The following is a 57014-nucleotide window of genomic DNA, read 5'->3' on the forward strand; positions in this document are numbered from 1 at the left end:
CCCTGTCCAGTGACTACCGTCGACCGGGTGCCCGACAACACCGTCCAAGCCGCCTACACCGCCATCCACAACCTCTACATCGAATCCTTCGGCTCGCCCACCGACCTCGACCCCGAGGACACCGCCTTCGCCGGCACCCACCTTTCCCCAGGCCCGGTCCTCGACCTGGGCTGTGGACCCGGTCACTTCACCAAATTCCTCACCGACGCGGGCATCCCCACCACCGGTGTGGACCTCGTCCCAGAATTCATCGCCCACGCCAGATCGGCCTATCCGAACATCACGTTCGAACTCGGCTCGCTGCGAGCGCTCGACGCCCCCACCGAGTCCGTCCCCGGCATCCTCGCGTGGTTCTCCCTCATCCACATGGACCCCACCGAACTTCCCGCCGTGCTCGCGGAATTCCACCGGGTGCTCACGCCGGGCGGCCGACTGGTGGTCGGCTTCTTCGAATCCACCGACCTGGTCGAACCCTTCCCGCACAAGGTGACCACGGCCTACCGCTGGCCGACCGACCACCTGTCCGCGACCCTGCGCGCAGCCGGATTCGCCGAACTCGACCGCCTCCACCACCCCGCATCCGGAAACGTCCGGCCGCACGCGGCCCTGGCGGTCAGCAAGGTCCGCACAACTACCGTCTGACCTGATCCCACAGCCGCAGGTACACCTCGGCGCCGTGGAAGACGTCGGTCATGATCTCGGGGCCGCCGAGGATACGGACTGCTTCGAGCCAGTCGGCGTAGGTCCCGTAGGTCGCGGTGCCGTCGGTATTGATGTCGAACGTTCGCTCGCCCCACTGCTCCCGGTCGAAGGTCACCTGACCGTCGTGCGAGACGAACGGATACCGCACGACATCGGCTCCCAGCGCCGCGCCCTGGCCGGCGATGCCGTTCATATCCGAGCCGAAGCCGAAGCCGAAATCGCTGTTCGGCCGAGGCGCGGCCTTGGCTTCGCGCCAGGCATTCACGAAACCGGCTGGGCCACCAGCGTAGGGAGTCACGAAACCGCCTGCGGCATAGACGCGTTCGGTGGTGCGGGTCGAGTCCCAGCCGTGCGAGGACAGCACGCCCGCGTAGTCACGCTTTTCGATGATGGACATGACTTCGTCCGCGGTGGCTTCGCTCAGATGATCGACTTCGATGAGGAAGCCGTGGTCGATCATCCGGTTGATCAGGTACGCGCCCAACTCGGTCAGACCGCGGGCATTGCAATGCGACCCCGCCGGGTACAGCGGCAACGGTGCGCCACCGAGTAGCGGCCCGGTGAGATTCGCGAGGAATTGATTGATATGGCCGGCGATGGGCACCGAGATCTGAGTGCTGTCCTGTTCGGCGCCGGAGCACGGCTGCACGTTCCAGAACGTGCCGGTTTGCATGAAGTTGCCCGCGTTCACCAGCAGGCCGGTGACGTCGTGGTCCATCTTCGTGCCGCCGAAGGCGTTGTCGAATTTGTGGACGGGGAAGAAGCTGCTGACTCCGATGCTCCTGAGCTCGGTCAGCCAGCGGTCGACATCGGCGCGGCCGCACTCGGGTTGTCCGAGAAAGACTCCGCATCCCATCGGGTCGGACAGCTCCATCCCGAGAACGACGGCGAGTTTGCCCGACGCGGCGACCCGGCGCGCTTCGCCCGGTTCGGTGACGATCCGAAAGAAGCCTTGTCCGGGCCCACCGGCCTGAGCATCGATGTAGTCCTGCAGTCCGCGCAGGCTGTTCGCCTGCAGACGTACGGAAGCCATATCGTCGCAAGGGTTTCGGCGGTCGGTCAGCATGGTGCACAGCGACTCGTTGTCGACCAGGTCGACCGTCATCACTCGCAGCCCCGCCTTCCACGAGCGCTCGATGCTGGTCCAGTAGGTGCCTTCCGCGGTGAGCACGGAGGGCTTGGGCCAGTCCCGGAAGGTGGGCCAGCCACGGGTATCGGCGCCGTGGAACGGTTCACCGTAGTCGAGGAAGTCGGCGACCAGACCGTTGGTGCCGGTGCGATATTGCGCGCAATCGGGCAGGGCGGAAGTCACCCCATAGGGATGCCATGGGCGTCCGCAGTGGAAGTTTCCGCCCATGAACTCATAGGCGGTCACATGCGCGTGCGCGTCTATGGCGCCCACGATCGCGCCGTCCGCGCCGACGCTGGGGCCCGGCGTTCCCACCGCACCGGTTCGGGCCTCGGGGAAGTCCGCGCAACCGGTATCGGCGACGAAGTCGGCGGGCGTGCTGGTCGTCGACGCGGCATTGGTGAGAGTGAAACCGCCTGCGCCGGAACCATCTACCTTCCACACCGCGGCGGGTGACGGATTCTTCGCGGGGGCGATCGACCCCGCCGATGCTTCCAGCACCTCACGATTGCGCCCGTAGAGGAGATATTCGCCGAGTGCTGTCGCGCGCATCCGATAGGGCCCCGACGCCGGAACCAGCGGTCCGGCGGGAGTGGTGATCCGGAAGCAGCCGTCGACCAGCGAATAGCGAGTCTGATCCGGGGCCGCGGTCGCCCACCCCGAGCAGCCGGGCACGGCGAGCCCCGCGACCGCCAGGATGGCCGCTGCTGACAAGCGAAAGATGTTCGGATACAAGGGTTCCCATTTCTGACCTAGAACTGTTTCACATTTGACGCGCACTGTTGACGCACGCCCTTTCGGTCAAAATACTATGGAACATAGTTTTTCGTGCGGTTCTCAGACCACGAGCAGCACCATCGCCGCGCTCAGCCCGACCACGACGACCGACGCGACGGGCGCGAGCAACATCGTCACGAACAGCATCGCCGTCGCCGTCCGGCGTGCCGCCGAACGGGACTCCGGCGCGGCCCCCAAGCACTTCAGCCGCATCGCCAGTGATTCGTCGACCAAACGCAGCGGTGACGTCGGCGTGGTCGCGCCGTGCGCGGCAACCGTGTGCAGCGCGGCCGAGAGAGCGCGGGGGTCGGTCGAGGTCGCGGCCGCGCGGTCGGCGGCGAACTCGACAAGGGTGGTCATCGCGGCCGGGGCGGCAGCGAACAGCGGAATCCACGAAAAAGCTTGGGCGAGAACCTGACAGGCGCCGACGATGTGGTGGTGGAACCCGCGTAGATGCGCGTGTTCGTGCGCGAGCACGGCACGCCACTGCGTGTCGGTGAGACAGCGCTCCAGACCGTCGGTGACCACGACGAAGCCGCCGCGCCCCGCGACGCTGTAGGCCAGCGGAACCGAGTGCTCGAGCCGCACCAGCTTCCCGCCGACGGCATCGACGCGGCCCACGATCTCCACCAACTCCCGGTGCCTGCGACGCAGCGCCGCCGTGCGCCCCCGGTGCCCGACAACGGTTCGCGCCAGCTGCCCGGTCGGCACGATCATGCCGATCACCGCGACCGGCATGATCAGCCCCGCCGTCATGGTGACGACCGCGGGCTCGACCGCGGCCAAGCTCGCCACCCACCTGCCCGCGGACAGATTGCCCGGCGGATCACCCGGCCAGGCCAACGCCACCAATGCCAGCACGCCGCACCCGATGGTGGCGGCGACCGCACCCAACCACGCCGTCATCCCGACGGCCGGGGCAGCGGTGAAATCGATGCGCGCGAGCGCTGCGGGAACGAGCACCGCCAACGCGATACCCGCGGCCAGGAGCGCCGTGATGAGGATCATGGTCCGTCGGCGAGGCCGCGGCGCAGCGCCTCGACCTCGCGCTCGCTGGCGGTGCTCACCAGGTGCAACAGCACCGCGGAGGAATCGGGACTGGCGTCGAGGATTTCGCGCAGCAGATCCGTGGTCGCCTCGGCTCTGGTTCGGGTGGGCCGGTAACGATAGGACCGGCCGATCTTCTCCCGCTGAACCCAGCGCTTCTCCCACAGATGCGTCACCACCGTCAACACCGTGGTGTAGGCGGGAGTCCGATCGTCGCTGTCCAGCCGCTCGACCAGATCATGCACCGACAGCGCGTCGGAACTGTCCCACAGCACCGCCATCACCTGGCTCTCGAGCGCACCCAGGCCCTTCATCACGCCCCCTCGCCCGAGCATTCACGTCCGGCTGCCCAATTTACTGTTCCGCATAGCTTTCGGGCCGAAACCGCGTCAGTTGTCGACGGCGTCAGCGATCCGCTGGGCGGCCTCGGCGGGCGTGATGTCGGAGGTATCGACAACCTCTGCCTCGCTGTGCAGCCAGGTACGCGCGGCCTCCGCGTAGGGCTCGAGGTACTGAAGTCGGAAAGACGAGGGGCCGAGAACGGTGTCACCCTCGATCCGCCCACGGAGGGTGTCCTGGTCGGCGTGCAGGACGAAGTGCCGGACGGGTATCGCGTGCCGCGCCAGCCCGGTGCTGATCTCCCGCCAATACTGCTCGACCAGCACGGTCATCGGCATCACCAGTGTGCCGCCGGTGTAGTCGAGAATGTGGCGGGCGGTCTCGACCACCAGCGGTCGCCACGGTGGCCAGTGCTGAAAGTTGTTCGTCGCGGGCAGCCCCGGCGTGACGTCCATGAGCGTCTCACCGACCTTCTCGGCGTCGAACACCCGCGAATCCGGGATCAGCTTCTGCACGAGCGCACCGGTCGTCGTCTTCCCTGCGCCGTGGGTGCCGTTGAGCCAGACGATCACAGCCCCGGACCCTAGCAGCTACCTCCTGATATCATTGATATCAGGAGGTAGCGACCATGACAGACATTCTCATCCGTGACGTCCCCGAATCCGCGATCGAAGAAGTCGACCAGCGCGCCCGCGAGTTGGGGATATCCCGGGGGGAGTTCTTGCGGCGTTGGCTGGTGCGGGACTTTCAGCGAGTCGTGCCCGTCACTGTCGGTGACCTCAATCGTGTCGCCGAGCTCGCACAGGACCTGGACAACCCTGAGGTCATGAGACGCGCATGGTCGTGAGCCCGCGCCCTTGGCTGATCGACAAGTCTGCCCTCGTTCGCATCGGCGCAGCACCGGACGCGCATGTATGGGCCGACCGCATCGAACGCGGATTGGTTCGGATCGCTACGGTCACCCTGCTGGAAACCGGTTACTCCACGCGCACCGCGGCGGACCTCGCCGAGTTGCTCGACCTCCCCCCGCTCGCGAATATGCCGGTCGAATACCAGACGCCCACTTCGGAAGACCGCGCGTTGCGAGTCCTCCGAGAACTGGCCGCGCGAGGACAGCACCGTGCACCGTCTATTCCCGATCTACTGATCGCCGCGATCGCCGAGCGCTCGAAACTCACCGTCCTACATGCCGACAAGGACTTCGAACTCATCGCCGATTTCACCGGCCAACCCGTGCAGCGACTCCAGTTCGACGAGAGCTGACACCTTCGACGGCAAGTTGCTGCGTGCTCAGGCGGCAAGGTTCTCACCGAAGCAGGCTTCACCGAACTGGCCCGCCTCCACGCAGATAAGGTCGCTCGATGGGCAACAGATTCGGAGCACGGACGCTCGGCGTGGAAGTCAATATGAACAACGGCAGCACTGACGTCTTCTGCGATGTGATCGCTCTGGCAGGTTCCCCCATCGCGCGAACCGCATGGCAGCAGAACCTGGTCATACATTTCTGCGATACCTCCCGAGCCTCCCGTGGTTTCGCGGGCTTCGACCTCGAGGAAATGCCGTGGACCCCCGACCATCGAGCCGAACAGAATTTCTTCCTCGACATTCTCGATCGCGCCACCGCCCGAACTGCCTGGCAGAACCTGAACTACACCCCGTCCATCGACTACAACCTCGCCGCCTTCACACGCATGGTCGCCGACTTCGACCCCGCACTGGCATCCACGTCCCCCATGGGCGACTGGACATCCCCGTTGCCCCTGAGCTTCCTCGAGCTGTGCACCCGTCACTCCGTTTTCCACGGCAGTTACCGATGCCGCCTGTGCGAGCGCGACGACACCATCTAATCGAGCACCACCGCCGTCGATCGATGACGGCCTCGGCAGGCGCACACCATCGGATCATCGGGCCCCTGCGATCCCTGATCTATTGACCGCCGACTTCACCGGGTAATCCATGCAGCGTCTCCAGTTCGACGCGAGCTGAGACGGCACCTGTGGCCGACGGCCGGGGTGGGTCAGGCCGCGAGTGCCAGCTGGACGCGTGCGGGCTGGTCGGCGTGGGCTGCTCGGCCGACCAGGCGGGCGATGGCCTCGGCGACCTGCGCGGGCTGTTCGAGGATCACCGAGTGGCCCGCGCCGTCGATCTGCACGAAGTCGGCGTAGTCGACGGCGGCGGCCATGGCGATCGAATGGGACGGGGGCGTCATCAGGTCTGCGGAGCCGCACAGGATCATGGTGGGGACGGTCGAGAGGGTGGCCAGGGCGGCGGTGCGGTCGAAGGTCTTGAAGGCGCTCAGGAAGGTTGCCATGGTGACGATCGACGTCGCGTTGTGCATCGCTTCAGCCAGCGCCAGCACGCGCTGACTGACCTTGCGATCGCCGAACTCGGCGGTGCGCACGACCGGGGCGAACACTTTGCAGGCCAGCACCTTCGCGTGTTGCATCAGGCGCGGTGCGCGCCGAACCGCGGCCTGGAAAACAGGGACGATCGGGTTGTGCAGCAGTCGACCGAAGCCGGCGTCGGCGAGCCCGCTCGCGGCGGTGGCGACGAGCCCGACGCCGACGATGCGGGTCCCGACCTCGTGCCGGTACTGGTCGACGTAGGTCAGAACGGTCATGCCACCCATCGAATGCCCGACCAGCACGACCGGCCCGGTCGGGGCGACGACGTCGAGCACGTCGTGCAGATCATGACCGAGCTGTTCGATGTTGTAGGTCTTCCTCGACGCCGCAGCGGAGTCACCGTGCCCGCGATGGTCGTAGCACACGACCTTGGCGCCGGTGTGCTCGCGCAGCAGCGCGTCCCGCACATCCGTCCACGACTCGGTCCGCAGGCAATGTCCGTGGATGAGGACAACCGTCATATGCGCATCCCGCGCCCCGTACTCACGAACCGCGAGGTCAACGCCGTCACCGGTCGACACCGAAACACGACGCTCGGCTGAGCGGACAAGTGTGCTGATGTTCGACATCGGAGCCTCCGGTTCGCGTGTGGTGACAACATCCACTCTGCGCCGAATCGGGGCCCCTCATCAGGGCCCCGAGTACTGAGCCCGCTCCCCCGAGGGTGCACAGAACACCACCTTGGTGTCGCGGCGCGTCAGCTCCGTTCGACAGGGAGCCACAACTCGCACGTCGCGGTGCTGAAGTCGTCGGCCCGGTCGAGCACCGAGACGATGGACGGGCCCGGACGCAATCGCCAGGGGTTCGAGGGGAACCACTCCGTCGCTGTTGCCGCCCACGCGTCCTGAAGCTGTTTCGGATGTTCACCCGTCGTGCCGAAGACCGCCCACATTCCGGCGGGAACCTCGATCGCGTCGAGGTCCTCTTCGACAGCGGTTCCGGCGGCGACAGCGACGCCGTGCAGGTAGGTCAGCTCACTGTCCTGCGCGTAATCCGGGTCGACCTCCGCACTCACCTGCAGCAGGCCGCCGGGCTCGGTATTGCTGAGCTGTGCGAGGCGTGCGTGCTCGGCCACGGGTAGCGACGCGATATGCGCTTGGATATGTGGGTTCACACCCTCGTGGATCAACGGCACGCGAGCGGCGTGGCCGATGAGTCGGAACGAGGGCTGTTCGATGATTCGGGCATCCATGGCGGTGCTCCCTTCGACGGTCAGGCGGAACCTGAGTTGCGATTGACTTCGAAGGGGGCCGCCGTCGCGTCGCACATCAGCGGGCCGTACGCCGTGAACAGCACGGAACGCTCGCCCGAATGCCTCGGTCGACCCGTACCCGTACCGGACGGCGATCGTCAGCAGATCCTCGCCCCCGATCACATCGGCCGCGGCGACCGTCATCCGTCGCCGACGGATGTAATCGGACAGCGGCATCGCCGCCAACGACGAGAACATGCGTCGCAGGTGGTATTCGGTAGTTCCCGATCGCGAGGCGAACGCATCGACGTCGACCTCCGCGCCGAGGTGCTCTTCCACCACAGTGACGAGGCGATTCAGTAACTCGATCACGGCTACCCCCTTCCCGAACGATTCTCGTCAGCCGAAGACCTGCGCGCCCGATACTTTCTGCCCGATCCGATCGGGTGCCGCACACTGGTGCGCTCGCATACGAAAATCGCCTTCCGCCCAAAGCCAAACGAGCACTATTGATCGGTCGGCTCTACATCCGTGATACCGAAATCATACTTACGATTCAACATTGCATGGTCGCTGAGACTATCTATCTGCGTCGAGTATTCATTCACCAGGGCAACCCAGGTGTCGACTAGATATCCTCGCAAATCGTCCCCCTGATCCCCATCTCGAAGTTGCTTAAGGACGGGAACTTGGAGACTATTAGTTGCGCGATTGCATTCTGTCGCTGTTAACAGAATTTCGTCCAGCCCAGACTCGGAGAGCATAGCGTCCGCCCATCGAGACAGCACGAATCTCCAGTCAACTTGCCGTCGCTGAAGCTCGTCATTCACCAGGCGTAGCCAGTCGGGGTCGTCGAACAGCACATTTAACCGTTCCGGGATTTCACCGAGCCGGTTGCAATATATCGACGAGAAATGGCTGTCCAAGATCTCTTTGAGCTCTGCCGACGACTTTTGAGACAACGGCCGAGCAGCACGATCATCGAAGGAGATGCAGCCCGCCAACTGAACGAGGAGCCTGCGACTGATGTTGTATTGGCCCACCAGGTCGTCGCGAGCTATTCTTAGGACACCATTCTTGATACGAGTAGACCTCCGCGAAAGAAGCCGTTCGATCACGGCTGCGGCCACCAATATCATCAAGAAATCGGATACCAATCCAGATATTATCTGATGAGACGACCAAAAAGACGCGAGAAAGCCTAGCGGCCAATCACTAGAGGCTACGACAGCAACCAGAAGAACTACCAGGAAAATTGAGAACCGTTGCCGCATCGAATTCCACCCCACATAGCCTCAATAACCTATCTTTGCGAGATGGTATCAAAAATAAAAGACGCGCGCAGATCTCTATTTAGCATCGCCACATAGTGAACGACGTCCGCATCAGAAAGCGCAGCGCAACCGAGGTTTGCGTCCTTGCCTGATGCGGGCGCCGAGCCCACCATCACAACGAGCACCAATCTGTCTTGGAGGCTATGCCCACTGCGAGCTTGGAACCGACTGGTCAGCGTGCCTACATGGGTGTGGTGAGCGGGTCAGCTGATGGACGAGTGACTGCGGACGCGCGGACCGGTGTGCGCGGGAAGGTGCTGATAGCCGTGCAGGGTGAAGAGGGGCCGCCGGGTGGGCGGATGGGTCAATCGCAGATGCGGGAAGGTCTCGAACAGCGCGCGCAGGGCATGCGCCGCTTCCATCCGGGCCAGACCGGCGCCGAGGCACACATGGCTACCGCTGCTGAAGGACAGATGATTCTTGGCGTTGTCCCTGGTGATGTCGAACCGGGACGGGTCGGTGAACACGGCGGGGTCGCGGTTCGCGCCGGCCAGTGACAGCACCACGGTCGACCCCTCACGCAACTTGAGACCTCCGATCTCCAGCGCCGTCCTGGTGGTGCGAGCGGTGGACTGCACCGGCGGATCGATTCGGAGGATCTCCTCCACCGCGTTGGGCCAGAGGTCCGGCTCGGCCTGCAACCGGGCCAGCTGTTCGGGGTGCTGGAGCAGCCAGACGACACCCTTGCCGATCAGATTGACCGTTGTCTCGAAGCCCGCGGCCATCAGCAGGGTCGCCGACGCGCACAGTTCGTAGGTGGACAGATCACCCGAGGTGACCAGGCTGCTGAGGATGTCGTCGCCGGGTTCGGCGCGGAGCCGCTCGAGGTGGTCGACGAGATACCGGTGCAGTCGCTCCGAGGATTCCATCGCCCGCTGGTGCGTCTGCCAGGAGATCCCGAGGTCGAGCAACGGACTGATCTCGTCGCCCCAGTGCAGGAACATCTCGCGGTCGGCGTCCGGGAAGCCCAGCATCTCGGAGATGATGGCGATGGGCACCTGCGCCGCGAACCGCGTCACCAGGTCGGTGTGCCCGTCGTCGGGCAGCTCCGAGAGCAGTTCCCCGGTGACCGTCTCGATCCTGTCGCGCAGCCGGGCGATGGCCCGCGGGGTGAACGCCGTGGAGACCGGTTTGCGCATCCGGGTGTGCTCGGGCTCGTCGATCACCAGCATCGACGGCGGATCCATCAGATTCGGCGGAAGAGGCTGACGCTCCAGCGCGCGCAACACCGGCCCCGGTATCCCGAACACAGTGGGTATACCGACACCGAAACGGCTGTCGCGCAAGATATCCCGGACCATGTCGTGATCGAAGGTGATCCACACTGGAAGAGCGCGGATCAACCCACCCTCCCCGCGCATCTCCTCGATCAGCGCGTACGGATTCTCGATCCCCTCCGCACCACCGATCAATCGAGCGAACGGATTGCCACGACGAAGCAGGATCTTCTTGAACAGCAGGACCAACCCGTGGTTGTTGACCCACCGATACATGTAATGCGGTTTCATCGAGCCCCTCCGATCGTCGAACCGGCGAATCCCCTGGGTGCTACGAATATCACACGATTGTAACGACAATCACAGGCCACGCGGAACCCGCTGGAACGGGATCTCGAGACCTACCGACTTCCATCCACTGAGTGGAGTTGGCGGCAGTCTGGCGCGGTCGACCCGAAGCATCGGGCCGGCAAACCCGATCGAGCCTGGTGAAGTGCCCTCGGATCGGTTGTGCACACGCACAAATGTTGGCATTCACTGCTGGGATCGTGCCGAAGACTCCGCACTGTGTCATGCGATGTTCTTGTTCGAGGTGCCGGGAGGCTTTCGACACTTCATGGCAATGACGCTGGAGGTTCAATGGGTAAGACGTGGTTGCGACACTGGACTGTCGCGACGCTATCCGCGGCAACTGTGCTGGTCAATGCCGGTACCGCGGTAGGTGATCCCACCGATATCGCATTCCCTCCAGACCAGAACCAACTCCCGCAACTGCCGTCCGAACCGCAGATCTACGATCTGCTCCCGATTCCGATGCCCTCGGAAGACCCCTGGTACAACGATCCGGACGACCTTGCCTCCTACGCGCCCGGTCAGATCGTTCGCACGCGGGAGGTCCAGACCCGCTTGGTCGGCATCCCGTTCCCGGTTTACACCAAGCAACTGCTGTTTCGGTCCAACGATGTCCACGACAATCCCATCGTGACAGCCACGACCGTCATCGTCCCGGGCATTCCGTGGCAGGGCAGTACACGGCCGGTGCTGTCGTTCCAGGAGGCCATCGACTCCACCAACTCCTCCTGCAATCCGTCGTACACGTTGCAGGTCGGCACGATGAAGGAGTCCGCGCTAGCGATCTACTGGCTGATGCAAGGCTTCGCCCTCAACGTCCCCGACTTCGACGGCAAGTTCAATACGTTCAACACCTACGCCGAGGGCAAGATGGTGCTGGACAGCCTGCGCGCGGTGAAGAACGATGCGGGACTGGGTCTGTCTGATGCCGGCATCGCGCTGTACGGGTACTCCGGTGGCGGCTCGGGATCGATTCGCGCAGCCGAACTGCGCGCCACCTACGCGCCTGATGTGCGGCTGCTGGGCACGGCCGTGGGCGCCACCCCCGGCAGCCTCACGGGAATCGCCCGATACGCGGTGCAGCCGCAGACCGGACTCGCAGGGATCGGCAACTTCACCATGTGGCTCGGGCTCGTAGCCTTCGCGCGGGAATACCCGGATGTGTTCCGGCCCGAGGAGTTGCTGACCGAGGAAGGCCAGCAGCTACTCCGCGATTTTCAGTCTCGCTGTGTCATCACCCTCGCGCCGTCGGGGATATACCGCCCACTGAGTGCGTATTTCAAACCGGGCAAATCACTGGAAACCGAGCCCGCTATCCAGCGAGTGCTGGAAGACAACAGCCTCGGCAAACACATACCGGACACCCCGATCCTCTGGTGGCACGGTATCTGGGATGAGGTCGTGCCACCGTCGACAGTGCTGCCGACAGTGAACAAGTACTGGGACAGCGGTGCGGACCTGCGGTTCATCACCGTTCCCCTTCCTGAGCACGGGGTGAACGCTGTCACCGGCTGGATTCCGTCGGTAGCCTGGACCAGCGCAGTCTTGCGCGGCTTGCCTCCGGGCCCGACGTTCAACCTCGGGTTCCCCGCACCGCTGCCCGAAGGCTTCCCTGGCTCTTGAGCCGATCGGTCGACGCGGGTACCGGCGTCTTAGGAGGGCACATGACCCAGATGTATTCCCCCGAGCCCGGGCTCGCGCACGATAAGCGGTGGCAGCAGGTAGTCGAGCGGACGCACGCCAAAGCGGCAGGCTTGGCCACCACCCTCGAGACTGATGATCTGCTGCCCCACTCCATGCTGGACGCAGACTTCAAACCGAGCGTCCAACTCAATATCGCACTGTTCTTCCGGTCGCTCACCGTGGACTCCGAACTGTCCAGAGAAGACACCCGCCCGATCGTCGAGCGGGCGATGCGGTTGGTTCGTGACGGTATGTCCATCGAGGAGATCCTGACCAATTACCGGGTCGGCACCGCATTCCTGTGGAGTCGGTCCATCTCGGTCCTCGAACCGGACGAGTACCCGCTGCTGCCGGAACTCGGGCTGCGCCTGACCAACTACCTCAGCCTGGTGGTCACACACATCGCCACCGCCCTGATCGAGGACAGTCGCCAGCCACGCTGGGACATCCTGGAACGCCAAGGCGAGATCGCTGCCGACCTGCTGGCCGGACGCGAGATCAGCGGGTGGACAGGCGCACCCGAAATCCCCATCGCGGAATCGTTCCTCGTTGCCGCGGTACGGCTCGGCGAACCCGCGCCCGGCACGCTCACCGCCCTACGCAACCGGCTCGGGCAGCTCCCGGGCACCTTCCTCTACCGCGACAACGGCGGCTGGATCGCGCTCGTCCCCCTGCGCCCGGTCGACGAAGACGATCCGGCGGCAGCGCTGGCCAGCCGTATCGGGTTGTCCGGCAAGGATGCTCAGCCCGGATGCTGGATCGGCGTCGCGACCGCCCGCACCCGGGCGGACATCCCCGGGGCCTATACCGAAGCGCACACCGTCGCCGAGACGGCCCGCGCTCTTGCCCGGCCCGAAACAATCTGCACCCGAAGGCACATGATGTTCGAATACTCCGTGGCTGCGGGCGGAGCCACGCTCACCGCCCTGGCCGCGCTGCTCGATCCGCTCGCCGATCATCCTGCGCTGCTGGAGACCCTCGACGCGTTCATAGACAGCGAGTTCAACCACAACGCCGCCGCCCAGGCACTGTTCATCCACCGCAACACCGTCACCTACCGACTCTGCCGCATCACCGAACTGAGCGGCTACGACCCCCTACTGCCCAGCGGCGTTTCCACTCTCATGGCCGCACGGGTCGCCCAGCGCATCGTTACCTACCCAACCACTTCAACCCGATCACGGGAAACGACCAGAGCCCCATCCGGTTCTCCGGACGGGGCTCAACAAAGTCGATGATGCAGGCTCAAAGCCTTTGGTGCTACATCACACGTTGAAGCGGAACTCCACCTGCTTGACAGCCCACTCCCCGACCACGTAGCGCACCGCCGCGCTGGGCGCCGAACAGGTCGCCCAGCTGCGCGCCCGAGCCACCGCCGGCGAGGCGAAATCCAAGCTGGCCAACGACTTCGGTATCAGCCGTGAAACGGTCTACGCCGACCTGCGCGCCGCACCGTAGCCCAGCTCGCACGAATCCCGAACTCGATGCGAGACCGAGGTTGAACCTACGGACCGTCTCGCTTCCTCGAGCACTTCAGCCGGGACAGTCAAGAGGGCTGGATTACCGCACGGAACCCTGTGGCTTCGGGGTGCGTCATAGAAGGTGTAGGCGAGTTCTGTACCGACTCAATCAATTTGGGGGTCAATAAGAATGCGTAAGATCCTGACCAGGGCCACGGTCATCCTCGCTTTTGCGACGATGGTGACAGTCGTCTCTGCTGGGCAAGCCTCGGCGATCACCGGGGGGCAGTGTGTAGATGGCGGCGGGGTCGTGATCCACGAGATGGATGGGACCAGGACCTGTATCGGCGGGTTCTACACGGGACTCGAGATTCTCTTCTGACGGGAGCACACATGACGGACACCAACGAAACTCACGCGACTCTGACAGGTGCGGCTCCGGCCCTGATCCGAGCCTTGCGCCAAGCCGCCGAATCAGCCGAGCACAACGGCCGCGCGTGGTTCGGAGTCGAAGACGTCCTTGCGGTTCTACTCGACGAGAACAAGTCGGCGCTGCGGCACTACGCAGCCCAGCAAGGCTTGGTCGATCAGGTCGATGCGATCAGCGAACTGGCACAGTCGATCGTGCCCGGTCCCGCCAGCGGGGCGACCACACCAGCGGCGCCGGTCCGTGTCGAATTCACGATCACGGGCCCCGACGCCGCGGAGCTAGAAGCGAGTATCCGCGCCTGAGCGTGGTCGGAGCCGTCTCGAAGGAGCAGATGGCGGCCGCCCGTCGGCGTTGAAGTGGAACGACCCGCCCCGAGACTGGGGTGGGGGTCGTTCCTTTTCGAGGTCAACCGCAGGCATACGGGAGCCGATACCGAACGGGTCGATGAACATTCCGCCGGCGGGTTCGGTACGGGCCGCCCTCCGATCCGACCGCGTTCGGCAAACGTTCGTTTTCCGAACACACGTGGACCTCCACTGCGTTGTCTGACGGGGGCCGCGCCAGCCCCTGACCACCCCACTCATGGACGCACCCCCACTGCGGGAGATCGTCGCACGATGCACCGGATACGCTTGTCGAATCAGCCTCCCGACCAGCTCTGTAGGCGTCATCTTCTGGGATCGAGCGATAGCTGAACTGTCGCGGGTTGTCGGCGGTTTCGAATTTGTGGGTGATCGGAAATGAGGTGCGGTGTTCCGGACGGAGAACACGGACCTCGTTACGGTCTACTCAGCGGTCGGATCAGGGTGAGTCGGGTTTGGTGGATCTGAGCGGTGGTAGGCGCTGGGAAGCCAATGTGCAACAAAGCCCCAGCGGGGTGTTCCCCCGACCACGAAATCAAGCTGTCCCAGCTTCCCATCGAGTGAGCGCCGCGCGGCGTTCACGAACGCGATCTGGGCTTGGGTGAGCGTCGAGTGGACTCGCTCGTACTCGGCTGCGACCTTTGGCTCGCGAGCGATCAATATGAGCAACGCTTCGATCGCGGCCCGGATAGGCAATGTCGCTGCACTGACATCCGTAGGAGCCACCAGGCTGAGCGCTGCCAGGGAGGCATTGAACGATTCCCAATCGGCGGTATTGGGTCGATTGGCCGCATACGCCTCGCGAAGGTCGATTTCGACCTTGCCGTACTCCTGGAGAAAGGTGGAGTACGCGGCCGACTGACTGTCTCGCATCAGATGACGATCCTGGCTCTGACGGCTCACCCGACCGCCAGCGAATATGCCCGCCAATGCCGTGACAGCTGCCAGTCCGGACGTGGCCATGACTGTCCAGAGATCCGCCAACCGACACCCCATTCAAATCGAGACCTATTGAACACCAACGGTACTCGCCCACTGCGGCAGAAGACGGGCTCGAGTAATCAGCTGTGTTCCCAGGTGATAGGTGCGTCTCGAAGACCCGTTCACGTGGACCCAACGGCACCAATTCACTATGGCCACCGCGGTGCTGGCCACCGAGGACGCTACGGCGCCGGTAGTGCCGACGGTGACGATGTCACCCCTCATCGTCCAGGCACTGCTGTACCTTGCGCAAAACTCCTGGACAGCTCCGTACCCCGAAACCGACGATCGACCCATGCCACAAGCCGAACTGCGTTGCCACCGAATCACTCTGGTACCGCTTATCGAAGAACACCTCGACTACGAGATCGAACTGGACTCCGACCCCGATGTCATGCGCTACCTCGGCAATGGCACAGCGCGCTCGCGCCCGGAGATCGAGGACGCCCACCGCAGGCGACTCACCGCCGCAACGCTGATCCCCGGCATCGGATACTGGATCGGGCTCGTCGAGGACTACTTTGTCGGATGGTGGGTTCTCGCGGCTCCCGAACGCCCGGACCAGGGCACCATCGAGGGACAAGCCGAACTCGGCTACCGCCTGCTGCCCCGATACTGGAGACAAGGCTTGGCCGGTGAAGGAGCACGGGAACTTCTTCGGCACGGCTTCGAAGACCTCGGACTGACACGGATCTTCGCCGAAACCATGAGCGTCAACACCGCATCACGCACCACCATGACATCCATCGGGATGGAATACGTCCGGACCTTCCACCTTCAGTTCGAGCAGCCGATCCCCGGGACCGAACACGGCGAAGTCGAGTACGCCATCACCACCGACCAATGGCGCACCAACCAGCCACGCTAGACATTCCGGCGCACGACCCGGGGCACCGATGTTCGGCAAACGGTCGTTTTCCGAACACCTCGGGGCGAAACTTCAAGGGCCGTGATCGGTTCGGGACTACGCCAGATCGTCGCTGCAGTCGTCGAGTTCGCACTGCAGATGGGGCAGCTGCACTTGCCCTCGTCGTCTCGAATCAAGCACGGTGACGTGCCAGAACACGGACAACATGGAGCACCTACTTGTTCTTCGACGCCGAGCCATCACACGTTGAAGCGGAACTCGACTACGTCGCCGTCGACCATGACGTAGTCCTTACCTTCCATACGAACCTTGCCCGCGGCCTTGGCGGCTGCCATGGAACCCGCGTCGACGAGGTCGTTGAAGGCGACGATTTCGGCCTTGATGAAGCCGCGTTCGAAGTCGGTGTGGATGACGCCGGCGGCCTTGGGGGCGGTGTCGCCCTGGTGGATGGTCCAGGCTCGGGATTCCTTGGGGCCTGCGGTGAGGTAGGTCTGCAGGCCGAGGGTGTGGAAGCCGGCGCGGGCGAGGCCGTGCAGGCCGGGCTCGGTCTGGCCGATGGACTCCAACAGCTCCAGGGCGGATTCGTCGTCGAGTTCGAGGAGCTCGGCTTCCACCTTGGCGTCGAGGAAGACCGCGTCGGCGGGGGCGACGGTGGCGCGCAGCTCGGCGAGCTTGGCCTCATCGGTGAGGACGGATTCGTCGGCGTTGAAGACGTAGAGGAACGGCTTGATGGTGAGCAGGGAGAGCTCACGCAGCAGGTCGGCGTCGATCTTCTTGCCCGCGGCGAAGAGGGTGGTGCCCTCGTTGAGGAAACCCTCGGCGGTCTTGGCCGCGTCGAGCAGGGGCTTGCGGTCCTTCTTGACCCTGGCTTCCTTCTCGAGGCGCGGGATGGCCTTCTCGAGGGTCTGCAGGTCGGCGAGGATGAGCTCGGTTTCGATGACCTCGATGTCGGCGGCGGCATCGACCCGGCCGTCGACGTGGATCACGTCGTCGTCGGCGAACACGCGCACGACCTGGCAGATCGCGTCCGCCTCACGGATGTTGGCGAGGAACTTGTTGCCGAGACCCGCGCCTTCGGAAGCGCCCTTCACGATGCCGGCGATGTCGACGAACGACACCACGGCGGGCACGATCTTCTCGGAACCGAAGATCTCGGCGAGCTTGTTCAGGCGCGGGTCGGGCAGCGGGACCACGCCGACGTTGGGCTCGATGGTCGCGAACGGGTAGTTCGCGGCCAGCACGTCGTTCTTGGTCAGCGCGTTGAACAGCGTCGACTTTCCGACGTTGGGCAGGCCGACGATTCCGAGGGTGAGGCTCACAAGGAGCAGAGTCTACGGGTCCGCGACCGCGACCGAACCACCGGAACCCGCCCCGTCGGCCGGGGCGGGTCGAGCAGCGATCAGGGGACGAGGACGACCTTGCCCAGGTTGGCGCGCTGCTCGATGACCGCGTGCGCGGCGGCGGCATCGTCGAGCGCGAACTCGGCGTGCACGACCGGGTGCAGCAGACCGGAGGCGTAGTACTGCCAGACCTCTTGGCGCAGGTCCTCGTAGCGGGCCGGGTCGCGCTGGGCGAGACGGCCGATCCGGAAACCGGTCAGGGTCTTGCCACCGGCGAGGAGATCCTCGGTGTCGACGAGGCCGCCGCCGGTGCCGTAGGTGACCGCGCGGCCACCTTCCGCGAGACCGGCGAGGGTGCCGTCGAGACCGGTGCCGCCGACGCCGTCGAGGGCGTAATCAGCCTGCTTGCCGCAGTGCAGCTCGCCGTAGGTGAAGACCTCGTCGGCGCCGAGTTCGCGCACGAAATCGATCTTCGACTCGTCGGACACCGCGCCGACCACCCAGCTCGCTCCACGCACCCGCGCCAACTGCACCGCGAGGTGGCCGACACCGCCGGCAGCGGCGGTGACCAGCGCGGTTTCGCCCTCACGCGGGGTGGCGGTGTCGAGCGCGCCGAGCGCGACGAGCCCGCTGCGCATCAACGCGACGGCATCGACCGCGGAAGCGCCGTCCGGGATGGCGGAAGCCTGGTCGACCGCGAGCACGACGTACTCGGCATAGGCGTCGGAGGTACAGAGCCCGACCACGCGATACCCGACGCCGTATCCGTCGACCCCGTCACCGACCCCGACGACCTCACCGGCGATTTCGGCACGCATCTGCGTGACCGGCGCGGCACTGATCCGCCGGATCGCCGACAGCGTGACGCCGATGGCCTCGACCCGGACCAGCAGCTCACCGACACCGGGTACCGGCATCTCGGCCGCGACGACCTCGAGCATCTCCGAACCACTGCTGCGCTCGTACTGAACCCGCCGCATGACACCTCCTACAGAATTGAGCGAAGGCGCAACATTAACCGGCTGACCTCGCGTTTCCACAGGCCATCGGCCTACGAGTGCTAAATCTCACCGCCTCCGCCGCATGGCGGAGAGCACCTTCACGGTCCGGTTACCCCGCAGCGATGCCCGAGACGCGTGGGTAATCCCACACCCCCGGCGTAGCGTTGCCCTATGGAGGCGACCACGGAGGTGGTGACCGCGGCCCCCGCGCCGGTGTTGGCAGCGTTCATCGACCGGTACGTGGGCTATCGGCTCGCGGGTTTCGAGCCCGGCCTGCACCGCGGCCTGCCATCACGGCACATGACGTTCATCGTCGCCATCGGCCCCACCATCGATGTCATCGAGCAAACCGATCCGCACCAATCCCCCGGCAGCTATCGCTGCGTACTGAGCGGCTTGCAGGCGAGCCCAGCGATGATCGCGCACACCGGTTTTCAAGAAGGTGTGGCGATCGAACTGACCCCGCTGGGTTGCCGGGTGCTGTTCGGCCTGCCCGCGAGCGAACTGTGGGACACCTCGATCGAATGTTCCCAAGCGCAAAGCACTCTCGGTGACCATCTCGCCGATGCCGTGCAGTCGCAACGGGATTGGCCGAGTCGATTCGCCGCGTGCGACCGAGCCCTGACCGCGGCGGCCCGAACCGACACTCTCGCCGGTCCCGAATTGACCTGGGCCTGGCGCGCTCTCGTCGAGACCGGCGGTACCTATGCGATCAACCCGCTCGCCGATCGAATCGGCTGGACTCGCCAACACCTGACCCGCAAGTTCACCGCCGAATTCGGCGCGAGCCCGAAACTGGCTGCGCGGATCATCCGGTTCGAGCGCGCCAGGCGCATGCTGGTGAGCACTCCGTCCTACATCTCCATCGCCCAGGTCGCGAACACCTGCGGCTACTACGACCAAGCCCACCTGAACCGCGACTTCGCCGAACTGGCCGGCGTGGCCCCCACCGCCTGGCTCGCCGAGGAGATTCCATCCGTCCAAGACCCGGGGGCCGGACCAGCGAGAGGCTGAGCACATGGAAACTTCACCGAACACCATCTGGCCCTGCCTCGCCTTCGACGACGCCCGCGCCATGGTCGAATTCCTCACCACCGCTTTCGGTTTCGAAGCAACTGCGGTCTACGCCAGGGAAAACGACGACTCCGTCGTCGAACACGGCGAACTGCGCTGGCCGGGCGGCGGCGGCGTCATGTTCGGGTCCACCGGCCGCGACGACAGCCCCTTCGGCACGCGCCCACCGGGCGTCGCCAATCTCTACCTGGTCACCGACGGGCCCGACGCGCTCTACGCCCGGGCGAAGGCCGCGGGCGCGCGGATCATCCGCGACCTGCGCGACGAGGACTACGGCTCCCGTGGCTTCAGTGCCGCCGACCCGGAAGGCAACCTCTGGAGCTTCGGAACCTACCGGGGCGAATGACCAGCTGAACAAAATTTCATTCTGCGCACGATCGTGTGCGAACCTCTCCGTCGCAGTTCTGCGATCAGCTACGTTGTCGATTGCTTCACCCGAGGCTCTGCGCGTTATACAGGAGAGTTGAGTCAATGGCGACCATCGAACATCTGCGGACCGACCCGGACTTGCCTCCGGTCGGTGTCGTCGATCGCACGCCGATCACGCCCGCCAAGAAGGCCGTGTTCGCGGGGATCGCCGTACTCGGCGCTGTCGCGTGGACGATCATCGCGTTCGTGCGCGGCGAGTCCGTGAACGCGGTGTGGATCGTGATCGCGGCGGTCTGTACCTACATCATCGCCTACCGCTTCTACGCGCGGTTCATCGAGTGGAAGATCACCAAGCCGCGCGACGACGTGGCCACGCCCGCCGAAATCTATGACAACGGCAAAGATTTCATGCCGATGGACCGGCGGGTGCTCTACGGACACCACTTCGCCGCCATCGCGGGCGCCGGTCCGCTGGTCGGTCCGGTGCTGGCCGCGCAGATGGGTTATCTGCCCGGCACCATCTGGATCGTCGTCGGCGTGGTGTTCGCCGGCGCGGTGCAGGACTACCTGGTGCTGTGGGCCTCGACCCGTCGACGCGGCCGCAGCCTCGGCCAGATGGCGCGTGACGAGCTCGGCGTCGTCGGCGGTGTCGCGGCGATCGTGGCGATCCTGGTGATCATGACGATCCTGCTGGCGGTGCTGGCGCTGGTGGTGGTGAACGCGCTCGGCGAGAGCCCGTGGGGTGTGTTCTCCATCGCGATGACCGTCCCGATCGCCCTGTTCATGGGCATCTATCTGCGGTACCTGCGGCCGGGTGCGGTCGGCGAGGTCTCCGCGATCGGCATCGTGTTGCTGCTGGCCGCGATCATCGGCGGCGGCTGGGTATCCGAAACCGAGTGGGGCGCGGACTGGTTCACCCTGTCGCGCACCACCATCGCATGGTGCCTGATCGCCTACGGCTTCATCGCCTCGGTGCTGCCGGTGTGGCTGCTGCTCGCCCCGCGCGACTACCTGTCGACGTTCATGAAGGTCGGCACGATCGTGCTGCTCGCGGTCGGCATCCTGATCACGATGCCGGTACTGAAGGCGCCCGCCGTCTCCGAATTCGCGCACACCGGCGCCGGTCCCGCGTTCGCGGGCAGTCTGTTCCCGTTCCTGTTCATCACCATCGCCTGCGGTGCGCTCTCGGGTTTCCACGCGCTGGTCTCCTCCGGCACGACGCCGAAACTGATGGCCAAGGAATCCAACGCCAAGATGATCGGCTACGGCGGCATGCTGATGGAGTCGTTCGTCGCGATCATGGCGATCATCACCGCCTCGATCATCGACCAGCACCTGTACTTCGGCATGAACGCCTCGGCCGGACTCACCGGCGGCACGGCCGAAGGCGCTGCCAAGTTCACGAATTCGCTCGGCCTGTCCGGTCCGCCCGCCACGCCGGCACTGTTCACCGACGCCGCCGCCGAAGTGGGCGAGAAGTCGATCGTCTCGCGCACCGGTGGCGCACCGACCCTGGCGATCGGCATCTCCGATGTCTTCTCGCAGTTCCTCGGCGGCTCGACGATGAAGGCCTTCTGGTACCACTTCGCGATCATGTTCGAAGCGCTGTTCATCCTCACCACCATCGACGCGGGCACTCGGGTGGCGCGCTTCCTGGTCTCGGACGCGCTGGGCAACTTCGGCGGCGGGTTCAAGAAGTTCCGTGATCCGTCGTGGCGGATCGGCGCCTGGCTGTGCTCGCTGATCGTGGTCGCGGGCTGGGGCGGGGTGCTGCTGATGGGCGTCAATGATCCGTTCGGCGGCATCAACGCGCTGTATCCGCTGTTCGGCATCGCCAACCAGCTGCTCGCCGCGATCGCGCTGATCGTGGTGCTCACGATCATCGTCAAGCGCGGGCAGTGGAAGTGGGCGTGGATTCCCGGTGTTCCGCTGGCGTGGGATCTGGTGGTCACGATGACCGCGTCCTGGCAGAAGATTTTCTCCGACGATCCCAAGGTCGGTTACTGGAAGCAGCACAGCCTGTGCGAGGCGGCCAAGGACGCGGGCAAAGCCTGCCTGACGGCGAAGACGCCCGAGCAGGTCGACATCGCGATCCGCAACACCTTCATCCAGGGCACGCTGTCGATCGTGTTCGCGGTGCTGGTGCTGATCGTCACCGTCATCGGTGTGCTGGTGTGCGCGAAGGCGATCCGCACAGGCACGGTGACCAGTACCGAGTCCGAGGAGCAGCCGTCGAAGATCTTCGCCCCCAGCGGTTTCGTCGCCACGGCCACGGAGAAGAACGTGCAGAAGGAGTGGGACGCGTTGATCGCCGAGGGCAAGGTGAGCGCGCCCGGATCGGCGCACGTCTCGTGAGTGTGGTCAGGGACGCGGACGGCCGATTCAGTGGATCGGCCGTCCGTGCCCCTGCGGTTGTCGCCGGCGATCTCGGTGGGCCTCGAGAGATTCTCCGACGAGTCTGGGCGGCCTTGCGTGGCATCGCCCGCTGGTACAGCGCGATCAACGGCGGCCAGGATTACGAGCGCTACGTCGACCATCTGCGCCGTAATCATCCGGCGGCTCCGGTGCCGTCGGTGCGCGACTACTGGCGCGAACGCTATGCCGAGGCCGAGCGGAATCCGACCAATCGCTGCTGCTGATCCGGGTTCACGCCCCTGAAGGATCAGTGGCCGATTTCCGCTAGCACCTCGCCGGGACGGGTGCCATTGTGGAACTCGTGACCATCACCGCTTTGGACTTCGAGGGCTGCTATCGGGCGGTCTCCACCCGCGACTCCCGCTTCGACGGGCAGTTCTTCACCGCGGTGCGCACGACCGGCATCTACTGCAGGCCCTCGTGCCCGGCGATCACCCCCAAGCGGGCCAATGTGTCGTTCCTGCCCACCGCGGCGGCGGCGCAGCAGGCCGGTTATCGCGCCTGCCGCCGGTGCCTGCCCGATGCCGCGCCCGGTTCACCGCTGTGGAATGTGCGCGCCGACCTGGCCGCGCGGGCCATGCGGTTGATCGGTGACGGGATGATCGAGCGGGGTGGGGTGCCAGGGCTGGCCGCCACCCTCGGTTATTCGCAGCGTCAGCTCACGCGGGTGCTCACCACCGAACTCGGTGCCGGTCCGCTCGCGCTGGCCAGGGCACATCGCGCGCACACCGCGCGGCTGCTCATCCAGACCACCGAGATGCCGATGTCGGATATCGCGTTCGCGGCCGGGTTCGCCAGTATTCGGCAGTTCAACGACACCGTGCGCGAGGTGTTCGCGGTGAGCCCGACGACGATGCGGACCGAGTTGCGCCGATCGCCGCGCGCCGATGTCGTCGCACCGGGCACGCCGGGTCTGCTGACCTTGCGACTGCCGTATCGCGAGCCGCTCGATACCGGCTGGCTGGCCTGGTTCCTCTCGTCACACGCCGTGCCGGGGATGGAGCTGTGGGAGGACGGCGTGTACACGCGCAGCCTGCGTACTCCGCACGGCCACGCGACAATTCGACTGTCGTTCCAGCCGGGTCATGTGCGGGCCGAGTTGGCGCTGCGGGACATGCGCGATCTGGCGCCGACTGTGGCGCGGGTGCGGCATCTGCTCGATCTGGACGCCGATCCGCTGGGGATCGACGGTGCGCTCGGGATCGGTTCCAGTCAATCGGGTGATGCCATCACGGGGCACGGGTTCACGCCGGGAGTTCGCGTGCCGGGGTGCCTCGATGGCTCGGAGTTGTTGTTGCGCACCATGATCGGGCAACAGATCTCGGTGCGGGCGGCGGGGACACATACCGCGCGGCTGGTGGATGCGCTCGGCGAGCGGATCGACGGGCCGGTGCCTCGACTGTTTCCGACGGCCGAAGCGGTCGCCGAGCGCGGCGCCGAGGTGTTGACCGGGCCCGTGCGCAGGGTCAACGCCATCGTTGCCGCGGCACGAGCGATCGCCGACGGCGAACTGGTCCTGCATTCCGGTCGCACTGCCGCTGACCTGCGGCACGACCTGCTCGCGCTCGACGGAGTCGGGCCGTGGACGGCCGACTACGTCACCATGCGGTCGCTGGCCGATCCCGACATCCTGCTCGACACCGACCTGGTGGTTCGCCAGGGCGCGGAGCGAGCGGGAATCGATCTCGACGACACCACCCACTGGGCGCCGTGGCGCTCCTATCTGTCCATGCACTTGTGGAAGACCGCGCTCGAACATCGTGGCGCGCTTGTCCGTGAACCTTCTCTTCAGGAAGCGAAACACCATGACTGACACTGCTCTTCGTCGCGCCGATGTCGCGACGGTCACCACGCCGATCGGCCCGTTCACCACCGTCGTCGACACCGACGGCGCCGTACTCGCCTCGGGCTGGACCGGGGACGCGGCCACACTGACCGGCCTCATCCACACCACCTTGCGCCCGGCCGAACTGCGGCAGCGAGATTCACTCGGCGCGGTCACCCAGGCCGTCGTCGACTATCACGCGGGCGATCTCACGGCGATCGACGCGATTCCCGTGCGTCAACAGTCGGGCGAGTTCCTGGTCCACGCCTGGGAAGTCCTGCGCAAGGTGCCGGCGGGCGAGCCGGTGACCTACACCGAGTTCGCCGGACTCTCCGGGCGTCCGGCGGCTACGCGGGCAGCGGCCAATGCCTGCGCGCGCAACTCCGCCGCGCTGTTCGTGCCGTGTCATCGCGTGCTGCGGATCGGCGGCGCGCTCGGCGGCTTCCGGTGGGGGCTGGAAGCCAAGGCCTGGTTGCTCGCGCACGAGGGATGAGTGGGCGACAGTGTCGGAGCGCTGCGACGGATCTCGATGACAGATCAGTCCAGCTATCCCAGATTGGCTCTTTTTTCTAGGTCCAGTCGGCGGGATTCTATTACCTATGCTCACTCGTCGCCTGGTCGCGCTCTACGTCGGTTTGTGGTTGTACGGGACATCGATGGCAGTGATGATCCGGGCGGGACTCGGACTCGACCCGTGGGATGTGTTCCATCAGGGGGTCGCCGCGCATGTGCCGTTGAGTTTCGGGGTGGTGACCGCGCTCACCGGGATCGCTGTGCTGCTCGCCTGGATTCCGCTACGACAGCGGCCGGGGCTCGGGACCATCAGCAATGTGGTGGTGATCGCGGTCGCGGTCGACGTCGGGTTGTGGTTGATTCCGGCCGTGGACGCGCTGTGGTTGCGGGTTGTGGCCATGGTCGCCGCGGTGGTGGTGAACGCCGCGGCGACGGTGCTCTATATCGGTGCGGGCATGGGTCCGGGACCGCGCGATGGACTGATGACTGGACTGGTTGGCCGGACCGGCTGGCCGGTCTGGTCTGTTCGGACCGGCATCGAAGTCTCGGTGCTGACCACCGGCTGGTTCCTCGGCGGCAGCGTGGGGATCGGCACGCTGGTCTACGCGTTCGGGATCGGGCCGCTGGTCCAGCTGATGATCCCGCTCGTCGACGGCCGTCTTCCCGGATTCACACCGATCGTTCGCCGGGAAGCGGAGCTGCCTGCGGAGCGGCCGCAAGCCCCGGCCGCGCCCTGCTGATCGCTTCGTCGGGCTCGTCCGGATGACTAGGCGACCGTGGCCTCGAGGTGCGAACCCGTGCGACCGCGCAGGACATGCAGGCGCGTGGGGATGCGCTGACGCATTTCGTCCACGTGGCTGACGACGCCGACCACGCGGCCGTTCGCGCGGAGTTCGTCGAGAACACCCATGACGGCGTCGAGGGTGTCGGCGTCGAGACTGCCGAAGCCTTCGTCGATGAACAGGGTGTCCAGGACCAGGCCGCCGGACTCGGCGGCGACCACGTCGGCGAGGCCGAGCGCCAAAGCCAGTGAGGCCATGAAGGTTTCACCGCCGGACAGGGTTTTCGCGGAGCGGACGACGCCGGTGTAGTCGTCGCGGACGTCGAGGCCGAGACCGCCTCGTCTGCCCCGTGGACCCGCCTTGTCCGAGTGGACGAATTCGTAACGGCCGCCCGACATTCGGCGTAGCCGCAGCGACCCCGCCACCGCGACCTCTTCGAGCCGAGCCGCGAGGACATAGGAGCGCAACGACATTCGCCGGTTGTTCTCGCCGCGACCGGCCACCACTTCCGCCAGGGCAGCCAGTTCGTCGAAATCACGCTGCTTGGGCGCGATCCGCTCGATCTCTCCCCACAGCTGCGTCCCCAGCTGCTCGAGCTGGGCCACCCGCTCGGTGGCCGCCGACTGGGTTGCCACCGCCGCGGTAAGCGCGCTCTGAGCTTCGGTGAAGCGCTGCTCGAGGGTGTTCAAGTCGCCCGGGGTCTGTTCGGCGACGGCCTGGATCTGCGGTTCCGCGAGCACCGCCTCGGCATGCGCACGTGCCCGGTCCGCGGCGGTGAGTTCGGCTTCGATCGCGGCCTGCTGCCGCGCGGTCCGCGCGACGGCGGTGACGACCTGGGCGTAGGCGGTCAGGAGAGCGATGTCGTCGCGCGGCGCTGCCGGCTCGACGGCCGAGGCTTCGTCGGCGGGTTCCTCCTCCGGGGGACCTTCGTCGAACAGGTCGAACAGGCTGGGCATGTCGGGCTCGGCACGGGTCGTTCGCGCGGGGCTCCCGGTCGCCTCCTCGTCGGTGTCGACATCGTCACCCGCAGTGCGGCTGGTGGTAGCGACTGGTGAATCGAGTGCCTCCGACAGCCCACGGTCCTCGTAGCCTTCCGGCACGAGACCGGCTGTGCGGGCGAGGTTTTCCACGCGGGCGGCAATGGTGCGGACGGCGTCGCGAGCGGTGGCTTCCTCGGTGCGGGCAGTACGGAGCATGGTGGCTGCGGTGATGAGCGATTCGAGGCGGGCGGTGCGGGCGTCGACGGTGTTGTCGGCGCCCGCGGCGGTGCGCAGCCGCGCGGTGAGTTCGTCGAGGCGGGCGCGGGTGGTGGTGATGTTGGCGGTGATGGTGCCGAGGCGGGCGTCGAGCTCGCGAGACCGGTCGTGGAGGGCGGTTTCCTCGGTGCGCAGCGCCTCGAGGCGGCTGGTCAGGGCGGGGCCGCGCTCGGCGGCTTCGGCGGTGTCGTCGAAGCGGTGCGTGGCGGTGCGGACCGCGTCGGCGAGGGTGACGGGGTCCGCGTCGCCACCGCGGGCGGTCAGCGCCTCGATCTCGCGTTCGATCACGCTGATCCGATCGGCGATGCGATCCCGCGCGGCCTCGGCGGACTGTTCGGCGGTGTGCGCGGCGTCCTCGGCCTCCTTGGATACCGCGTCGTCGGTGGGCCGTGCCGGTTCAGGGTGCTCGGCAGAACCGCAGACCGTGCACGGCGCACCGTCGGTGAGCGCGCCCGCGAGCTCGGCGGCCATGCCCGCGAGGCGGCGGGCCCGCAGATCGAGGACCCGTTCCTTGGCTTCGAGGTGAGCGCGCCAGGCGGCATCGTGTTCGGTCCGCGCTGTGTCCAAAGCTGGTCGGCGACGCGCGATGTCGACAGCGGCCGCTGCCGAGTCCTGCCACTTGCTCAACTCGTTGCGAAGCCCGGGCAACGCGGCGGCCGCGTCGGTGGCCTCACGCAATTGCTCTTGGACCGAGCCGATCGCCGCCGGCAGTTCGAGCCGCCGCTGCGCCAACTCCCCCGAACGCTGCGTGAGCCGACCGGCTTCCCCCTCGTGCGCGGCGAGATCCGCGGTGAGCTGACGCGCGGTCACCACATCAGCGCGAACCTCACCGAGCACACCGAGCAGCGCGTTCCACTGACTGATGGCGGCATCGAGGTCGCCCCGGACATCACCGACACCGGCGCCCGCATCCCCGCCATGGACCGGCCCGCGTCCCTGATGACCCGCGCCGAGTGGACCACCGGACGGCAGGTCCGCTGACGTGCCATAGTCGGGCCGCCCACCCTCCGGTGTGGCGGCGCGTCCATCGACCGGCTCATCCGTCACCACGGTCAGCCGGTCTACTCCCGCGATGTCGGCGGCGGCGGGTGCCCGGAGTTGGTCGGCCAGTTCGCCAGTGGCGCTACGGGTCGCGGTCTCCGCACGGCGCAGGGTGCGGACCGCGGAGCGAGCCTCGTCGATGGCGTGCACGACGGGCTCGGCGCGGCGGGCCTTGGCCAGTTCGTGTTCGAGCTCGGTGCGGCGAGGGGAAGACGCGGTGTAGGTGTCCAGTTCGGTGCGGGCTGCTGCCATGCGGGCGTGCAGCCCGGCGACGCGACGTTGTTCCTCGGCCTCGGCGCGGGCGTGCGACGATTCTTTCTGGCGCAGTTCGGCATTCGTGGTCGCCTCGGCGAGTGCGGTGCGCGCGGTGGCGAGTAGCTCCTGGGACCAGGTCACCGCGTCGAGTACGCCGACCGATTCCGCGCCGCCGTAGCCCCCGGCCATACCGACCTTGGTGATCAGGCGGTCGATGCCCTGTTTGCGGGAATCCAGGTCGCCCGCGGCGGCGCGGCGGCGATCGGACAGCCACTGTTCGGCCGTCCCGAAACGTTGGGTGTCGAAGAGCTTTTCGAGCAGTTTCTCCCGGTCCTCGTTCTCGGCGCGCAAGAATTTGGCGAAGTCGCCCTGTGGGAGCAGCACCACTTGGAAGAACTGGTCGGCGCTCATACCGAGCAGGCGCAGGACCTCGTCGCCGATATCGGTGATACGCGAGAGGTTCTCGCCGCTGCCGTCGAGCCAGGTGAGGGTGGCTTGGGGTTGCAGGAGCCGGGTTCCGGTGCCGGTCTTCTTCGGGCGCTCGAATTCGGGTGAGCGGGTCAGGCGAAGGAGGCGGCCGCCGAGCGTGGCTTCCAGCACGACGCTCGGCGGCGTCTGCGGATCGGCGTGATCGGAGTGCAGGCGTTTGCTCTCACCGCGCGCACCGGGCACCTTGCCGTAGAGGGCGAAGGCGATGGCGTCGAGGATCGTCGTCTTACCCGCGCCCGTATGTCCGTGCAGCAGGAACAGCCCGTCGGCGCCGAGCGCGTCGAAATCGACGACAGTGGTCTCGGCGAACGGGCCGAACGCGGTGAGTTCGAGCCGGTGCAGCCTCACGCGATGCCACCACCGGCGACAGTCGCCACTGTGAACGCGACACGTGGGCTCACGCAGTCAGCTCCGACGCAACCGGCGACGGGCCGGATTCGGCACGGACCGAGTCGTTTTCGCTGACCGCGGCGGCCAGCGCACGCTCCACCCATGCCATCTCCCCCTTGCTCGGTGTGCCACGCACGTCGGTCAGGAAGCTCGCCGCGACCTCCGCGTCGCGACGACCGTGCACCCGCTCGCGGTAGTGCAACTCTGGATTACCTTCCGGGCGCGCCCATTCCACGTGCACCGCGTGCGGGAATCGCCCGCGCAGTTTACGCATCGGGTCCACCGGGCGGGTGGTGTCGGTGAGCGTGGCCGACACGTAATGGTCCTCGGCCGCGGCGTATTCGGTATCGGCGAGCAGGGATTCGAGGGTGCCGGTGAGCCTGCTGAGCCCGCGTACCAGCGGCAGATCGTGGCGACGCACCGCGGCGAGCCCGTCGGCGTCGAGGTCGATGATCCACACCGCCTTGCGGTGCGAACTCTCACCGAACGAATACGGCAGCGGAGATCCGCTGTAGCGCACCGACTCCGACAGCGTCTGCGGCGAATGCAGGTGTCCCAGCGCCACATAGTCGATGCCGGCGAAGGCCGACATCGAGACCGTCTCCACACCGCCCACCGAGATGGACCGTTCCGATCCCGTCGCTTCCCCGCCGACCACGAAGGCGTGTGCCAGCACCACCGTGCGAGTGCCGGACCTGGCGGCGATATCGGCGCGAATCCGCTCCATCGCGGCATCGAGGATCTCCGCGTGTGAATGCGCCTGCGGAACACCGAGTTCGGCGCGGGTGATCTCCGGTTCCAGATACGGGATGCCGTAGAACGCAACGTCACCGTCGTCATCGGAGAGCACGATCGGCCGATCCGCATCCGCGACCCGCGTGCACAGATGTAGGCCACCGGCCGCCGCGAAGCTGGCCCCCGCGCCGAGTCGGGCGGGCGAATCGTGATTGCCCGAGGTGGCGACGATCGTCGCGCCCGCTGCTCGGATCGCCTCGAACCCGCGATTGCAGACCCCGATGGCGTCGGCATTGGGGATGGAGCGGTCGTAGATATCGCCGGGCACCACCACCACGTCGACCGATTCGGCCGCGACCAGCTCCGCGACGGCAGTCAGCACCCGCGCCTGATCGGCCAGCAGGTCGACACCGTGAAAGGTGCGCCCGATGTGCCAGTCGGAGGTGTGCAGGATCCGCATGTCGCGAACCGTAGGGCACACCCCCGACAGAATTCAATCGACGCACCACACGCGTGTAATTCACCGGCGTGCCGCACAGCGCGGCGCACCCGCCGCCGTGACGGCCTGGCGAGTTCGCCACGACCGACCCCGGTTTGCCGGGGAATTGCGACTTTGTCGGTGGCCTCGGGCAGTATCGCCGACATGACCGCTTCGATGCTCGTCGCGCTCGTCTTCGTCTTCGCCGCAGGCTTCGGTCTCGGCTGGTTGGGGCATTCCGCCCGTGGTGGGCAGCGCGCCGCCACCGCGGAGGCCCGGCTCGCCGCGGCCGGGGACAATCAACGGTTGCTGCAGCAGTCGCTGCACTCGGCCAATGAGGATGCGGCGCGCAGGCATTCGGCCGCGATCGGCGCGATGGTCGATCCGCTGCGCGACGCGGTCGGGGCATTGGAGCAGCAGATCCGACAGGTCGAGCACCATCGGATCGACGCGTATTCGGGATTGCGCGAGCAGGTCGCGGGCATGCAACGCACCTCGCATCGACTCTCCGATCAAACCGGCCAGCTCGTCGCGGCGCTGCGCGCGCCGCAGGTGCGCGGCCGGTGGGGCGAGATCCAGCTGGAACGGGTCGTCGAACTGGCCGGGATGACCCGGCACTGCGATTTCGACACCCAGGTCAGTCGGCCCGGCGGCGACGATCGCGGCGTGGTGCGCCCCGACATGGTGGTGCGGCTGGCCGGCGGCAGACACATCGTCGTCGACGCGAAGGTGCCGTTCTCGGCCTATCTGGACGCGGCGACCACCGACGATCCCAGCCAACGCACGCAATTACTGGCCCGCCACGCCAAGCACCTGCGCGCCCACGTCGACCAGCTGGCCGACAAGGCGTACTGGGCGGCCTTCGATCCGGCACCGGAGTTCGTCGTGTTGTTCGTGCCCGGCGACCCGTTCCTCGACGCCGCGCTCACCACCGATGCCGACCTTCTGGAGTACGCGTTCGGCCGGAACGTGATTCTGGCAACCCCCACTACATTGATCGCGCTGCTACGAACGGTGGCGTTCAGTTGGCGGCAGGAAGCGCTCTCGCGCGATATGGCAACGGTGCAGCAACTGGGTAAGGAGCTCTACACCCGGCTGGGTAAAGTCGCCGAACATCTGGACAATCTGGGCGTGAATCTCGGTAAGGCCGTAGCGGCTTTCAACGCGACAGTAGGCTCGGTGGAGTCGCGGGTGATGGTCACCGCGCGCCGGATGCACGATCTCGGCATCGCCGATCAGGAGCTCCCGGCAATCCGGCTCACCGAGACCCGACCACGGGTCGTCGCATTCGCCGACGCCGAGGATCGCATCTGAGATCCTCGTGCCGTGGCGCCTACGGGGGCGATGTGCAGTTAGTGTCATAGTGTGGCTGCTTCCCAACGTGCGCGACCCCGGGTGCCCGCGCCGCAACGTTCGATCGTGCCCTCGGTACCCGGCATCCCCGCCTGGGCCGCGATTCTGCTCGCCGCGGGTGCGACGGGTCTCGGGTTCTTGATCGACGGTCTCGGCGGAGAGACGTATCCGACGGGCACGTTCTCGGCGCTGTATGTATTCGGCTGCGTGCTCGCCGTCTGCGCGGTGCGCTTCCGCGGTCTGTTCTCCACCATGGTGATGCCGCCGCTGCTGCTGTTCGTCGCGGTGCCGCTGGCCTGCCAGATGCTGGGTGGGCGTGCCACCACCTCGATCAAAGACGTTCTGATGAACCTGATCATCCCGCTGGTGGAGCGCTTCCCGACGATGGCGCTGGCGACCGTGCTGGTACTGGCGATCGGCGGCGCCAGGATCGCGATCGCCAAGCGCGCGCCCCAGACCGCTCGCCCCGCCCCGGAGCGCAAGACCGAACGCAAGCCGGTCAAGCGCCGCCGTCCCGAACCGAGCCCCGACCTGGCCACTGCCGCCCGCAAGCGACCGCGCCGCGGCACCGCGGTCCTGGACGAGCCCGACACCGAGGTCGACATGGCGAGCCCGGCTCGCCGCCCGGCTAGGCCCACCGAACCCAAACGCGCCCCCGCCGCCGCCAGGCCCCGCGAACCTCGCGAGCCCCGCGCCGCCCGGGCCGAACCCCGCGCCGCCCGCCCCGCCGCCCCGCCGCGCGAACCCGAACCGTCCCGAGTCCCACGCCGCCGCGGCGAAGCACCACCCCACCCCCAACCGAACGTGCGCTACCGCGACCGCGCCGACTCCACCCGCACAGAACGCCGCCGCCCAGACAACGTCTGAAAAACAAAAAGTCCCCGCCGTACAAACGGCGGGGACTTTCTTTCAAGAGCCCACTGATCCAGCAAGAACATGGGTAACTCCATGTACTCACCTGCGCCTATCTTCTAGTTAGTTTCGTTGTCAAGAGCGGACAGCGTTGGATCTGTTGGCAGTGTTAGGCCATTAATCTGCGGATATGCCGGACCCTGCCAAGTTCAGCGTGTGACATCGGCTGCTAGCGTTGGCGTAGTCGAACGCCGTTGGTCGACGTCAGCCATTAAATGGCAGGATTGATGACAAGTACGGCGCGGTCATCAGGAACCTGCTGGGCACTGTCCACCCGCGATGTCGCCTCCGCTCCCTGTTTACCGAGCCCTGCGCAGCCGATGCGGTGGCCGTGATGAATCGTCATCTAGTGGTCCAGAGCGGCGGCACCTATGGAAAAGTGGGTCACGCTAACCGAGTCGTCAAGGTCACCGATGTTCGGCTGGATGACGTCATCCGAGACCCGAGCGGGCGGGCGTGTGGCGCAAGGTCCGCGAGGGCATTTGCGGTGCCCAGCACAAGCCCAGCGGGACTTGTCGGCGCCGATCGCGAAGAGGGCGCCCTTCGAGCGGGTCCACCACGGTGACATGTTCGTCGACGACTATGAGTGGCTACGGGACAAGGAAGATCCCGAGGTCATCGCGTATCTGGCGTCGTCGTAGTGCGAGTGCCGCAAGGCCTGACAACCTCGCCGCAGTGGGCAGCGGCATTGGCCGATCCGGTGACCACTGGGCTGGATGGTTACCGCTGGCCGGACTCGGCCTCGGCGGACAGCTCGGCCCACTCCTGCCACCCCTTGATCCGGTCGGTGTAGAGCTGGGGGACGATCTGGAGGGGGAAGGTGCCGAAGAAGATCCGGGACGGCGGGGTTTCGGCGTCGACAACCTTCAGCAGCGCGGGGCCGACGCCCGCCGGGTCGGGATTCGGGACGTCGGCGAAGCTGGCGTGGACCGTCTCCCGGTAGCTGTCGTAGGCGGCCAGTGGCGCGGATTGGGCGGAGGACGCGTTGAACTCGGTGCCGAAGGGCCCGGGTTCGACGACTGTGACCTTGATGCCGAAGCCGGCGACTTCCTGGGCCAGGGAGTCCGAGAGCCCCTCGACCGCTGCCTTGGAAGCGGTGTAGCCGCCCGTAGTGGGGAAGGCGGCGAGGGCGATCAGGCTGGTCACGTTGATGATGTGGCCGCTGCCCTGAGCGCGCAGGTAGGGCAGTGCCGCCTGGACGACCCACAGGGTGCCGAAGACGTTCGTCTCGAACTGGGCGCGAACGTCGTCCTCGGTCAGCTCTTCGACCATGCCGAACAGTCCGTAACCGGCGTTGTTGACGACGACGTCCAGATGTCCGAAGTGCTCATGGGCAAGCTGGACGGCATCGGTCACCGCGGTTTTGTCCGTGACGTCCAGGGGCAGCGGCAGGATCGCGTCGCCGTGGGCGGCGACCAGGTCGGCGAGTGCGTCGGTGTTGCGGGCCGTCGCCGCGACCTTGTCGCCTCGCGAGAGCGCAGCCTCGGTGAAGTGGCGGCCCAGGCCGCGCGAGGAACCGGTGATGAACCAGATCTTGCTCATGGGAAGTACTCCTCGGTAGGGAACTAAGACAACAAAAGAGACGATATACCGATATGGGATGGAGTACCACTTCGGTATGTTGTATTACACTCATCGGATGGCCGAGAACTCCAGGAACGCGCGCTCCACGCTGCGGGAGCGGACCCGAGCTGCCATGCGCGATGAGGTCAGCGAGGTCGCGTTCCGGCTGTTCTCCGAACAGGGTTTCGACAAGACAACCGTCGAGCAGATCGCGGCCGAGGCAGGGTTGTCGCGGACCACCTTCTTCCGATATTTCGGCACCAAGGAAGAGGTCATCCTGGGCAAGATGAGTGAGTTCGGTCCCAAGATCGCCGCTGCGCTCGCCGCTCGCCCCGCCGACGAGCGGTCTTGGGCGGCACTACGCCGTTCCTTCGACGTGATCACCGAGCCGAAGGTGGACGAGTCCCAGCCGTTCCTGAATCTGATGCAGTTGCACGGCGATGCCTGCGCCGTGATGACCCGTCAGTGGGAGAAGACGCAGGGCTGGCACAGTCTGCTGGTGCCAGAGATCACCCGCCGGCTAGGCGGTGACCCGGAATCCGTGAGCGACGTTCGCGCACAGGCCCTCGTAGCATCGGCGATTTCCTGCCTGGACGCCGCAACCGATGCCTGGACCGCAGTCGGCGGGGCCATACCGTTGTCCGAACTCCTCGACCAAGCCATGGGCACATTGGTCGAACCATCCGCATAGCAGCTGATTTCGGTCGTGCACACGAACACCAGGTGGACTTGAATACGGCATCGACGGGCGACTGCGCGTGCTCATCGCTCGCGAGGTCGGGCACCGCCGGGCCGCGATTCCGTGGGAACGGCTGCGCCTCCGCATCCTGTGCCCGGACACGGAAGCGGCCCGAGCTCGGGCGCGGCCCCAGTGTCACCTTCGCGTATGCCCCGGTAGGAACGCCGCGAGGCCGAGGCCGAGCAGCGCCGCCCCCGCCGCGATCAGGAACGAGATGCGGAAGCCCTCGAGCGTGGGCACCTCTGCGCTTCCCACGTGCTGAGCTGTGCTCGCGAGAACGACACCCACGACGGCGCTGGACAGTGCTGTGCCGATGGCCCGCATCAGGGCGTTCAGCCCGTTGGCGGCGCCCGATTCGGCCTGGTCGACGGCGCCGAGGATGAGCGCGGGCATCGCCGAGTAGGCGACGCCTACGCCGCTGCCCGCGAGGATGGCGACGAGCACGATCTGCCACACGGCGCCCAGCAGCACTGTCCCCGCCAGATAGGCGACGGCGAGCAGCACGAGCCCTGTCATCAGCGTGACCTTCGGCCCGCGCGCTGCTGACAGCCGGGCGGCAAGCGGGGAGGCAATCATCATCGCGAGGCCCATGGACGACGCGCAGACACCGGTGGCGATCATGGACATTCCCAGCCCGTACCCGGTGGATTCGGGCAGCTGCAGCAGCTGCGGCAAGATGAGTGTCACCGCGTAGAACGCGAGGCCGGTGGTGATCGCGGCTAGGTTGGTCAGAAGGACCTGGCGGCGCGAGGCAGTGCGCAGGTTCAACAGCGGGTCCTTGACGCGCAGTTCGAAAAGGCCCCACAGTAGGAAGGTCACGACGGTGGCGGCGAAAAGTCCCAGCGTGGTGGCGCTTGCCCAGCCCCAGTCGGCGCCCTTGGAGACAGGCAGCAGCAGGACGACGAGCCCGAGCGTGAGCCCGAGCGCGCCGATCACGTCGAAGCGGCCGGGGGTGCGCTGGCCGCTCTCGGGGACGACGGCGATGATCGCGGCCATGGCCACCGCGCCGAGGGCGGCGGCGCCGAAGAACAGCCAGTGCCAGTCGAGGTTTTGGGCGATGAGCGCGGCCAGCGGTATAGCCATCGCGCCGCCGACACCGATAGAGCTGCTCATCAGCGCCATGGCCGATCCGTGCCGCTCGCGCGGCAACTCATCCCGAATGATGCCGATGCCGAGCGGGATGACGCCCAACGCGAAGCCCTGAACGGCGCGGCCCACGATCATGGGCATGAGGTCGGAGGTGAACCCGGAGATCAGCGAGCCCAGCACCATCAGCCCGAGGCTGACGAGGACAAGGCGGCGCTTGCCGTAGAGGTCGCCGAGCCGCCCCAAGACCGGAGTGGCGGCCGCGCTGGACAGCAGCGTCGCGGTGATCACCCAGGCGGCGTTGGACGGTGTGGTGTCCAGCAGTCGCGGGAGATCGGCGATGACGGGGACGAGCAAGGTCTGCATGACGGCGACGACGATGCCGCTGAATGCGAGGACAGGGACGAGCCCGCGCCCTGCGGGAGTTCTGGCGGCCGCAGGGGCCACTATGGCTGACGCCGACACCGCGACCTCACTCTCGGGCGGCTCGTCGTCAAGGAAAGTGCCACGGTCGGTGGCCAGGAGGGCTTTGTTCATGCGAGGGTGCTCCGGGGGTGGCGCGAATGGCCGATCGCTGTGCGCTTTGCCGTTGCCGGCGGCGAGGTTGGCCAGGTCGTCGTCGAGCGAGAATCATGGTCGGGGTGGGCCGTAGGAGACGGCTGGCGGCGCGGAACGCCTGCGGATTCGCGGTGTCGGACGGTGCCGGACGCCGCGGTGATGGCGGGCGTCGTGGTGGTCACGGCCGGGTCTGTTCGGAGACGCGCGGGTCGAGGCCGTACTGCTCAGGGGCGCCGAGGTTCTCGCGCAGGGTGGGGCCTTCGTAGTCCTCGTGGAACAGGCCGCGTTCTTGCAGGATCGGGACGACCTGGTCTATAAAGGCGTCGAAGCCGTCGTGGAAGCCGTCGAGGGCGATCGAGAACCCGTCGCAGGCCTCCGCCTCGAACCATTCCTGCATGTGGTCGGCCACGTCGGTGGCGGTGCCGGCGATCACCGGGTGGTAGTCGATCACACCGTGGGCGAGCACGTCGCGCAGACTCCAGCCTTCCCTGGCCACTTGCTCCGCACGGGCGGAGCGGGGGTCGTGCCGGCTGGGTACGGCATCGGCCAACTGCTGCGTGGTCAGCGGCTCGTCGAGCTGGTCGGGGTCGAGCGGGAGGCCGATCATGGTGCCGAGGTAGCGGACGCGCTGGCCCAAATCAACGACCTCGTCGAGGAAGCGGCGCCGCTCCAGAGCGGCCTCGCGGGAGGAGGCGATGGTCGGCATGAAGCCGGCGAGCATCTTGACCTCGTCGGGGTCGCGACCGGCGCGCTCGGCGGCGTCCCTCAGGGCCTGGCGTTGTGCCCGAGCGTCCTCGATGGTGTATGGGTTGGCGTAGACCCCGCTGGCGTAACGGCCCGCGATCTCGAGGCCGTATTCGCCGCCGCCTGCCTGGAAGATGACCGGCTGACCCTGCTCGGACGGGGGGATGGGCAGTGGGCCGCGGGAGGCGACGTGGCGGCCCTGCAGGCCGACCGGCCGGATCTTGTCCATGTCGGCGTACCGCTTGTTCTCGACGTCGAGCAGCAAGGCGTCCTTTTCCCAGCTGCCCCACAGCGCTTGCACGATCTGGATGACCTCGTGGGCGCGCTCGTATTTCTCCGCGCGCGGCGGGATCTTGCTGCCGAAGTTCGCCGCGGCGGCGGGGGTGGAGGTGGTCACCGCGTTCCAGCCGGCTCGGCCGTGGCTGATCACGTCCAAGGCCTTGAACTGGCGGGCGAGGTTATAAGGCTCGGTGAAAGTGGTGGAGGCGGTGGTGACCAGGCCGATCCGCTCGGTCTCGCGTGCGAGGACGGTCAGCAGCAGCAGCGGCTCGATCGCCTGGCGCGGGGCGTGGTGGGTGAGGTCCATGTCCAGGACCGGGGTGTCGGCGATGAACAGCAGCTGGACCTTGCCGCGCTCGGCGGTCTGTGCGTACCGCACGAACTGGTCCATGTCGGTGTAGCTGTTCAGGTTCGCACCCGGCAGCCGCCAGGCCCCGGGCTCGGCCCCGTAACCGCCGCTGAACTGCATGCCCAGAACCATCTGTCGGCTTGTCATGGTCGTTCCTCCTAACGAGGTGAGAAAAACGGAGGCAACCTCCGATTACTTCTCCAAAATACGGAGGCATCCTCCGTATTGTCAAGGGCGGGATCTGGCGAGCGCGAGGAGGGCGACGGGCGAAGGCGGACCGGAGGCGTGGGCGGGGGCTCCTGGTCCAGTCGGCGGAGTGGCGGCCGGGACTCACGCCTCCGGGTGGCAGCTGCGGGCGGGCGGACGGACTACTGACCGTCGAGGACGCCGGGAGTGCTGTGCAGGACCACGCTCTGCTGGAGCGGGATGCGTGTCCTGCCGAACGCGTTCACCGGCGCCGCCGGGTCAGCCGTACCGAAGGAGATGCCGAACAGCAACTTGAGATCCTCGGGGACATCCAGGACCGCGCGGACGGTGCGGGCATAGAGCCCGAGCATGGTCTGCGGAATGCCGGCGAACCCCCTGGACGCCAGCGAGAGCAGGAAGTTCTGCGCGTACATGCCGATATCACCGGCCGTCCGCACCCCGTCGCCTAAAGCGGGCATGAACAGGAGCGCGACATGGGGAGCCCCGAAGAACTCCAGGTTTTCGCGGACCGCCGCCTTCCTGCCTTCTCGGTCTGAGCGCTCGATTCCCAGGCTTCCGTAGTAGCTCGCGGCAAGGGCCTGCGCCCGCTCGAAGTAGATGCCCTCGCCGTAGTCGGCGGTGAAATCCGGGGAGATGCGTCCATCCTCATCGGCCTGGAGCAGTTCCCTGGCCAGCGCGTCCCGTTCCACACCCGAGACGATGTGCACTGCCCACGGCTGGGTGTTGCTGTTCGAGGGGGCCGTCTGCGCGTCTTCCAGCACGCCACGGATGTCCGCAGGGGGCAGGGGGGCTGCCACGAATTTGCGGGGGGAGCGCCGGGAGTGCGCCAGGCCGGTGAAGGGGGATGCCGTGCGGGTCAAGGTGGTTCCTTTCCATGGCGCGCAGCCGCAACAGCGGCCGGGTGCAGGACGCCTTTGTGGGAGCCGACAGGCTTGCGGATGCTCGCGGGCAGCGGCACGGCAAGACTCTGGCGTAGAGCGGGACTGCGCGCTGTTCGCGTTCGCTTTTTGGTGTTCGTGGATTGTCGTGTAAGAACGCGCCGCCGAGGCCGCCCCATGTCATTTCGCGCACGAGGGCGGCGGGCAGGTCAGCGGTGGGAGGCGGGATTCATCTCCACGACGTTCTCCAGGATGGCTGTCGCAGGGAGGGCACGTAGCGCTCTGGGACGTTGTCGCGGAGACGCTTGCGCCGGCACCGGAACTGCCGTCAGTCCCGGATTCCCGCCACTTCGACCTCGATGGCCTCGATCCGACCCGTGGCATCGAAGCCATTGACGAGGCGCTCGGGGCTCGTATCCGAGATGAGCAGGTAGAGGGTCTTCATCTCCGGTCCGCCGAGTACGGCATCCACCGCGAAAGTGCCGCCGTCGGGGTATGTCGCGGTGTCCGGGTCGATTCGGATGACGTCGGTGACCTCGCCTCCTTCGCGGACACGCCGGAATTCACCGATCCACGGGAAGGCCGCCCATACCGCACCCTCACTGTCGATTGCGATGCCATCGATGGCATCGGTATCCGGTGACCCGAATTCGGCGAACACGCGCTGGTCTGTCAGCGCACCGTCGTCCATCACGGTGAACGCGGTGAGCCTGGTCCGTGGCGCCCGGAACGATTCCGCGACGACCAGGGTGCGCCCGTCGCCTGAGATGGCGATGCCGTTGGGGAATATGAGGTCCTTGCCGCCCGTCTCGATCCGGCCATCGGGATGGCGGATGATCAAACCCACGCCGATGGGATCGGTTCCGAAAACGTAGCCCTGCGGACCGATATACGCACGGCCCTCTCGGTCCACGGCCATGTCGTTGGGATTGAACGCGACCGACGCGAGGTCGGCGAGTTCCTCCAACCCGCTGCTTCCCACGCGCAGCAGCCGGTCATCGTCGATGGAAACAACCATCGGTGCCCCATCGGGATCGAAACCGAGACCCGATGGGCGCCCGGGCACATCGGCGATATCCTCGGGCAGCTCGCCGGGGGAAAGGCGACTGATCTTGCAGCGGGTCATGTCCGAGAACCACAGCGCCCCGCGGTGCCACCGGGCGGCCTCGAGGTAGCCGAGATCACCCTGCGCCACAATGCGGCGAGCGTCAGCGGGCAGGACTGTTGGCGAATAACTCATTGAATCCTCCTAGATGAAACCGCGGTACCAGGCTCTGTCGGATCAGAACCGAGCGAGCCGGGGCGCGGTGATTTACGCCTTCTCGTCCCGCGCGCGGTAGCCGCTCGCGAGGAGCGTGCGGAGCCGGTCCAGCGACTCGTCGTCGGCGCCGTTGCCCTTGATCCAGGCAATGGAACAGGCGGCGAGGAACAGGTCATACCCCCGAACCGACGCGCGCACGTGCCCCGCGTTCTGCGCGACCTCCACGTACTTGTCGGTGGCGGTGATGAAGATGTCGCAGGGAATCGTGAGCGGGTTGTCCGGATCCTGCGCCCTAGCCGCGGCCATGAGCGGGTCCGGGAGCCCGCTGAAGGCACTGAAGTACTCCTCCATCGCCCGCAGCCACTGCTCCAAAGCTTCACCGGCATCGCCGATCTGCTCGATGTCCGCCCGGCGGGCCACCAGCTTCTCGGAGCGTGTCTGCAGCACGGCCGCCAGCAGCGCCTCCCGGGTGGGGAAGTGCCGGTACAGGGTGCCGGGCCCGACCCCCGCCTCCTTGGCGACCGCCTCGAGCGAGGTGCCGACTCCGTGTCGCAGGAAGTGACGCTGCGCGGTCTCCAGTAGGGCAGCGCGGTTGCGCTGGACGTCCGGGCGGGGCTTGCGCTCCCGCTGTTCACTGGCGTTCATGCGCCCTCCTGCTCCGATGATCATGCGGCCGTATCAAAACGGATGCCGCCTCCGTATTGACTACGAGCATAAAGCGGAGGCGGCATCCGGTCAAGTGAGCTCGGCCGCTGATTGCCCCGTCGTTGTCGTGAGTTCGAAGGGATCTGATCGCTCCAGATGTGTCACGCCGAGGTCGAGTAGTGGTTCTGACGCGTGCGCTCCATGCCTGCTCTAGCGTGGTTGGCTGTGGGACCCATCGGGGCCGATTTGGCAGTGGCACTCGGGTTGAGGATCCTGGGAAAATCGTAGAAATCGTAGAAAGCGATCGCCCCAATGACGCGGTACAGTCGGCTCCCGACCAGGGCTTATACGTTTAGCGAGCACACGTGGGTAACTCACGAGACTCACTCGCCGAATCTGGAAGATTCTCCTGCCAATACCCTAAAAGCCCAGTTCAGGGCGGATTCTGTAGGAGTAGCTGGGCTTTCGCGAGTACATGCTCCCAGACGTCGACAGCTTGCCATTTGTTCGACCTCAACCAGCATTGTCAGGGAATATTGACTCTCTGACCTGCGCATATTGAAACCCAGATCGCTGCGCGACCGTTTCCCTCCCGTTGGTGCCCGCGACAGCGGCGATTAAATGGTCTGGTTGATGGCACCTGTGCGCCCAGACCCGCAAGTAGTCCCCATGGTCTCGGTTCGCGCGACGTGACACCTGGTGATGTCACAGACCAATCTGTCAGCAGTAGAGCTCCCGAACGAGTGCAGGGCATGGGTGGCTTCGGCAGGCGCGGAGTGTCTTACGAACCCCCGACGGTTGACATCTCCGTGTACACGCAACCTTTACGCAATCGGCCTGCGGAACATCTTGCGCGACAAAGTGTCTCGCGAACGATCGTTCGTGAGACATCGAGATGCCGAGCTTTCATCCCGACCTTATAGATCGAGCTATGGATCAGCTCGACATCATCGAGCTGATACGCAGCTCGATTCTAAGTGTGCTAACCTCAATCATCGAGCTGACATGCAGCTCGCTATACCAGGAGCTGATATGGGAACACTTGAGAGACTGTCGACTAGTCGCACCATTCGACTGAAGGGGACCGTCACCGTCCAACGCGGCCGACCGATGCTGCTCACGGCGATCCGAGCAGAAGATCTCGGCCGCCACAAGAAAGTGGATGTCTACAACCCCTCCACAAAGAAGGGCTACCAACGAACAGCGCAGACCGCCCGCGTCAACAGCGCTGCGAAGTACTACGGCGAAAAAGGCGGCTGGATGCCCAACCCGCTACTCGTCAACATTCGGGAGGAAGACTTCTCCAAACTGTCGATCGTCATCGAAGACGACCACGAGGGCTTCGAGGAAGCCCGGAGCAATGACGGAGACTGGATCGGGGTCGGCTACATCGAAATTCCCGACGACCTGCCCATCTGGGTCTACGACGGCCAGCACCGCGCTGACGGGCTCGCGGTTGTGCTCACCGACTACCAAGGTTTCGAGGACTTCGCAGTCCCACTGTCGATCAACCTGGGACTTTCCGAGATCGACGAGATGACCGAGTTCTACGAGGTCAATACGAACGCGAAGTCGGTGCGTACCGACCTCGCATGGTCGTTGCTCAAGTCGATGGCCGACCAGGATCCGGATCTGGCCGAACGCCTCGAACTCGAGGGGCGTGACTGGATCACTCGCGGACAGACGGTGGTGGAAGAACTGGAAGCTCTGGGCGGCGTATGGGCGGGCCGTATTCAGGCTCCGAACCAGAAGGGTAAGCGCAGCGATCAGCTGACCATTCCCCAGGCGGCCTTCGTTCGGTCACTGCGCCCGTTGCTCGACATGCCATTGATGGCCAAGGCCGAGCCCGCCAAAATCGCCCAACTTCTGAACGCGTACTGGGCCGGCGTCGCCGACGTACTCCCTGTCCCGTTCGACCCTGCCAACAACCCCAAGGACTACGCGATCCAAAAGGGCCAGGGTACGGTCGCGCTGCACCGCGTGCTCCCGCAGGTCATTGAAGTCGTTCGCGCCCAAGGGAAATCGCTCGCTGACTCCAGTGCCTACGCCGAGGTTATGAAAGACCTCCCGAATCTTTCGGGTGAGATCATGACCGACAAGGGACCGCAGCCCGTAACCGGTGCCGAATTCTGGCTCTCGGGCGCGTCGGGCGCCGCATCGCAGTTCAGCGGTGATGCTGGTCGCAAGCGCCTGTCCGTCTTCATTCGAGCGCTCCTTCCACGTCCGGCAGAAGGCCTGAACTTCTAGTTATGCCAGCCAAGCTGGACCCAAGGCATCTGCTCCGCCTCTACTGGATGGAACAGGTGCCTTGGGGAAGGACCACGGCCGCCACCTGACACTGCGAAAACGCCGCCACCTATCGCTCCGAGTCACACCCTCCCGCGCTCGCGCCACGGCGGGGTGTTCGACAAACGTTCTTGGTCTCAACCGGTCAATGCATCACCGCTGGTGAATGATGTCCGGTTGTGGAGGCGATGGTGCGTGTGGTGGGTAGCGGGTTCAGTGTTGAACAGCGAGAGCGGATTTGGGACGGTTGGCGCGGTGGGGAATCGCTCGGGGTGATCGCCGGTGTAGTAGGTAGCAACCATCCGCGTATCTCACGGTTTCTGCGTGTGAGTGGCGGGATCCGCCCGGCGTCTCGGTGTCGGCGTGCGGGTCATCTGTCTCTTGGCGAGCGTGAGGAGATCTCACGTGGTATCGCCGCAGGCCGCTCGGCCCGAAGGATCGCCGATCAGATCGGGAGGGCATCATCGACGGTGTCGCGGGAGATCACCCGCAACGGCGGTCGAGAGGTATACCGGGCCGCGGTCGCCGATGCGGCCGCCTACGAACGCGCGTTGCGACCGAAACCTAGCAAGCTCGCCACCAATCCGGTGCTGCGGGAGATGGTCGCCGCGAAGCTGGCCCAGGATTGGTCGCCGCAGCAGATCGCGGGGTGGCTGCGACACTGTCATCACGGCGATGCGGTGCCGCAGGTCTCACACGAAACGATCTACCGCGACTTGTATACGCCGTCACGGAACGTGTTCGACCGCAACATGTTCCATCGACTGCGTAGCGACCGCCCGTTTCGGCGGCCACGCCGCAAAGCCGGCTCGCAAGGGCGCGGCCGGATCCGGAACATGGTTTCCATTCATGACCGTCCCGTCGAAGCGGATACGCGCGAGTCGGCTGGGCATTGGGAGGGGGATTTGGTGTTCGGGATACGTCCCTCGGCGGGGGCGACGCCGGTAGATCGCGCCACGCGTTACCCACTGGTTGTTGCACTGCCCGACGGGTACAAAGCCGATGTGGTCGCCAAGGCGCTGGTCGAGTGCATGGGCAGGCTACCTGGGTCCATGTGCAGGTCGCTGACCTGGGACCGAGGTAGAGAAATGGCCGCTCACACCGTGATCACCGAGGAGTTGGCGATGCCGGTGTACTTCTGCGATCCTCATCATCTGTGGCAGTGCGGCACCAACGAGAACACGAACCGTCTCTTACGTCAGTACCTGCACAAGAACGCTGACCTGTTTGCGTTTACTCAGCACGACCTCGACGAGATCGCCGGAAAACTTAACCATCGGCCCTGGCAGGTGCTCGACTGGGCCACACCCGCCGAGAGGCTCGCAGCCGCGCAACGCGCGCAGCTGCGGCTGGTGGGTCGGTAGCGCCGGCGCGGCTGAGATCTGTTGGTATCGCTGAATTCTGACGTCATGGACGAGCATGTCTGAAGCCTTTTCGGCGAACGCACTCTATTGCCGATTATCGAGTGGTGGACGCTGATCGGCTCTGGGATCATCGGGTCGACGTTCGACATCAGTGCCGGTGGGAGGAAATCGCAGATGACCACGGCGCGGCGGTTTTGGATCGAATTCGACCCGCACGAGTGCACCGACGCCCGGTTTTGGCAGGGTGTCGGTGTGACCGGCTTCGACGTGCGGGATTGCTTGTCGATGGTCGCCGATCTGTTCCCCGATGGACTGTTGCCACCCGTGCACCGAATCACCGTCGACGTCTCGCTGGCCGAGCCACTACCGGTGAATCCCAGCCATTTCGGCGTTTCAGTGTGGCGCGGCGTCTGGTATCCACCCGTGAACCTCGGAATCGGGCCGACCCACGACATCGACCGACGGGGAGCACCCTGCGACTACCCGGCACCTGTCACCGCAGCACACCGCCGCGTGCGGGCTAACGCGAATCCGCGCACGAAAACCACATGGTGGGACGAAATCCCGCATATCGATGGCCTGCTGTGGCCGCTGATGGGCATGCACCGCGCCGAGCGCGGTCATGGAATGCGGCATTCCGCCCCGCCGCTGCGCCGGGCCTGCGCTGCGGATCCGACCTACGGGGCCTTGGTGCGCGAGGCCCTCGACTTCATGATCTGGTGGCGGCCGACACCGGACGAGTGGTTCGACCCGACCGAAACCAGGTTCGCCGATCAACGTGACCTGGACAAGTACCTGCGAGCCTTCCGAGACTACTTGTTCGGAACTCGCCCGGAGCCGATCTATCCTCCCGGCAGCGAACCGTTTTCACCCGAGGACGCGTGGCAACGAGCCATCGGCTGTTTGGTCGAAACTCGCCCGGGGCCGATCGACGCTCCCGGCATCGAACGGCTTTCACCCGACGCGGAACCACGACTTCCCGGGAGCGAATAAAACCCTCTCAGGCACAGAACATCCCGTGATCGCAGCTGGGCGCGACCCGATTCAGGGCTGCACGCGACGCGGCTCAAGACGCACGCTCATGCCGCGACCCGCGCGATCCGGAGGGGCGGGGCACCAGCCGGCGAATGCACTCAACTACCGAGTTGCATGTGGTTCGCCTTTGAGCAGACTGTATGGAATGCGAGGGGAAAATTCGGTCGGCGGTGCCGTGCAGGCGGTGGCAGTGGCATACGTAGCTTCGAGATCTGCGGGGCCCCTGCTGAATTCGTCGGTGTCGGTGACGGTGAACTTTCATCCGGATTGGCTTGCTACCGATCGGTTGATTCTCGAAGCTCTGGTCGATGACGGGAACTACCGTTCGCAATTCGTCACCGGTACGAGCAACGGCGGGTTGACCGCGCACCCTGGTGGCGACCGCTGGCACTGGGAGAGCCGGATGTTCGGCGGCGCGTACGATCACGCACCTAGGGAAGATCGGCCGGTTTACGGCGCGTTGAACTTTCGGCGCTCGTCGGTCGGCGCTGCACCACGGTTCGGCTCGGCGCACCTGCGGCTGACCGCGGCCGTGTTAGACCGCGCGACGTTCTGCTATCCCGACAGCTACCTGGACCCCTCGAACTTCGGTGTGGCGTCGAGCATGGGTCTCATCGAACTGGCCGAGGCCGATGACCAGGATGCACTCGACAACTACGTCGAGGCACATATCCATGGTCCGGTCCAACTCGATCGGGACGTGGAGGCGATTGTGCTCGACCCCAGTCACCGGGGCACCGAACTTGAAGCCATTGCGCGCCGGTTGCCCTGCCCTGTCGAGTGGCACAACGGATTCCGGCTCAGCATCGACGGCCTGCTGCGGCATTCCGAGTATCGAGGTGCACAGGATGTCGAGTTGGGTGTCTCGCTGGCTGTCGATGGTTTATTGGACGCCCGCCTCATTGGGCGAGCCGCGCAGTCGGGTCGATATGACCCGCAGGCGCTCAAGAAGGTCTGGCATTACCTCGCCCGCTTCGGAACCGAGCCAGCATGAACGCGCCACGCACTGTCACGCCGCGTAGTGCGCGGTTCGAAACGCCCTCAGCGGATGCCAGCTTCGATCGTGACGTCGATTTTCGCCGATAGGGCATCTGGCTCGCTGTGACCGCTGTGACCGCTGTCGAGATTCACCGACGAATGACGTCAGGATCGACCGCTATTCTGGCAGCCAACGATGCGCTGACCGTTGAGACCAAGACTGTTTTTCGAACGCAGGAAGGCATGGACGACGTATAGCTGCGCTGCGCGGGGCTGCGGTGGCAGGATCGCGGGTATGGATCCGGCTACGGCAGTGGTGGTTTCGGCGATCGCGGCGGGCGCGGTCGCGGGGGTGGGCGATACCGCGACGCAGGTGGTCAAGGACGCCTACGTCGGGTTAAAGGGTTTGCTCTCGCGTAAGTACGCCGACGTGGATGTTTCGGCGGTGGAGAAGAAGCCGGACTCGCAGCCGAAGAAGGACTCGTTGGCCGAGGACCTCGACGAAGCGGGTGCCGCGGGCGATCCGGAGCTCGGGCAGGCGGCGGCCGCGACCTCGACGACGGCGGAATACGCAACCTCAAGAGTATGAGCAGCCGCTGGCGACGACTGGCGTCCGCGCTCGAACTGCCCGAAGGGGTATCGCCGCACAGCTTGCGCAAGCATCTCGGCACCGAAGGCATCTCCGCCGGACTCGACGTCACCAAAGTTGCCGACCAACTCGGCAACACCTCACGGGTACTACGGAAATCGTATGTGCGACGTCACCAGCCACACGCCGATGTGACCGCCTTGATCGGCGACAAGCTCGGGCCCGCGCTGAATGAGGTCGCACGACACCGCGCTGGCTAGACCACACGGCGATATCGGCCGGGAGCGGGTGGCACTGCGAAACGCGGTGCCACCCTCCCGTCTATCGGACATGTCCTTGGGCCGTCAGATATCCATCCACGCGGATCAACGGGGACTCCGTATCGATCCCGTCGACGACAATTATCGATTTGGGTATGCCGAAATCTTCGTCAGAGCTTTCCAATTCGGAGGCGAACTCTTCAGCGACATCGCGAAGCTCCTTCGGACTGTCTACAAGAGACCTTTCGATATCTCTCGTATGCGCGCCTTCGATCGCCCCGAAAGCCGACAACAAGAACCCGTCGTGCTCGGACCTCGAGGTGATCATCAGCATCTCGTCTTGTCTAGGCCATTTACTATCGTTAAAAGTCAAGTCTCTGACCGGTTCGCTTGACCCCCAGTGTTTGACCATCAAAGTCAGTAGCCCGTTCAGTGTGCTGCGAGACAGCTTTGAACCGACCGGTTTCGGATCATCTCCGAACTTCAGATCGACGTTAAAAGTCAAGCGATCCTCTGGCCATAGATTGCAAACACGGGCAGACAGCGAAGACTCCAGGATTGATTTCGAGCGTTCGACGTGACGTTCATTCAAGATGGCCGAGACTTTGTGGTGTATCAGCACCCCCTTGGAGACGTAATCCGGCAATTTTTTCGCTTGAACTATGTGCGTGCGATGTTGCCCGTCGATATCTTGGCACGTAAAAACCGCATCGGCGCCACTGGGAGGTCGCGATGAGCTAAACGTGGTCGCTCTCTGCTCGTCCGCCCATCGACACAAGTGCTGGTTTCCATCCTTACTCCCCGTGTGACCTGGTGGACGGGGAAATTCATCGAGACCGTCGACAAAGAGCAACAGGGAAAGGCACGCGGCTGTCTCGGATGCGGACCGGCCTGATTCGGTGGCAGGCTCCGGTGGACGTCCCGATGTCAGTCTCATCGACAATATTCTTGTAAAGGACTCGAAAACGTCGAGGCATTCCGAATAGCGTGGAGATGAGGTGAAGTATCCATATGGATACTGCGCAGAGTGTCCACGCAAGAAGGGTTTGTTCAATAGTCTTCTTATGTACTGCAAGGCATCTTCTGACTGGACCCTGAGGGGTCGCCATCCATCCAGATCTGATCCAGGTCTGACTGCATTGCCAAGGTGATACCAGATGGCCGGAATCTCAAGATTGGGGGCATTGTCAAGTCTTACACCTGGGTGGGCATCGTCCGTGCGTGAACGGGGAAACACTTCAAAATCTGGCACTACGTCCCGGGGTGGGGAGCTGTGCGGTTGAACAGACTTGTCGCAGTTCCTCAATTCGTCCGTATCAGTTTTCACCCCGTTGACTTGCTGGATAAAATAGGTCGAACTATCTGCTCGGCGGGGCGACCCAAGGTCTTCGGTGACAACAGCGCCGAGCGTGGCCCGGAGATCGAGTGTGGCAAGACGTCGGCGTATCCGGTCGCTGGTCTGCCGGGAGGCGCGGTCGCGGAGCGCGCGGGCCCCGTCCGTGCCGAGTGAGGACCGCTCGATGAGTGCTTCCATCCGGGCGATCCGCTCTGCGTTCGGATCGCCGTTGCTGCTGGCGGGTCGGTTCACGTTCATGACGGGTTCCTCACTGAGGAGATGGAGAGGTTGTTGATCCATGCGTGTGATGACCGAAGTCGGGCCCAACGACGCTCGATGGACTTCCTTGTGCGCCCCAGGATCTCGGCGATCTCCGCTTCGGTGTAGCTGTGAGCCTTGTACAAGACGACCGCCCGGTCTTCGTCGGTGTCGAGCGTCTTGAAATGTTGGCGGAGAACGTCGTTGTTCATGGCGGTCAGCTCGGGGTCGGCGAACATCGCCATCCGTTGCTGGCCAGGTGGCAGTTCGAGGTCTAAGCCGATCTCCGGGCCGCACCGCGGAAACTCGTAGTGGCGCCTGCCTGGTTTGAGGTTCTTGCGCAACACATCGGCGAACGCCAGCACGCACTTGTTCACGAAGTAGGTGGCCAATAGCGAGCCGCCGGCGGGATTCCAGCCGGTTCCGGCGAGGATCTCCTGACAGAGCTTGTGCAGCGCCTGGAAGACAGCGTCGTCGATGAGGTCTTGGCGATAGAAGGTGTCCTCTGCGAGTCTGCGTTGGTCGCGCTCTTGCACTTGCGGGTGTGCGCCGAGTCGTCGGAACTGTTTGTAGATGCGACGACTACAAACGAGGGCCTCCATGGTCGAGGTGCCGTACTTGAGCAATTGCTCGGCGAGACACCACCATTCCGGGCTCTGCGCCCCGGAAGCACGGACCAGTCCGACCATCTCGGCGTCCGCGTCGAGGCGTTTCAACCGTTCGACTCCGGCGTCGATCTCATCTTCGGGGTCCTCGCCGACGAGGTCGGACAGTGCCGCCGATGCCCTGAACCTGGTGCCTTCCTCGACATCACGCCCAGCTATGGCATCGGCAGCGCCACCGAGGAGGGGCGCGGCGATGTCCTCGATCGGAACATCGCCACGCCTGCTCTTCGGGTTGGGTACCGCATCTCTCGATGCGCCCATTCGTCCTCCTCAGCTAACCCACATCATGACGAGCCGGGCGCGCTCGGCACCCGAGATACAGGCGCGATCCGAGCGCGCCGACATGACCCTTATAGGGCCGGTTCCCCCACAAACCCCCTCGCTGGGAAAAGACCTCTAAAACGCGCCAGCGCGGGGGTTTTGGGCTGGTCACCGCCTAGGACGGGGGCGACAACAAGATGAGAGGACCACATGCACACCCCTGCGTCCGACAACACAGGCCTCCCGCACAGCCGCTGCCGCAAGTGCGGGTCACCGGCCTGTCTGGCCCTGGTCCGCGCCGACACGCCCCCAGCCAACCTGATCGACCTGATCGACCGCCAGTTCAAGCTGATGTCGAGCGGGCATTGGAGCTGGGACCACGTCGGCTACTTCGCCGTGGTCGTCGTCATCGCGGTGATCGCGCTCTACCTCTGTGCGGCAGCCAGCCCGTCCTGGGCACTCGCTGTCGGGGGCGGGGGCCTGGCTACCACTGTGGTCGGGAGTCGATGGCTACGCCGCCGACGTCAACAGGGTCAGGCGAACGACCTCACCGCCCCCTCTGGAGACACCGAGATCCATTGAGCTGCATCGTAGCCAGGCAACTCTCTGCGGCTGGCGCTGCTTGGTGCGACGCATCGACAGCAGCGAGCGTGGTGAACCGTTCGACCACTATCCTCGCGTGACCTCGACGGCCGCAGCCGATTCTGGGCCAGCAGGCCGGTTGGGCTTGTCCTTCGTAGCGTTGATCCCGGCCGACTCCAAGTACCAGGTCCGGATTGTCGCCCCGACCCGACCTGGGTAACCCGATACGAGACGCCATCCGCGCCGCCACCGCGATGCTGGCTGATTCGCACCGAGTCGGCAGCACACCCAGCACACCAGTACGTCTCCGCCGAGTAGCCAGACCGTGGATTGTCAGCGCGACCGGGCACAGGAGTATCCAGATCAGGTCTGAGACCACCGACACCGATGCTTGCCTGCCGATGAATTCCCGGAACAGTCCGACCTCGTGTCTACGCTGTTCTCCGTGTCCACGTACACCGCGACAGTCGACTCCCTCAGGGTGCTGACGCTTGCGGACCTCGGAAAGCTTCTCTCCCGCCAATACGGAAGGAGTTGGCACCCCGAGGTCGGCCCCTTCGCTGCCAGACAGACGACGGCTATCTCCGATGGCGTCTTCCTCAACAATGCCAATCTCAGCACGATCGCGGCTGAGCCGAAGTGGCGTCGACCGTGGACAGTTGCGGCGGACGAAGCGGGTCGGTGGTGGATCGCTGATGCTCCTTCTTTCAGCCTGGCCGCAATGCGGATCGGAGTCATTGAGGTAGAGCGGCGCGCGCTCGGCAATTCCGCCAACATGTCCGGGACCGACCTCAAGCATTATTTTTGGGCGCTCTTGGGCCACTCGCCCCAGACGTACGAAGCGGTGACCGCGACCATCGCGACGCACCGCCGAAACGAGCCTCAGCTGCCCGAGCCGGGCCGCAACTGGGCGGGTGAGTACCAGCTCAAGCTCGACAGCGCGACGAGCTGGTTCCGCGGACTCAAGCGTGCGTTCATCGGGCACGCGCACGCCGGATCCGGCAAGTCCCGGGCTGCCTCGGTATTTGCACGTGCTTTCGAGCTCGCCTACGCCCAGTCCTGGCAGGTAATGCACCAAGCCCGCAGCGTCGTGGGTGTGGGCTACCTGTGCTCGTCGACTCAGCGCGCTCGTCAACTCGACGCCACGCGACAGGCACGAACCAGCTTGCGCCACAACATGCTGCGCCGTTGTGCAGGTACACGCCGACCGGGGCAGGTCGTCACAGCGTCCCCCCGCGTGTGCCGTGGGCCGAACTCGGCTGGTGAACAGCCGACTCGAACCCACCTACGGAGCGCGCCTACATACTGATACGGGCGTCGCGCTCCGAATCCACACGGGAGTGCACGTTGCTGACCCATCTCGGCGAGGCCCACACGACGTGGGACCTCGCTCCGATCATCCTCACCGCTACGGTTCTCATGCCGGTAGCACTACTCACGCTTCTGGTTTCGCTGGCCGCCATGGTCGCCGTGTTCGGAAGCAACCTCCGCAGCGACCGCGCGATGCGGATCTTCGACGCAGCTCTCGGCGCGTTGATGGCCCTAATCAATGCTCTTTTGCGTACCGGTCCCGGCGGTCGATCTCGGCGCGGTGCTCGCAGGAGCCGTCGATGACCGGGTGCCGCCGAGGACGCCCCCGCATGTGCCCGGATGATGTTCTCGTGCTCATCGTGAACATGCATCGCGAAGGAATCAGCTATCGCGGCATCGTCTCCGAGCTCAATGCCCTGGGAATCCCCACACCGGGTGGCGGGCGCCGCTGGTATCCCTCGCACGTGTCCCGGCTGTTGAACACGGCCAACGTAGTCGAACAGTTCGGCCGTCCGAGTGCAGCGCGGCGCAGCACGTAACGCGTGTTACAGCGTGACCGACCAACCTCGGTCCCTCGCCCAAGGCGATCGCGAGCTCAAGGCCGCGCGGACTCCGTACCGGCACAGGACCGCGACGAATGCCTGAGAGCCCTGAGGCGCGGCGGTATCCTCAGAGTGTGGGCATGGCTGATGATCTGGCGCGGTACCGGGAATCACGAGCCGCTGAGGCGAATCGGGCACAGGCGCTCTACCAACAGAACTGGGCTACCGTCGATGAGGTCGTTCGCGAGTTCTGGTCGACAGTTCGCCGCATGAACATCCCACCGCAGCATGTGGTGTTAGGGTCCACCGACAGAGGTACCGGTTGGGAGCTAAGCGGCGCTCTGGACCGCGACCCCTTGAACTCGCTCATGGTGTACAAGGACGGCGGCTGGACCCTTGACAGGGTCTACGGTGCCCAGGACATGGGGCCGGACCTGCATCTCGGCAGTTCGGACGAGGGTGTCGTGAGGTGGAATTCGCCCATCGGCCGTGCCCGACTCCACAGCGCCTTGGTCGCCCGGCTCGCAGAATTGGAAGACCAGAATCCCGGTCAGGCAGCTTCTCCTGGACACAGCCGAGATGGGCTCGGCACCTTGGGTAACTCGCTGGGCAGCGACGCGCTCGGCTCGCTGGGTAACTCGCCAGGCAGCCGTGGGCTCGGCCCGCCGGGGTTGAACGACCCACCATCGCTGGGACCACTGCGCTGAACACTCAGTAGCTGAGTCACCCCTTTTGTGGAGCAGTTCGACCGACCAGCGTCACCAGTCGGATGATGGTCGGCGGTACGCGGGGCTGCGCGCGTTGGAGAAGGATGGCGCAGTGGTGAGGGCGGACGCGGCGCAGCTGCCAGCAGTGCGGCAGGTCGAAGGGGTAACACCGTGTCGTGTCACCTCTTCGGCCGTGTCAATCCCAGGTGTGGAACCCAACACACCTCGCCCGCCCGACTGGCGGATGTGTCAGTGTGTCTTTGCATACGTCTGCGTAGCTGTCCCCGGCTGGGCAGGGGGAACGGAAACCGTTTTCATCAATTCCACAAACGTGCACGTCAGCCGGATTTTTGACAATTAGATGGCAATCGGACACCGGTCAGTTGGCATCGTGGGCACCGTGACCAGTCGTAACCTTTTAAGCGAGCACACTGGTAACTCACCGGGTACGGGCTAACCAAGCAACAATCACCGTCTGGCCGCCAACGCGAATCTTCCGGCGACCTAGGTCTGGCTTGAAGTCACGGGGAGGCGGGGGAGCGGGCAGGCCGGAGTTCGCGGGGGAGGGAGAAGACCAGGGTTTCGTTGGCTGTGGTCACCGGCTGTACCTCGCCGAAGCCGTGCTCGGCCAGCAGGTCGAGCACCCCGGTCACCAGGATCTCCGGCACCGAAGCACCGGAGGTGATGCCGATGGTCTGCACGCCCTCGAGCCAGGCCAGATCGACCTCGCGCGCGTAGTCGACCAGATAGGCCGCGGTCGCACCCGCGCCGAGCGCCACCTCGACCAGTCGGACCGAGTTCGACGAGTTGCGCGAACCGACCACGATCACCAGATCGCATTCGGGCGCCATCGCCTTCACCGCGGTCTGGCGGTTGGAGGTGGCGTAGCAGATGTCGTCGCTGGGCGGGTCCTGCAGCGTCGGGAAGCGTTCGCGCAGCCGCTCGACGGTCTCCATGGTCTCGTCGACCGAGAGCGTGGTCTGCGACAGCCAGATCACCTTCGACGGGTCGCGCACGGTCACCTTGTCCACCGAGTCGGGCCCGTCGACCAGCTGCACGTGCTCGGGCGCCTCTCCGGCGGTGCCTTCGACTTCCTCGTGGCCTTCGTGGCCGATCAGCAGGATGTCGAAGTCGTCGCGGGCGAAGCGCTTGGCTTCCTGGTGCACCTTGGTGACCAGCGGGCAGGTGGCGTCGATGGTGCGCAGGTTCCGCTGCGCGGCGGTCTCGTGCACGATCGGCGCGACGCCGTGGGCGGAGAACACGACCAGCGCGCCCTCCGGCACCTCGTCGGTCTCGTCGACGAAGATCACGCCCTGCTCACGTAGCGTTTCCACGACGTGGCGGTTGTGCACGATCTCCTTGCGCACATAGATCGGGGCGCCGTGTTTCTCGAGAGCCTTCTCCACGGTCTCGACGGCGCGGTCGACGCCTGCGCAGTAGCCGCGCGGCTCGGCCAGCAGCACGCGCTTGCCACCGGCAGCCTTCGCGCCCGCGGAGCGCGTGATACCGACGTTCAAGGGGATTGCCGAGGTCATATTCCACAGCTTACGTGCGTGCGACGGGCCGGATCAGGTCGGATCAAGGGGCGAAAGTCACATAACTGGGGGCTGGACCTTTGCATCACACTCGGTTTGCGGCAGGCTGGGGTCATGTTTCGACCTCCGTTCCTGGCCAGGGTGGCCGCCGGCGCCGCCGTGTATGCCTTAGAAGAGACCCGGCGACTGCCCGTCGCCGCGGTCAATTTCCCGATCACCGCGCTCAGTCGCGTGCTGCAGACCACGATGCATATGCAGCAGTTCGTCACCAGCCTCGCGCTCAAGGGTGACGGTGTGTTCGAGCGGCTGGGTTCGGCTCCGGCCGAGCAGCCCGAGTGGGCCACCTTCGACGAGGACATCGAGCCCGCGCCCGCCGCCAACGGCCACACCAGCCGCTTCGATCTGTTCGAAGAGGCCGACGCCCCGCAGACCAACGGCAAGGTCGTGCCCGCGCCGCTGCTGCTGCTCGAGACCGAGGAAGAGGTCATCGAGCCCGCTGAGAAGCCCACCGAGGAGGAGGTCGTAGCCCCCGAGGTCGCTATCCGCTACGACTACCCCGCGATGACGCTGGCCCAGCTGCGCGCCCGGCTGCGGATGCTCACCGTCGAGGAACTGGCCCAGCTGCTCGACTTCGAACAGCAGACCCGCGCCCGCGCCCCCTTCGTCACGATGCTCACCAACCGCATCGCCACCGTCCAGGCGCAGTAACCGACCTTCCGTCGAGGCGGCCGCAATCCAACACAACGGATGCGGCCGCTTTTTGGTTGTGTCGGTAGCTCCGCGTAGAACTGACCTATGACTCAGGACGGCGTCGCGCAGACCGGCGCTCCGGCCAATTCGGCGGAGCAGCCGTATCCGGTGCGTTCGGTCGCGGTGAAGGTCGCCCAGTGGATCGAGCGGCTCGGCAGCATCTGGGTGGAGGGGCAGGTCACCCAGATCAATCTGCGCCCCGGCACCCGCACCGCGTTCCTGGTGTTGCGCGACGCCTCGGTGGACATGTCGCTGTCGCTGACCTGCGATCCCGATCTGTTGCGCAGGCTGCCGGTGCCGTTGACCGAGGGCAGCCGTGTGGTCGTCTACGGCAAACTGCACTTCTTCACCGGTCGAGGCACGGTCTCGTTGCGGGTCACCGAGATTCGCGCGGTCGGCATCGGAGAGCTGCTGGCGCGGATCGAACGATTGAAAGCCCTGTTGACAGCCGAGGGATTGTTCGATGCCCGGCTCAAGCGACCGTTGCCGTTCCTGCCCGCGACGATCGGGCTGATCACCGGACGGGCGAGCGCGGCCGAACGTGACGTCTTGTCTGTGGCCCAGAATCGCTGGCCCGCAGTCCGTTTCGTCATCCGGAACACCGCGGTGCAGGGTCCGACCGCGGTACCGCAGATGCTCGAAGCCTTGGCCGAGCTGGATGGCGACCCCGACGTCGAGGTGATCGTGTTGGCTCGCGGCGGCGGCAGCGTCGAAGACCTGCTGGCCTTCTCCGACGAAGCACTGTGCCGAGCGGTCGCCGCCGCCCGCACCCCGATCGTCAGCGCCATCGGCCACGAACCCGACAACCCGCTGCTCGACCTGGTCGCCGACCTGCGCGCGGCCACCCCCACCGACGCCGCCAAACGCATCGTCCCCGACGCCGCCGCCGAACTGGCCGGAGTCCGGGACATGCGCGCACGCTCGGCGGCCGCGTTGCGCGGCTGGGTCCAGCGCGAGGCGCACACCATCACGCAGTTGCGATCGCGTCCCGTCCTCGCCGATCCGCTGCGCGAGCTGAACCACCGCCACGACGAGCTGGAGCGCTTGCGCACCGCCGCGCGACGCAATGTCGAACAGCTCCTGCGCGGCGAGTCGACGACCACCCTGCATCTGCGCGAGAAGCTCACCGCCATGGGTCCGGCCGCCACGCTGGCCCGCGGTTACGCTGTCGTGCAGCGCGTCGCCGGTCCCGAACGCCATGTCGTGCGTTCGATCGACGACTCCCCCGCAGGCAGCCAGCTCCGCATCAGGGTCGCCGACGGAGCTGTCACCGCGGCAGCACTCGGCACCCAGCGACTGACGCCAGAGACCACCGACGAGAAGAGGAAGTGACCGTGGCCGACGCCGGTTCCGAGAACACCGCTGCCGACACCTTGGCCGAGATCGCGACCTTCGGCTACGAACGCGCCCGCGACGAGCTCATCAACGTGGTGAAGATGCTGGAACAGGGCGGCCTCGACCTGGACGACTCGCTGGTGCTGTGGGAACGCGGCGAAGCCCTCGCTACGCGCTGTGAACAGCATCTCGCCGGTGCCCGGCGCCGCGTGGAGGACGCACTCTCCCGCGCGGATCTCGACTCCACCGACTGATCGGGCACCGGTTTCCGCGACCGGTGCACAAAACGCAATTCGCGCTTTACGGCCACGAAACACTGTCCCGGCACGCTGATCCTCGTTGGTAAATCGATTGATCAGCCTGGTGGCTGGGAGGCGTACGCCGTGGAGATTTTCGTCGACGGACT

The 57014-nt window shown here is 65.6% G+C and carries 56 protein-coding genes and 1 pseudogene (1 of these 57 running past the window's edge); 34 read left to right on the top strand and 23 right to left on the bottom strand.

What is annotated here, in order from left to right; genetic code table 11:
- Positions 1-27: 27 nt before the first annotated feature.
- Complete coding sequence (locus OHS03_RS23220) at positions 28-642, top strand: class I SAM-dependent methyltransferase (RefSeq protein WP_255284773.1); 615 nt, start codon at positions 28-30, stop codon at positions 640-642.
- Here OHS03_RS23220 and OHS03_RS23225 read toward each other — a convergent pair.
- The 4 genes from OHS03_RS23225 to OHS03_RS23240 all read right to left on the bottom strand — a co-directional run bounded on the left by OHS03_RS23225 (position 632) and on the right by OHS03_RS23240 (position 4566).
- Entirely contained in the window at positions 632-2545 is a 1914-nt protein-coding gene (locus tag OHS03_RS23225) for a peptidase (protein ID WP_328656988.1), read from the bottom strand. The genes OHS03_RS23220 and OHS03_RS23225 overlap by 11 nt on opposite strands.
- 123 nt (positions 2546-2668) lie before the next feature.
- The gene (locus tag OHS03_RS23230; RefSeq protein WP_328656989.1) at positions 2669-3616 is read right to left on the bottom strand and encodes a M56 family metallopeptidase; all 948 of its coding nucleotides are present in this window, start codon (positions 3614-3616) and stop codon (positions 2669-2671) included.
- Positions 3613-3969, bottom strand: coding sequence for a BlaI/MecI/CopY family transcriptional regulator (locus OHS03_RS23235; RefSeq protein ID WP_056813521.1), 357 nt, complete (start codon positions 3967-3969; stop codon positions 3613-3615). Before OHS03_RS23235 ends, OHS03_RS23230 begins: the two co-directional genes overlap by 4 nt.
- A gap of 75 nt (positions 3970-4044) precedes the next feature.
- Positions 4045-4566, bottom strand: a complete 522-nt coding sequence (locus OHS03_RS23240) for an ATP-binding protein (protein WP_328656991.1) — start codon at positions 4564-4566, stop codon at positions 4045-4047.
- A 56-nt stretch (positions 4567-4622) separates the two neighbouring features.
- On the opposite strand from OHS03_RS23240, the gene vapB reads away from it, so the two are divergent.
- From vapB to OHS03_RS23255, 3 genes are all read left to right on the top strand, one after another.
- A complete protein-coding gene (gene vapB / locus OHS03_RS23245; RefSeq protein WP_328656993.1) occupies positions 4623-4841 on the top strand; it encodes a type II toxin-antitoxin system VapB family antitoxin in 219 nt (72 codons plus the stop codon).
- Entirely contained in the window at positions 4832-5257 is a 426-nt protein-coding gene (locus OHS03_RS23250; RefSeq protein ID WP_328656995.1) for a PIN domain nuclease, read from the top strand. The genes vapB and OHS03_RS23250 overlap by 10 nt, the downstream gene beginning before the upstream one ends.
- Positions 5258-5355: 98 nt before the next feature.
- Positions 5356-5841, top strand: a complete 486-nt coding sequence (locus OHS03_RS23255; protein WP_328656997.1) for a hypothetical protein — start codon at positions 5356-5358, stop codon at positions 5839-5841.
- Positions 5842-6011: 170 nt separating this feature from the next.
- On the opposite strand, the gene OHS03_RS23260 is transcribed toward OHS03_RS23255, so the two are convergent.
- The 4 genes from OHS03_RS23260 to OHS03_RS23275 form a co-directional block, all read right to left on the bottom strand.
- Positions 6012-6968, bottom strand: coding sequence for an alpha/beta fold hydrolase (locus tag OHS03_RS23260; RefSeq protein WP_328656999.1), 957 nt, complete (start codon positions 6966-6968; stop codon positions 6012-6014).
- Positions 6969-7096: 128 nt separating this feature from the next.
- The gene (locus OHS03_RS23265) at positions 7097-7963 is read right to left on the bottom strand and encodes a GyrI-like domain-containing protein (RefSeq protein WP_328657001.1); all 867 of its coding nucleotides are present in this window, start codon (positions 7961-7963) and stop codon (positions 7097-7099) included.
- Positions 7964-8097: 134 nt separating this feature from the next.
- Complete coding sequence (locus OHS03_RS23270; RefSeq protein WP_328657003.1) at positions 8098-8721, bottom strand: hypothetical protein; 624 nt, start codon at positions 8719-8721, stop codon at positions 8098-8100.
- Positions 8722-9128: 407 nt separating this feature from the next.
- The gene (locus tag OHS03_RS23275; protein ID WP_328657005.1) at positions 9129-10433 is read right to left on the bottom strand and encodes a cytochrome P450; all 1305 of its coding nucleotides are present in this window, start codon (positions 10431-10433) and stop codon (positions 9129-9131) included.
- A 348-nt stretch (positions 10434-10781) separates the two neighbouring features.
- Between OHS03_RS23275 and OHS03_RS23280 the strand changes: the two genes are divergently transcribed.
- A complete protein-coding gene (locus OHS03_RS23280) occupies positions 10782-12116 on the top strand; it encodes a lipase family protein (protein WP_328657007.1) in 1335 nt (444 codons plus the stop codon).
- 41 nt (positions 12117-12157) lie between these two features.
- Entirely contained in the window at positions 12158-13414 is a 1257-nt protein-coding gene (locus OHS03_RS23285) for a PucR family transcriptional regulator (protein ID WP_328657009.1), read from the top strand.
- A gap of 27 nt (positions 13415-13441) precedes the next feature.
- Here OHS03_RS23285 and OHS03_RS34735 read toward each other — a convergent pair whose 3' ends face one another.
- Positions 13442-13579: a hypothetical protein gene (locus OHS03_RS34735; RefSeq protein WP_357365130.1), complete on the bottom strand. Its 138-nt coding sequence runs from the start codon at positions 13577-13579 to the stop codon at positions 13442-13444.
- Between OHS03_RS34735 and OHS03_RS23290 the strand changes: the two genes are divergently transcribed.
- Together OHS03_RS23290 and OHS03_RS23295 are read left to right on the top strand one after the other, a co-directional pair.
- Positions 13533-13634, top strand: coding sequence for a hypothetical protein (locus OHS03_RS23290; protein ID WP_357365348.1), 102 nt, complete (start codon positions 13533-13535; stop codon positions 13632-13634). The genes OHS03_RS34735 and OHS03_RS23290 overlap by 47 nt on opposite strands.
- Before the next feature lie 395 nt (positions 13635-14029).
- Positions 14030-14368, top strand: coding sequence for a hypothetical protein (locus OHS03_RS23295; protein ID WP_328657011.1), 339 nt, complete (start codon positions 14030-14032; stop codon positions 14366-14368).
- 483 nt (positions 14369-14851) lie between these two features.
- On the opposite strand, the gene OHS03_RS23300 is transcribed toward OHS03_RS23295, so the two are convergent.
- Positions 14852-15391 carry a hypothetical protein gene (locus OHS03_RS23300; protein ID WP_328657013.1) on the bottom strand — a complete coding sequence of 180 codons (540 nt, stop codon included), beginning with the start codon at positions 15389-15391 and terminating at the stop codon, positions 14852-14854.
- Positions 15392-15560: 169 nt separating this feature from the next.
- On the opposite strand from OHS03_RS23300, the gene OHS03_RS23305 reads away from it, so the two are divergent.
- On the top strand, positions 15561-16277 hold the full coding sequence (locus OHS03_RS23305; protein ID WP_328657015.1) for a GNAT family N-acetyltransferase: 717 nt from the start codon (positions 15561-15563) through the stop codon (positions 16275-16277).
- A 239-nt stretch (positions 16278-16516) separates the two neighbouring features.
- Here the strand turns inward: OHS03_RS23305 and ychF are convergent, their stop codons facing one another.
- On the bottom strand, positions 16517-17596 hold the full coding sequence (gene ychF / locus OHS03_RS23310) for a redox-regulated ATPase YchF (RefSeq protein WP_063005505.1): 1080 nt from the start codon (positions 17594-17596) through the stop codon (positions 16517-16519).
- 80 nt (positions 17597-17676) lie between these two features.
- Positions 17677-18597 carry a quinone oxidoreductase family protein gene (locus OHS03_RS23315; RefSeq protein ID WP_062984556.1) on the bottom strand — a complete coding sequence of 307 codons (921 nt, stop codon included), beginning with the start codon at positions 18595-18597 and terminating at the stop codon, positions 17677-17679.
- Between the two features lie 192 nt (positions 18598-18789).
- On the opposite strand from OHS03_RS23315, the gene OHS03_RS23320 reads away from it, so the two are divergent.
- The 7 genes from OHS03_RS23320 to yczE all read left to right on the top strand — a co-directional run bounded on the left by OHS03_RS23320 (position 18790) and on the right by yczE (position 25554).
- A complete protein-coding gene (locus OHS03_RS23320) occupies positions 18790-19632 on the top strand; it encodes an AraC family transcriptional regulator (RefSeq protein ID WP_328657017.1) in 843 nt (280 codons plus the stop codon).
- 4 nt (positions 19633-19636) lie between these two features.
- Entirely contained in the window at positions 19637-20038 is a 402-nt protein-coding gene (locus OHS03_RS23325) for a VOC family protein (RefSeq protein WP_328657019.1), read from the top strand.
- 125 nt (positions 20039-20163) lie between these two features.
- Positions 20164-22416 carry a carbon starvation CstA family protein gene (locus tag OHS03_RS23330; RefSeq protein ID WP_062984562.1) on the top strand — a complete coding sequence of 751 codons (2253 nt, stop codon included), beginning with the start codon at positions 20164-20166 and terminating at the stop codon, positions 22414-22416.
- Positions 22417-22529: 113 nt separating this feature from the next.
- Complete coding sequence (locus tag OHS03_RS23335) at positions 22530-22700, top strand: YbdD/YjiX family protein (RefSeq protein ID WP_157125196.1); 171 nt, start codon at positions 22530-22532, stop codon at positions 22698-22700.
- A 68-nt stretch (positions 22701-22768) separates the two neighbouring features.
- Positions 22769-24289 carry an Ada metal-binding domain-containing protein gene (locus OHS03_RS23340; protein WP_328657021.1) on the top strand — a complete coding sequence of 507 codons (1521 nt, stop codon included), beginning with the start codon at positions 22769-22771 and terminating at the stop codon, positions 24287-24289.
- Positions 24282-24794, top strand: coding sequence for a methylated-DNA--[protein]-cysteine S-methyltransferase (locus OHS03_RS23345; RefSeq protein WP_328657022.1), 513 nt, complete (start codon positions 24282-24284; stop codon positions 24792-24794). The genes OHS03_RS23340 and OHS03_RS23345 overlap by 8 nt, the downstream gene beginning before the upstream one ends.
- A 106-nt stretch (positions 24795-24900) precedes the next feature.
- Entirely contained in the window at positions 24901-25554 is a 654-nt protein-coding gene (gene yczE, locus OHS03_RS23350; protein WP_328657025.1) for a membrane protein YczE, read from the top strand.
- Positions 25555-25580: 26 nt separating this feature from the next.
- Here the strand turns inward: yczE and OHS03_RS23355 are convergent, their stop codons facing one another.
- On the bottom strand, positions 25581-28985 hold the full coding sequence (locus OHS03_RS23355; protein ID WP_328657027.1) for an AAA family ATPase: 3405 nt from the start codon (positions 28983-28985) through the stop codon (positions 25581-25583).
- 49 nt (positions 28986-29034) lie between these two features.
- Positions 29035-30222, bottom strand: a complete 1188-nt coding sequence (locus OHS03_RS23360) for an exonuclease SbcCD subunit D (RefSeq protein WP_328657029.1) — start codon at positions 30220-30222, stop codon at positions 29035-29037.
- 183 nt (positions 30223-30405) lie between these two features.
- On the opposite strand from OHS03_RS23360, the gene OHS03_RS23365 reads away from it, so the two are divergent.
- The 3 genes and pseudogenes from OHS03_RS23365 to OHS03_RS23375 form a co-directional block, all read left to right on the top strand.
- Positions 30406-31554 (top strand): DNA recombination protein RmuC, encoded by a 1149-nt coding sequence (locus OHS03_RS23365; protein WP_056816028.1) that lies wholly within the window; start codon positions 30406-30408, stop codon positions 31552-31554.
- A gap of 51 nt (positions 31555-31605) precedes the next feature.
- On the top strand, positions 31606-32460 hold the full coding sequence (locus OHS03_RS23370; RefSeq protein ID WP_328657032.1) for a DUF6542 domain-containing protein: 855 nt from the start codon (positions 31606-31608) through the stop codon (positions 32458-32460).
- A gap of 527 nt (positions 32461-32987) precedes the next feature.
- Positions 32988-33134, top strand: a pseudogene (locus tag OHS03_RS23375) (hypothetical protein); the annotation flags it as partial.
- A gap of 91 nt (positions 33135-33225) precedes the next feature.
- Here the strand turns inward: OHS03_RS23375 and OHS03_RS23380 are convergent.
- The gene (locus OHS03_RS23380; protein WP_328657035.1) at positions 33226-34047 is read right to left on the bottom strand and encodes an SDR family NAD(P)-dependent oxidoreductase; all 822 of its coding nucleotides are present in this window, start codon (positions 34045-34047) and stop codon (positions 33226-33228) included.
- 97 nt (positions 34048-34144) lie between these two features.
- Here OHS03_RS23380 and OHS03_RS23385 point away from each other — a divergent pair, with 97 nt between their 5' ends.
- Positions 34145-34759, top strand: a complete 615-nt coding sequence (locus OHS03_RS23385; RefSeq protein ID WP_328657037.1) for a TetR family transcriptional regulator — start codon at positions 34145-34147, stop codon at positions 34757-34759.
- Positions 34760-34942: 183 nt separating this feature from the next.
- On the opposite strand, the gene OHS03_RS23390 is transcribed toward OHS03_RS23385, so the two are convergent.
- From OHS03_RS23390 to OHS03_RS23410, 5 genes are all read right to left on the bottom strand, one after another.
- On the bottom strand, positions 34943-36430 hold the full coding sequence (locus OHS03_RS23390; protein ID WP_328657039.1) for an MFS transporter: 1488 nt from the start codon (positions 36428-36430) through the stop codon (positions 34943-34945).
- A gap of 199 nt (positions 36431-36629) precedes the next feature.
- Positions 36630-37970: an NtaA/DmoA family FMN-dependent monooxygenase gene (locus tag OHS03_RS23395; protein WP_328657041.1), complete on the bottom strand. Its 1341-nt coding sequence runs from the start codon at positions 37968-37970 to the stop codon at positions 36630-36632.
- 221 nt (positions 37971-38191) lie between these two features.
- Positions 38192-38890, bottom strand: a complete 699-nt coding sequence (locus OHS03_RS23400) for a nitroreductase family protein (RefSeq protein WP_328657044.1) — start codon at positions 38888-38890, stop codon at positions 38192-38194.
- 346 nt (positions 38891-39236) lie between these two features.
- Positions 39237-40148 carry an SMP-30/gluconolactonase/LRE family protein gene (locus OHS03_RS23405; protein ID WP_328657046.1) on the bottom strand — a complete coding sequence of 304 codons (912 nt, stop codon included), beginning with the start codon at positions 40146-40148 and terminating at the stop codon, positions 39237-39239.
- Between the two features lie 72 nt (positions 40149-40220).
- Entirely contained in the window at positions 40221-40814 is a 594-nt protein-coding gene (locus OHS03_RS23410; protein ID WP_328657048.1) for a TetR/AcrR family transcriptional regulator, read from the bottom strand.
- A gap of 1032 nt (positions 40815-41846) precedes the next feature.
- On the opposite strand from OHS03_RS23410, the gene OHS03_RS23415 reads away from it, so the two are divergent.
- The 6 genes from OHS03_RS23415 to OHS03_RS23440 all read left to right on the top strand — a co-directional run bounded on the left by OHS03_RS23415 (position 41847) and on the right by OHS03_RS23440 (position 47326).
- Entirely contained in the window at positions 41847-43061 is a 1215-nt protein-coding gene (locus OHS03_RS23415; RefSeq protein WP_328657050.1) for a DGQHR domain-containing protein, read from the top strand.
- Between the two features lie 227 nt (positions 43062-43288).
- Positions 43289-44464 (top strand): IS30 family transposase, encoded by a 1176-nt coding sequence (locus OHS03_RS23420; RefSeq protein WP_328664377.1) that lies wholly within the window; start codon positions 43289-43291, stop codon positions 44462-44464.
- Positions 44465-44638: 174 nt separating this feature from the next.
- Positions 44639-45457, top strand: a complete 819-nt coding sequence (locus OHS03_RS23425; protein WP_328657052.1) for a hypothetical protein — start codon at positions 44639-44641, stop codon at positions 45455-45457.
- A 280-nt stretch (positions 45458-45737) separates the two neighbouring features.
- Entirely contained in the window at positions 45738-46493 is a 756-nt protein-coding gene (locus tag OHS03_RS23430; protein WP_328657054.1) for a DUF3626 domain-containing protein, read from the top strand.
- A gap of 279 nt (positions 46494-46772) precedes the next feature.
- A complete protein-coding gene (locus tag OHS03_RS23435) occupies positions 46773-47066 on the top strand; it encodes a Het-E N-terminal domain-containing protein (RefSeq protein WP_328657056.1) in 294 nt (97 codons plus the stop codon).
- Positions 47063-47326 carry a hypothetical protein gene (locus OHS03_RS23440; protein WP_328657058.1) on the top strand — a complete coding sequence of 88 codons (264 nt, stop codon included), beginning with the start codon at positions 47063-47065 and terminating at the stop codon, positions 47324-47326. The genes OHS03_RS23435 and OHS03_RS23440 overlap by 4 nt, the downstream gene beginning before the upstream one ends.
- A 61-nt stretch (positions 47327-47387) precedes the next feature.
- Here the strand turns inward: OHS03_RS23440 and OHS03_RS23445 are convergent, their stop codons facing one another.
- The gene (locus OHS03_RS23445; RefSeq protein WP_328657059.1) at positions 47388-48920 is read right to left on the bottom strand and encodes a hypothetical protein; all 1533 of its coding nucleotides are present in this window, start codon (positions 48918-48920) and stop codon (positions 47388-47390) included.
- Positions 48917-49846, bottom strand: a complete 930-nt coding sequence (locus tag OHS03_RS23450) for an RNA polymerase sigma factor (protein ID WP_328657061.1) — start codon at positions 49844-49846, stop codon at positions 48917-48919. The genes OHS03_RS23445 and OHS03_RS23450 overlap by 4 nt, the downstream gene beginning before the upstream one ends.
- Positions 49847-50056: 210 nt before the next feature.
- On the opposite strand from OHS03_RS23450, the gene OHS03_RS23455 reads away from it, so the two are divergent.
- From OHS03_RS23455 to OHS03_RS23470, 4 genes are all read left to right on the top strand, one after another.
- The gene (locus OHS03_RS23455) at positions 50057-50428 is read left to right on the top strand and encodes a hypothetical protein (protein ID WP_328657063.1); all 372 of its coding nucleotides are present in this window, start codon (positions 50057-50059) and stop codon (positions 50426-50428) included.
- 445 nt (positions 50429-50873) lie between these two features.
- Complete coding sequence (locus tag OHS03_RS23460; RefSeq protein WP_328657065.1) at positions 50874-51737, top strand: hypothetical protein; 864 nt, start codon at positions 50874-50876, stop codon at positions 51735-51737.
- Positions 51738-52068: 331 nt separating this feature from the next.
- Positions 52069-52278 carry a recombinase family protein gene (locus tag OHS03_RS23465; protein WP_328657067.1) on the top strand — a complete coding sequence of 70 codons (210 nt, stop codon included), beginning with the start codon at positions 52069-52071 and terminating at the stop codon, positions 52276-52278.
- A gap of 143 nt (positions 52279-52421) precedes the next feature.
- Positions 52422-52988 (top strand): hypothetical protein, encoded by a 567-nt coding sequence (locus tag OHS03_RS23470; protein WP_328657068.1) that lies wholly within the window; start codon positions 52422-52424, stop codon positions 52986-52988.
- Between the two features lie 521 nt (positions 52989-53509).
- Here the strand turns inward: OHS03_RS23470 and OHS03_RS23475 are convergent.
- Positions 53510-54523, bottom strand: coding sequence for a 4-hydroxy-3-methylbut-2-enyl diphosphate reductase (locus tag OHS03_RS23475; RefSeq protein ID WP_328657070.1), 1014 nt, complete (start codon positions 54521-54523; stop codon positions 53510-53512).
- A 114-nt stretch (positions 54524-54637) separates the two neighbouring features.
- On the opposite strand from OHS03_RS23475, the gene OHS03_RS23480 reads away from it, so the two are divergent.
- From OHS03_RS23480 to OHS03_RS23495, 4 genes are all read left to right on the top strand, one after another.
- Complete coding sequence (locus tag OHS03_RS23480) at positions 54638-55231, top strand: lipid droplet-associated protein (RefSeq protein WP_328657072.1); 594 nt, start codon at positions 54638-54640, stop codon at positions 55229-55231.
- Positions 55232-55318: 87 nt separating this feature from the next.
- The gene (gene xseA, locus OHS03_RS23485) at positions 55319-56605 is read left to right on the top strand and encodes an exodeoxyribonuclease VII large subunit (RefSeq protein WP_328657074.1); all 1287 of its coding nucleotides are present in this window, start codon (positions 55319-55321) and stop codon (positions 56603-56605) included.
- Positions 56602-56862, top strand: a complete 261-nt coding sequence (locus OHS03_RS23490) for an exodeoxyribonuclease VII small subunit (protein ID WP_373864333.1) — start codon at positions 56602-56604, stop codon at positions 56860-56862. Before xseA ends, OHS03_RS23490 begins: the two co-directional genes overlap by 4 nt.
- 129 nt (positions 56863-56991) lie before the next feature.
- On the top strand, positions 56992-57014 hold the beginning of the coding sequence (locus tag OHS03_RS23495; protein ID WP_328657076.1) for an amidohydrolase family protein. It continues 1246 nt past the right edge of the window; the window shows 23 of its 1269 coding nt (coding positions 1-23); it begins with the start codon at positions 56992-56994; the stop codon falls past the right edge of the window.

The sequence above is a fragment of the Nocardia salmonicida genome (genome assembly GCF_036142455.1).
GTDB lineage: Bacteria > Actinomycetota > Actinomycetes > Mycobacteriales > Mycobacteriaceae > Nocardia > Nocardia salmonicida.

Excerpts from the sequence above, each read along its gene's own strand:
- OHS03_RS23295 (WP_328657011.1), top strand. The coding sequence starts at position 14,030 with ATGACGGACACCAACGAAACTCACGCGACTCTGACAGGTGCGGCTCCG.
- OHS03_RS23320 (WP_328657017.1), top strand. The coding sequence starts at position 18,790 with ATGGAGGCGACCACGGAGGTGGTGACCGCGGCCCCCGCGCCGGTGTTG.
- OHS03_RS23390 (WP_328657039.1), bottom strand. The coding sequence starts at position 36,430 with ATGAACAAAGCCCTCCTGGCCACCGACCGTGGCACTTTCCTTGACGAC.
- OHS03_RS23385 (WP_328657037.1), top strand. The coding sequence starts at position 34,145 with ATGGCCGAGAACTCCAGGAACGCGCGCTCCACGCTGCGGGAGCGGACC.
- OHS03_RS23300 (WP_328657013.1), bottom strand. The coding sequence starts at position 15,391 with ATGGCCACGTCCGGACTGGCAGCTGTCACGGCATTGGCGGGCATATTC.
- OHS03_RS23230 (WP_328656989.1), bottom strand. The coding sequence starts at position 3,616 with ATGATCCTCATCACGGCGCTCCTGGCCGCGGGTATCGCGTTGGCGGTG.
- OHS03_RS23275 (WP_328657005.1), bottom strand. The coding sequence starts at position 10,433 with ATGAAACCGCATTACATGTATCGGTGGGTCAACAACCACGGGTTGGTC.
- OHS03_RS23475 (WP_328657070.1), bottom strand. The coding sequence starts at position 54,523 with ATGACCTCGGCAATCCCCTTGAACGTCGGTATCACGCGCTCCGCGGGC.
- OHS03_RS23415 (WP_328657050.1), top strand. The coding sequence starts at position 41,847 with ATGGGAACACTTGAGAGACTGTCGACTAGTCGCACCATTCGACTGAAG.
- OHS03_RS23250 (WP_328656995.1), top strand. The coding sequence starts at position 4,832 with ATGGTCGTGAGCCCGCGCCCTTGGCTGATCGACAAGTCTGCCCTCGTT.
- OHS03_RS23450 (WP_328657061.1), bottom strand. The coding sequence starts at position 49,846 with ATGGGCGCATCGAGAGATGCGGTACCCAACCCGAAGAGCAGGCGTGGC.
- OHS03_RS23325 (WP_328657019.1), top strand. The coding sequence starts at position 19,637 with ATGGAAACTTCACCGAACACCATCTGGCCCTGCCTCGCCTTCGACGAC.
- OHS03_RS23305 (WP_328657015.1), top strand. The coding sequence starts at position 15,561 with ATGGCCACCGCGGTGCTGGCCACCGAGGACGCTACGGCGCCGGTAGTG.
- OHS03_RS23315 (WP_062984556.1), bottom strand. The coding sequence starts at position 18,597 with ATGCGGCGGGTTCAGTACGAGCGCAGCAGTGGTTCGGAGATGCTCGAG.
- OHS03_RS23465 (WP_328657067.1), top strand. The coding sequence starts at position 52,069 with ATGTGCCCGGATGATGTTCTCGTGCTCATCGTGAACATGCATCGCGAA.
- OHS03_RS23380 (WP_328657035.1), bottom strand. The coding sequence starts at position 34,047 with ATGAGCAAGATCTGGTTCATCACCGGTTCCTCGCGCGGCCTGGGCCGC.
- OHS03_RS23405 (WP_328657046.1), bottom strand. The coding sequence starts at position 40,148 with ATGAGTTATTCGCCAACAGTCCTGCCCGCTGACGCTCGCCGCATTGTG.
- OHS03_RS23280 (WP_328657007.1), top strand. The coding sequence starts at position 10,782 with ATGGGTAAGACGTGGTTGCGACACTGGACTGTCGCGACGCTATCCGCG.
- OHS03_RS23360 (WP_328657029.1), bottom strand. The coding sequence starts at position 30,222 with ATGCGGATCCTGCACACCTCCGACTGGCACATCGGGCGCACCTTTCAC.
- OHS03_RS23470 (WP_328657068.1), top strand. The coding sequence starts at position 52,422 with ATGGCTGATGATCTGGCGCGGTACCGGGAATCACGAGCCGCTGAGGCG.
- OHS03_RS23235 (WP_056813521.1), bottom strand. The coding sequence starts at position 3,969 with ATGAAGGGCCTGGGTGCGCTCGAGAGCCAGGTGATGGCGGTGCTGTGG.
- OHS03_RS23420 (WP_328664377.1), top strand. The coding sequence starts at position 43,289 with ATGGTGCGTGTGGTGGGTAGCGGGTTCAGTGTTGAACAGCGAGAGCGG.
- OHS03_RS23395 (WP_328657041.1), bottom strand. The coding sequence starts at position 37,970 with ATGACAAGCCGACAGATGGTTCTGGGCATGCAGTTCAGCGGCGGTTAC.
- OHS03_RS23445 (WP_328657059.1), bottom strand. The coding sequence starts at position 48,920 with ATGAACGTGAACCGACCCGCCAGCAGCAACGGCGATCCGAACGCAGAG.
- OHS03_RS23345 (WP_328657022.1), top strand. The coding sequence starts at position 24,282 with ATGACTGACACTGCTCTTCGTCGCGCCGATGTCGCGACGGTCACCACG.
- OHS03_RS23455 (WP_328657063.1), top strand. The coding sequence starts at position 50,057 with ATGCACACCCCTGCGTCCGACAACACAGGCCTCCCGCACAGCCGCTGC.
- OHS03_RS23410 (WP_328657048.1), bottom strand. The coding sequence starts at position 40,814 with ATGAACGCCAGTGAACAGCGGGAGCGCAAGCCCCGCCCGGACGTCCAG.
- yczE (WP_328657025.1), top strand. The coding sequence starts at position 24,901 with ATGCTCACTCGTCGCCTGGTCGCGCTCTACGTCGGTTTGTGGTTGTAC.
- OHS03_RS23255 (WP_328656997.1), top strand. The coding sequence starts at position 5,356 with ATGGGCAACAGATTCGGAGCACGGACGCTCGGCGTGGAAGTCAATATG.
- OHS03_RS23480 (WP_328657072.1), top strand. The coding sequence starts at position 54,638 with ATGTTTCGACCTCCGTTCCTGGCCAGGGTGGCCGCCGGCGCCGCCGTG.
- OHS03_RS23260 (WP_328656999.1), bottom strand. The coding sequence starts at position 6,968 with ATGTCGAACATCAGCACACTTGTCCGCTCAGCCGAGCGTCGTGTTTCG.
- OHS03_RS23330 (WP_062984562.1), top strand. The coding sequence starts at position 20,164 with ATGGCGACCATCGAACATCTGCGGACCGACCCGGACTTGCCTCCGGTC.
- OHS03_RS23365 (WP_056816028.1), top strand. The coding sequence starts at position 30,406 with ATGACCGCTTCGATGCTCGTCGCGCTCGTCTTCGTCTTCGCCGCAGGC.
- xseA (WP_328657074.1), top strand. The coding sequence starts at position 55,319 with ATGACTCAGGACGGCGTCGCGCAGACCGGCGCTCCGGCCAATTCGGCG.
- OHS03_RS23285 (WP_328657009.1), top strand. The coding sequence starts at position 12,158 with ATGACCCAGATGTATTCCCCCGAGCCCGGGCTCGCGCACGATAAGCGG.
- OHS03_RS23440 (WP_328657058.1), top strand. The coding sequence starts at position 47,063 with ATGAGCAGCCGCTGGCGACGACTGGCGTCCGCGCTCGAACTGCCCGAA.
- OHS03_RS23435 (WP_328657056.1), top strand. The coding sequence starts at position 46,773 with ATGGATCCGGCTACGGCAGTGGTGGTTTCGGCGATCGCGGCGGGCGCG.
- OHS03_RS23425 (WP_328657052.1), top strand. The coding sequence starts at position 44,639 with ATGACCACGGCGCGGCGGTTTTGGATCGAATTCGACCCGCACGAGTGC.
- vapB (WP_328656993.1), top strand. The coding sequence starts at position 4,623 with ATGACAGACATTCTCATCCGTGACGTCCCCGAATCCGCGATCGAAGAA.